Annotated in this window: 50 protein-coding genes (2 of these 50 running past the window's edge); 41 read left to right on the top strand and 9 right to left on the bottom strand. The window is 62.1% G+C overall.

Annotation, left to right across the window (positions count from 1 at the left end):
* From FG13_RS18215 to tatC, 33 genes are all read left to right on the top strand, one after another.
* Positions 1-373: the final stretch of a putative porin gene (locus FG13_RS18215; RefSeq protein WP_035823134.1), read on the top strand. It extends 1364 nt beyond the left edge of the window; only the last 373 of its 1737 coding nucleotides appear in the window; its start codon lies beyond the left edge, outside the window; it ends in the stop codon at positions 371-373.
* Between the two features lie 9 nt (positions 374-382).
* Positions 383-1066 (top strand): hypothetical protein, encoded by a 684-nt coding sequence (locus tag FG13_RS18210; RefSeq protein ID WP_051959211.1) that lies wholly within the window; start codon positions 383-385, stop codon positions 1064-1066.
* A gap of 26 nt (positions 1067-1092) precedes the next feature.
* Entirely contained in the window at positions 1093-1581 is a 489-nt protein-coding gene (locus tag FG13_RS18205; RefSeq protein ID WP_235211766.1) for a YbjN domain-containing protein, read from the top strand.
* Between the two features lie 208 nt (positions 1582-1789).
* On the top strand, positions 1790-4894 hold the full coding sequence (locus FG13_RS18200; RefSeq protein ID WP_035823130.1) for a DEAD/DEAH box helicase: 3105 nt from the start codon (positions 1790-1792) through the stop codon (positions 4892-4894).
* A gap of 49 nt (positions 4895-4943) precedes the next feature.
* The gene (locus tag FG13_RS18195) at positions 4944-6071 is read left to right on the top strand and encodes a PAS domain-containing sensor histidine kinase (protein WP_035823128.1); all 1128 of its coding nucleotides are present in this window, start codon (positions 4944-4946) and stop codon (positions 6069-6071) included.
* 139 nt (positions 6072-6210) lie between these two features.
* Positions 6211-6891, top strand: a complete 681-nt coding sequence (locus FG13_RS18190; protein WP_034753797.1) for a response regulator transcription factor — start codon at positions 6211-6213, stop codon at positions 6889-6891.
* 154 nt (positions 6892-7045) lie between these two features.
* Positions 7046-7753 carry a transposase gene (locus tag FG13_RS18185; protein WP_035823125.1) on the top strand — a complete coding sequence of 236 codons (708 nt, stop codon included), beginning with the start codon at positions 7046-7048 and terminating at the stop codon, positions 7751-7753.
* A gap of 194 nt (positions 7754-7947) precedes the next feature.
* Positions 7948-12648 carry a glutamate synthase-related protein gene (locus FG13_RS18180; protein WP_035823123.1) on the top strand — a complete coding sequence of 1567 codons (4701 nt, stop codon included), beginning with the start codon at positions 7948-7950 and terminating at the stop codon, positions 12646-12648.
* A gap of 69 nt (positions 12649-12717) precedes the next feature.
* Positions 12718-14181 (top strand): glutamate synthase subunit beta, encoded by a 1464-nt coding sequence (locus FG13_RS18175; protein ID WP_035823121.1) that lies wholly within the window; start codon positions 12718-12720, stop codon positions 14179-14181.
* A gap of 261 nt (positions 14182-14442) precedes the next feature.
* The gene (locus FG13_RS18170) at positions 14443-15252 is read left to right on the top strand and encodes an ABC transporter ATP-binding protein (RefSeq protein ID WP_034781028.1); all 810 of its coding nucleotides are present in this window, start codon (positions 14443-14445) and stop codon (positions 15250-15252) included.
* Positions 15249-16031, top strand: coding sequence for a lipid asymmetry maintenance ABC transporter permease subunit MlaE (mlaE, locus tag FG13_RS18165; protein ID WP_035823119.1), 783 nt, complete (start codon positions 15249-15251; stop codon positions 16029-16031). The genes FG13_RS18170 and mlaE overlap by 4 nt, the downstream gene beginning before the upstream one ends.
* A gap of 80 nt (positions 16032-16111) precedes the next feature.
* Positions 16112-16582: an outer membrane lipid asymmetry maintenance protein MlaD gene (mlaD, locus tag FG13_RS18160; RefSeq protein WP_034753810.1), complete on the top strand. Its 471-nt coding sequence runs from the start codon at positions 16112-16114 to the stop codon at positions 16580-16582.
* Complete coding sequence (locus tag FG13_RS18155; RefSeq protein ID WP_035823117.1) at positions 16579-17460, top strand: MlaA family lipoprotein; 882 nt, start codon at positions 16579-16581, stop codon at positions 17458-17460. The genes mlaD and FG13_RS18155 overlap by 4 nt, the downstream gene beginning before the upstream one ends.
* A 71-nt stretch (positions 17461-17531) precedes the next feature.
* Complete coding sequence (locus tag FG13_RS18150) at positions 17532-18167, top strand: MlaC/ttg2D family ABC transporter substrate-binding protein (RefSeq protein ID WP_035823115.1); 636 nt, start codon at positions 17532-17534, stop codon at positions 18165-18167.
* A gap of 52 nt (positions 18168-18219) precedes the next feature.
* On the top strand, positions 18220-18567 hold the full coding sequence (locus FG13_RS18145; protein WP_035823111.1) for an STAS domain-containing protein: 348 nt from the start codon (positions 18220-18222) through the stop codon (positions 18565-18567).
* Between the two features lie 211 nt (positions 18568-18778).
* Positions 18779-19696, top strand: a complete 918-nt coding sequence (locus FG13_RS18140) for an ABC transporter ATP-binding protein (RefSeq protein WP_035823109.1) — start codon at positions 18779-18781, stop codon at positions 19694-19696.
* Positions 19693-20454 (top strand): ABC transporter permease, encoded by a 762-nt coding sequence (locus FG13_RS18135; RefSeq protein WP_034753822.1) that lies wholly within the window; start codon positions 19693-19695, stop codon positions 20452-20454. Before FG13_RS18140 ends, FG13_RS18135 begins: the two co-directional genes overlap by 4 nt.
* 58 nt (positions 20455-20512) lie before the next feature.
* Positions 20513-20749 (top strand): BolA family protein, encoded by a 237-nt coding sequence (locus tag FG13_RS18130; RefSeq protein ID WP_034753824.1) that lies wholly within the window; start codon positions 20513-20515, stop codon positions 20747-20749.
* 4 nt (positions 20750-20753) lie between these two features.
* Entirely contained in the window at positions 20754-22004 is a 1251-nt protein-coding gene (gene murA / locus FG13_RS18125; protein ID WP_035823107.1) for a UDP-N-acetylglucosamine 1-carboxyvinyltransferase, read from the top strand.
* A gap of 12 nt (positions 22005-22016) precedes the next feature.
* Positions 22017-22697, top strand: a complete 681-nt coding sequence (hisG, locus tag FG13_RS18120) for an ATP phosphoribosyltransferase (RefSeq protein ID WP_035823105.1) — start codon at positions 22017-22019, stop codon at positions 22695-22697.
* 26 nt (positions 22698-22723) lie between these two features.
* Entirely contained in the window at positions 22724-24049 is a 1326-nt protein-coding gene (hisD, locus tag FG13_RS18115) for a histidinol dehydrogenase (protein WP_035823103.1), read from the top strand.
* Positions 24046-24987 (top strand): DNA-methyltransferase, encoded by a 942-nt coding sequence (locus FG13_RS18110; protein ID WP_035823102.1) that lies wholly within the window; start codon positions 24046-24048, stop codon positions 24985-24987. Before hisD ends, FG13_RS18110 begins: the two co-directional genes overlap by 4 nt.
* A 22-nt stretch (positions 24988-25009) precedes the next feature.
* Positions 25010-26104 (top strand): histidinol-phosphate transaminase, encoded by a 1095-nt coding sequence (hisC, locus tag FG13_RS18105; RefSeq protein WP_035823101.1) that lies wholly within the window; start codon positions 25010-25012, stop codon positions 26102-26104.
* A gap of 19 nt (positions 26105-26123) precedes the next feature.
* Positions 26124-26714: an imidazoleglycerol-phosphate dehydratase HisB gene (gene hisB, locus FG13_RS18100; RefSeq protein ID WP_010402123.1), complete on the top strand. Its 591-nt coding sequence runs from the start codon at positions 26124-26126 to the stop codon at positions 26712-26714.
* A gap of 38 nt (positions 26715-26752) precedes the next feature.
* Complete coding sequence (hisH, locus tag FG13_RS18095; RefSeq protein WP_080753288.1) at positions 26753-27391, top strand: imidazole glycerol phosphate synthase subunit HisH; 639 nt, start codon at positions 26753-26755, stop codon at positions 27389-27391.
* A 55-nt stretch (positions 27392-27446) separates the two neighbouring features.
* Positions 27447-28220: a 1-(5-phosphoribosyl)-5-[(5-phosphoribosylamino)methylideneamino]imidazole-4-carboxamide isomerase gene (hisA, locus tag FG13_RS18090; protein WP_035823099.1), complete on the top strand. Its 774-nt coding sequence runs from the start codon at positions 27447-27449 to the stop codon at positions 28218-28220.
* Between the two features lie 60 nt (positions 28221-28280).
* Complete coding sequence (hisF, locus tag FG13_RS18085) at positions 28281-29042, top strand: imidazole glycerol phosphate synthase subunit HisF (RefSeq protein ID WP_035823098.1); 762 nt, start codon at positions 28281-28283, stop codon at positions 29040-29042.
* A 34-nt stretch (positions 29043-29076) separates the two neighbouring features.
* Positions 29077-29514 (top strand): phosphoribosyl-AMP cyclohydrolase, encoded by a 438-nt coding sequence (hisI, locus tag FG13_RS18080; RefSeq protein ID WP_034753847.1) that lies wholly within the window; start codon positions 29077-29079, stop codon positions 29512-29514.
* Positions 29511-29882 (top strand): phosphoribosyl-ATP diphosphatase, encoded by a 372-nt coding sequence (locus FG13_RS18075; protein WP_034753849.1) that lies wholly within the window; start codon positions 29511-29513, stop codon positions 29880-29882. Before hisI ends, FG13_RS18075 begins: the two co-directional genes overlap by 4 nt.
* Positions 29883-29897: 15 nt before the next feature.
* On the top strand, positions 29898-30269 hold the full coding sequence (locus tag FG13_RS18070) for a histidine triad nucleotide-binding protein (RefSeq protein ID WP_035823096.1): 372 nt from the start codon (positions 29898-29900) through the stop codon (positions 30267-30269).
* 80 nt (positions 30270-30349) lie between these two features.
* On the top strand, positions 30350-30586 hold the full coding sequence (gene tatA, locus FG13_RS18065; RefSeq protein WP_034780931.1) for a Sec-independent protein translocase subunit TatA: 237 nt from the start codon (positions 30350-30352) through the stop codon (positions 30584-30586).
* Between the two features lie 48 nt (positions 30587-30634).
* Positions 30635-31168: a Sec-independent protein translocase protein TatB gene (gene tatB, locus FG13_RS18060; protein WP_035823094.1), complete on the top strand. Its 534-nt coding sequence runs from the start codon at positions 30635-30637 to the stop codon at positions 31166-31168.
* Positions 31165-31920 (top strand): twin-arginine translocase subunit TatC, encoded by a 756-nt coding sequence (gene tatC / locus FG13_RS18055; RefSeq protein ID WP_035823092.1) that lies wholly within the window; start codon positions 31165-31167, stop codon positions 31918-31920. The genes tatB and tatC overlap by 4 nt, the downstream gene beginning before the upstream one ends.
* 79 nt (positions 31921-31999) lie before the next feature.
* Here the strand turns inward: tatC and FG13_RS18050 are convergent, their stop codons facing one another.
* From FG13_RS18050 to FG13_RS18030, 5 genes are all read right to left on the bottom strand, one after another.
* Entirely contained in the window at positions 32000-32380 is a 381-nt protein-coding gene (locus tag FG13_RS18050; RefSeq protein ID WP_035823091.1) for a hypothetical protein, read from the bottom strand.
* A gap of 171 nt (positions 32381-32551) precedes the next feature.
* Positions 32552-34411: a DUF885 domain-containing protein gene (locus FG13_RS18045; protein ID WP_035828437.1), complete on the bottom strand. Its 1860-nt coding sequence runs from the start codon at positions 34409-34411 to the stop codon at positions 32552-32554.
* A gap of 169 nt (positions 34412-34580) precedes the next feature.
* Positions 34581-35069 carry a hypothetical protein gene (locus FG13_RS18040; RefSeq protein ID WP_035823090.1) on the bottom strand — a complete coding sequence of 163 codons (489 nt, stop codon included), beginning with the start codon at positions 35067-35069 and terminating at the stop codon, positions 34581-34583.
* A 55-nt stretch (positions 35070-35124) separates the two neighbouring features.
* The gene (locus tag FG13_RS18035) at positions 35125-39306 is read right to left on the bottom strand and encodes a DEAD/DEAH box helicase (RefSeq protein ID WP_035823088.1); all 4182 of its coding nucleotides are present in this window, start codon (positions 39304-39306) and stop codon (positions 35125-35127) included.
* On the bottom strand, positions 39303-41246 hold the full coding sequence (locus FG13_RS18030; RefSeq protein WP_035823086.1) for a dipeptidyl-peptidase 5: 1944 nt from the start codon (positions 41244-41246) through the stop codon (positions 39303-39305). The genes FG13_RS18035 and FG13_RS18030 overlap by 4 nt, the downstream gene beginning before the upstream one ends.
* 200 nt (positions 41247-41446) lie before the next feature.
* Here FG13_RS18030 and hemE point away from each other — a divergent pair, with 200 nt between their 5' ends.
* Together hemE and FG13_RS18020 are read left to right on the top strand one after the other, a co-directional pair.
* Entirely contained in the window at positions 41447-42532 is a 1086-nt protein-coding gene (gene hemE / locus FG13_RS18025) for a uroporphyrinogen decarboxylase (protein WP_035823084.1), read from the top strand.
* An 842-nt stretch (positions 42533-43374) separates the two neighbouring features.
* Positions 43375-45426, top strand: coding sequence for a primosomal protein N' (locus FG13_RS18020; protein WP_035823080.1), 2052 nt, complete (start codon positions 43375-43377; stop codon positions 45424-45426).
* On the opposite strand, the gene FG13_RS18015 is transcribed toward FG13_RS18020, so the two are convergent.
* Positions 45427-46317, bottom strand: coding sequence for an ArgP/LysG family DNA-binding transcriptional regulator (locus FG13_RS18015; protein WP_035823079.1), 891 nt, complete (start codon positions 46315-46317; stop codon positions 45427-45429).
* Between the two features lie 129 nt (positions 46318-46446).
* Between FG13_RS18015 and FG13_RS18010 the strand changes: the two genes are divergently transcribed.
* Entirely contained in the window at positions 46447-47895 is a 1449-nt protein-coding gene (locus FG13_RS18010) for a dihydrolipoyl dehydrogenase (protein WP_035823078.1), read from the top strand.
* A gap of 166 nt (positions 47896-48061) precedes the next feature.
* Positions 48062-49183: an HD-GYP domain-containing protein gene (locus tag FG13_RS18005; RefSeq protein WP_235211765.1), complete on the top strand. Its 1122-nt coding sequence runs from the start codon at positions 48062-48064 to the stop codon at positions 49181-49183.
* Position 49184: 1 nt separating this feature from the next.
* On the opposite strand, the gene FG13_RS18000 is transcribed toward FG13_RS18005, so the two are convergent.
* Positions 49185-49670, bottom strand: a complete 486-nt coding sequence (locus tag FG13_RS18000; RefSeq protein ID WP_035823075.1) for an SRPBCC family protein — start codon at positions 49668-49670, stop codon at positions 49185-49187.
* Between the two features lie 209 nt (positions 49671-49879).
* Here FG13_RS18000 and FG13_RS17995 point away from each other — a divergent pair, with 209 nt between their 5' ends.
* A complete protein-coding gene (locus FG13_RS17995; RefSeq protein WP_051959209.1) occupies positions 49880-51940 on the top strand; it encodes a UvrD-helicase domain-containing protein in 2061 nt (686 codons plus the stop codon).
* A gap of 7 nt (positions 51941-51947) precedes the next feature.
* Here the strand turns inward: FG13_RS17995 and FG13_RS17990 are convergent, their stop codons facing one another.
* Both FG13_RS17990 and FG13_RS17985 read right to left on the bottom strand, forming a co-directional pair.
* Positions 51948-52304, bottom strand: coding sequence for an addiction module antidote protein (locus FG13_RS17990; protein WP_051959207.1), 357 nt, complete (start codon positions 52302-52304; stop codon positions 51948-51950).
* Positions 52301-52687 carry a type II toxin-antitoxin system RelE/ParE family toxin gene (locus FG13_RS17985; RefSeq protein WP_235211764.1) on the bottom strand — a complete coding sequence of 129 codons (387 nt, stop codon included), beginning with the start codon at positions 52685-52687 and terminating at the stop codon, positions 52301-52303. Before FG13_RS17985 ends, FG13_RS17990 begins: the two co-directional genes overlap by 4 nt.
* Positions 52688-52848: 161 nt before the next feature.
* Between FG13_RS17985 and FG13_RS17980 the strand changes: the two genes are divergently transcribed.
* From FG13_RS17980 to FG13_RS17970, 3 genes are all read left to right on the top strand, one after another.
* Positions 52849-53067, top strand: coding sequence for a SlyX family protein (locus FG13_RS17980; RefSeq protein WP_034753936.1), 219 nt, complete (start codon positions 52849-52851; stop codon positions 53065-53067).
* A gap of 154 nt (positions 53068-53221) precedes the next feature.
* On the top strand, positions 53222-55357 hold the full coding sequence (locus FG13_RS17975) for a M3 family metallopeptidase (protein ID WP_235211763.1): 2136 nt from the start codon (positions 53222-53224) through the stop codon (positions 55355-55357).
* Positions 55358-55582: 225 nt separating this feature from the next.
* A protein-coding gene (locus tag FG13_RS17970; protein WP_035823072.1) for a M3 family metallopeptidase crosses the window boundary here: on the top strand, positions 55583-57671 show its 5' portion. It continues 65 nt past the right edge of the window; the window shows 2089 of its 2154 coding nt (coding positions 1-2089); it begins with the start codon at positions 55583-55585; its stop codon lies off the right edge, out of view.

The following is a 57671-nucleotide window of genomic DNA, read 5'->3' as shown; positions in this document are numbered from 1 at the left end:
CATGTGGGCGCGCGCCAAGGGCGGCATCATGAACAACTTCGGCGGCACGGGCGGCGTCTCACAAGCCGATTTCAAGAGCGGCGGCAATGCCTACATGCTGCAGGCAACCCTGGGCAAGGCCAGCCCGGCCGCGCGCGGCGACTGGAACGTTTTACTGGGCTACAAGCGCATCGAACCGGACGCCTTGCCTGACGCCTACAACGATTCCACCTTCCACCTGGGCGGCACGAATGCGCGCGGCTACTACCTGGGCGGCGCGTATGCGCTCGACAAGAACACGTGGCTGAACGGCCGCTGGACGTCGAGCCGCGAAGTGTTCGGTTCGGCGCTGTCGATCGACACCTTGCAAATCGAATTGAACGCGCGTTTTTAAGGAGCCACGATGTTGATATCCAAGAAAATGCGCCTGCCTTTGCTGCTGCTGAGCTTGCTGGCCGCCGGCACGGCCCAGGCGCAGAAGGGGCAAAGCATGGAAGAGCGCTTGCGGGCCGAGTTGCGCAACGTGACGGCGCAATTGCAGCAGACGCGCGGCGAGCTGGAATTGCTCAAAGCCAAGGGCGTACCTGTCGCCAAGGCGGCGCCCGCTGCCGCCGCGCCCGCCAGCGATGGCTTGAAAAAGGAGCTGGCGCGCAGCCAGTCGCAGCTGGCGCAGGAGCGTGCGCAGCGGGAAAAGCTGGGCGAGCAGCAACAGCGCAGCACGGCCGCCGCGCAAGAGGCAACGGCCAGCCTGGCGCAGTACCGCCAGGCCAGCGAACGGCTGGCCGCCACGGGCAAGCAGCTGGAAGTGGAGCGTGCGCGCCTCGACGGCGAAGTGACGGCCCAGCGGGGCGCCCTGGCGCGCTGCGAAAGCAAGAATGCCCAGCTGTATGCGGCCGGGCAGGACATTCTGCAAGCGTATGAAGGGCTCGACGTGCTGGACGTCATGAAGGCGCGCCAGCCGTTCGCCGCGCAAAGCCGGGTAAAACTCGAGCAAATCGCGCAGCAGTACGGCGATCAGCTGTACCAGGGCCGCTTTGATGCGCGTCAAACAGAAACACCGGTCGCGTCCACGCCGGCCCCCCAATAATTTTTTTTGAAATGAATGGAATGACGATGGAAAATACCAACAATTTGCTGAGCACCCTGAACGCGGAACAAACGGCCGACGCCATCAAGGCGGCCGGCTGCGCCGTGACCAGCATCGAACACGACGGCGTCGTGCGCCTGCACAGCGCCAGCCATGGTATCGGCTTCCAGGTGCTGTGGGGCAATGAAGCAGTGCCTGGCCAATACGCGGATCTGACCCTGAGCTGCCCGCTGCGCGTGCAGGGCGGCGACTTGCCGGCCGGCTTGCTGGCCGAATGGCACCGCAGCAAGCGTTTTGCCCGCGTGGCCCAGCATGGCGATTTCGTCGTGCTGGAAATGGATGTGCTGGTCGCCGGTGGCGTCACCAAGGAGTACCTGAATATCAATCTGCAACTGTGGACGCAGATGATGGGCCAGTTCTTCTTGTTTTTGCGCAACTTTACGCCAGCCGATACGAGCACCGCACCGGTAGTCGAAGCCGCCAGCGTGGCGGAAGAAGAAACTGTGCCGGCCTGATACATCGTCGAGCGGCGGCAAAAATGGCCCGTGACGGGCCATTTTTGCCGTCTGCGGGTCCCAAGTGTCGTATTAAATACTTATTTTTTAGGCATCGCGCATTAAAACTGCTCAAAGAGCGTGTGTGAATCAAGCCAGCAACGGCCGTATGGCGGATAATATTGCCTGTTGCCGATTTGGATACGACCTTTACACAAATATGCGCCCCATGGATTTTACCCGCGACGAAACCAGTGAAACCCCAGTTGCCCCGGCCAGCGCGCCGGGAGCGCCTTTGCCGTATGCCGTCGCCACCTGGCTGCAGCGGGTGGAGGCTGCCGCCCATCCGAAAGCCGTGCTGACGATTGCCGAGCCGGACCCCAAACTCAACGCGCATCGCCTGATCTACGTGCTGGCGCCCACCAGCGGTGGCCGCCACGTGGCCCTGTGCCTGTACAAGGCGCGGCTGCGGCCGAATGGCGACGTGGCGGCGGCATCCCCCATCAGCGAGATCTTTTCGCTGCTGTCGGCGCCGCCCACATTCCTGACACCGGCCGACGAAGACCTCGTGCGTTTCTTCGTGGCCATGCGCAGCGGGCAGAATTCGCAGACGGGCAGCGCCACGGAGCCGAAGGGCAAGGTGGGCGCGGCCCTGCTGAAAATGCTGGCCGAGCAAGATAAACTGTTGTGGGCCAATTCCTGGGCCGACGTCGGCAATGGTCTCGTGTACCCGTTGAAGGAAGGTCCCGTGCGTCCCGCCCGCCTGTTCTGGCGCGACGAAGGCAAGACCATGCGCCTGGGCTGGCAAGTGGACCCGCCGGAAGGCGCGAAGCACCATGGCGCCGACCAGATCGACTACATGCTGCCCACGGATCCGCCGTGGTACATCGACAATCTGTCGTGCGGCGTGCTGGAACTGAACCAGGGCGGCTCCGACATTTCCCTGGCCGATTTGCAGGCGCTGGTGGCGCAGGCGCCGCCGCTCAATGCGAACGACAAGGTGCGCGTGTCGCAACTGCTGCTGGCGCAGGGCTTGCAGCATTTGATGCCGCTGCCGCAGCCGTTGCCGCAGCGCTTGCGCAAGGATGTGCCGGCGCAGCCGGTCTTGCTGCTCGATAGCGCCATGCTGGCCGATGGCAGCATCCAGCGCTGGAGCGACTTCGCCGTGCTGTCCTACGACTACGATGGCGAGCGCGTCGCGTTCGATCCGTCGCAGCGCGTGGTGCGGCAAGTGGGCGAGGTGACGGAAATCATCCAGAGAAACACGCTCGACGAAGCGCGCGCGCTGGCCACCCTGGCCGAGCTGCAGTTCAAGAAGCCGGGCTCGGCCCCCTTGAGCGGCTTGAAGGGCGCCTTGCAACTGCCGTCCCAGGCGGAATGGCTGCGCTTTGCGGAGTCCGGCATCGATGCCTTGCTGGAGCAGGGCTGGATCGTGGAAAAAACGGCCAAGTACCGCTATGACGTCAGCGACGTGGGCGACTGGTACGCGGACATCGACGACCAGGACCCGGACAGCGGCAACGCCTGGTTCGAGCTGGAACTGGGCATCGTCGTCAATCACGAAAGAGTGCCGCTGCTGCCCGTGCTGGTGCAGCTGATCCGCAACGCGCCCAACGATTTCAACCCGAAAGTCATCGACGCGCATGCGGACGATGACCAGATGCTGGCAACCTTGCCGGATGGCACGCGCGTGGCCCTGCCGTGGGGCCGTGTGCGCCCCATCCTGAACACGCTGGGGGAACTGTATTTCAGTGACAAGATCAAACATGCGGTGCGCATGTCGACCCTGGATGCGGCCCGCCTGGAAGAGCTGGCGCGCGGCCTGGAGATGCAGTGGACGGGCGGCGAGCAGTTGCGCGCCATGGGCCGCAAGCTGAGCCAGTTCGGCTCCGTGCAAAAAGTGGCGGCCCCAGCCGGCTTGCAGGCGACCTTGCGCGATTACCAGGCCGATGGCCTGGCGTGGATGCAATTCCTGCGCGACCATGACCTGGCGGGCATCCTGGCCGATGACATGGGCTTAGGTAAAACCGTGCAGACCCTGGCGCATATCCTGGTGGAAAAGGAAGCGGGCCGTTTGACGCATCCGGCGCTGGTGATCGCACCGACGAGTTTGATGGGCAACTGGCAGGACGAGGCGGCCAAATTTGCGCCCAGCCTGAAAGTATTGCTGTTGCAAGGCAAGGACCGCGCCCAGCAATTCGACCAGATCGATCAATGCGACCTGGTGCTGACGACCTACGCTCTGTTGCCGCGCGACGAGGAAACTTTGCGCGAGCACGATTTCCACCTGGTTATCCTCGACGAATCGCATTACATCAAGAATACGCGCAGCAAGGCGGCGCAAAGCGCGGGCCTGCTGCGCGCGCGCCACCGCCTGTGTTTGTCCGGCACGCCGCTGGAAAACCATCTGGGCGAGCTGTGGTCGCAATTCCACTTCCTGCTGCCGGGCTTGCTGGGCGACGAGAAGACGTTTAATACCCAGTTCCGTCATCCGATCGAGCGCCAGGACGACCCGCTGCGCCGCATGCTGCTGAACCGCCGCATCAAGCCCTTCCTGCTGCGCCGCACGAAGGACAATGTGGCCAAAGAGCTCCCGCCGAAGACGGAAATGGTGCGCAAGGTGGAATTGACGGGGCCGCAGCGCGACCTGTATGAAACCGTGCGTCTGGCGATGGATCAAAAAGTACGCGAAGAAATCGACAAGAAGGGCGTGGCGCGCAGCCAGATCGTCATCCTCGAAGCGTTGCTGAAACTGCGGCAAGTGTGTTGCGACCCCCGCCTGGTGAAATCCTTGCCGGCGAAGAAGCAGTCGGCCGGTTCGGCCAAGCTGCTCGACCTGATGCAGATGGTGGAAGACTTGCTCGACGAAGGGCGCAAAATCCTCGTCTTCTCGCAATTTACCAGCATGCTGGAATTGATCGAGGAAGAACTCGAGTCGCGCGACATTCCCTACGCCTTGCTGACGGGCGAAACGAAAGACCGGGGCGCGCAAGTGGCGGCCTTCCAGCAGGGCGCCGTGCCGATTTTCCTGATCAGCCTGAAAGCGGGCGGCGTCGGCTTGAACCTGACGGCGGCCGACACGGTGATCCACTACGACCCGTGGTGGAATCCGGCGGCGGAAAACCAGGCCACGGACCGTGCCTGGCGCATCGGCCAGGACAAGCCCGTGTTCGTCTACAAATTGATCGCGAAGGGCACGCTGGAAGAAAAAATCCAGCTGCTGCAGCAAAAGAAATCGGAGCTGGCGCAATCGATCCTGGCCGAAGGCGAATCGCAGAAGATGGCCCTCACGCAGGAAGACTTGCAGCAGATTTTCGCCCCACTGGAAGATTAACGCCGCCGCACGCTTATACTTGGCGCTTCTTTCCTGCCAGGTATAACGCATGCTGCCCTTTCTCCTTCTGCTGCTTGCCGGCGTCATCCTCATGGCGCTGCGTTTCGTCCAGTTGCGCCGCGCCCTGCTGCGCGCGCGGGCGGGCGAGACGCAGTTCCGCCTGCTGGCCGAGCACGGCCGCGACGCGGCCTTCCTGCTCGACGCCACCAGCCTCGAAATGCTCTACATCAGCCCTGCCGCGCAGCGCCTGACGGGCCATGACCTGGCCGCCTTGCAGAGCCACGCGGCGCGCCTGGCGCAAGACGTGCCGGCCCGGCTGCAACGCTGGCGCGATGGCGATACCAGCCGTTTGACCTTGCTGCGCGAAGTGGAATTGCCGCACGCCGACGGTCGCTTGCTGGCGCTGGAAATCAGCTCGACCATCGTGCCCGCGGCGGCGGGGCGGGGCGTGACCTTGGCGGGCACGGTGCGCGACGTCAGCGCCATCGAGGCGCAGGAAGCCGAGCGGGAAAAGGAGCAGAAGCGCTTCGCTTCGATGCTGTCGCATGAATTTCGCACGCCGCTGGCCACCATCGACGGCGCCATCCAGCGCCTCGTCTCGACTTCCACGCAAGCGGACGAGGCCACGCGCAAGCGCTACGTGAAAATCCAGACGGCCGTCGACCGTTTGTTGTCCATGATCGACGACTACCTGTCACCTGAACGCATGGCGGCCATCGGCCGCGAGCGGACCGTCGACGGCATCGCGCCGCTGGCCTTGCTGCAGCAAGCGGCCGCCACCGTGCCGGCCAGCCACACGGTGCAGCTGGAACTCGACGAAGACTTGCCGGCCAGGCTGCGCTGCGACGTGCCCGGCATGGCCCTGTGCCTGAAAATTCTGCTCGACAACGCCGTCAAGTTCAGCCCGCCGGGCAGCGCCATCGCCTTGTCGGCCAGGCTGGTGCCCGAGGGCGGCGTGGCGCTGTGCGTGCGCGATGCGGGTCCCGGCTTGCGGGAAGAGGAACTGGCGCAGCTGTTCGACAAAAGTTTCCGTGGAATCGATGCCACGCATCCCGGTGCGGGCCTGGGCCTGTACATGGCGCGCGCCGTGGTGGAGGTGCATGGCGGGAGTTTGCAGGGGCATAATCTGCCCGAAGGAGGGGCGCTTTTCCGGATTTGGCTGCCGCTTCCTGTCTAGACAAGGAAAAGCCTTGCTTCCGCTGAAGGCAACCGTGATAATTCCTTGACGTAAACCTATTGTGCCGTCCATGATGGTGTAGAAGTGCATGGCATGATTTTGCCCTCGGTGTGCTCACTAACGGAAGAATGGCGTTGCAATGACGAAAATACTGATCGTCGAAGACAATCTCGACTACGCCGAAGACATGGCGGAGTTCCTCGTAGAGCTCGAACACGAAGTCCATATCACCAGCTCCGCTGGCGGCATGTGGACCGCGTTGAGTCATGGCAATGTTGGCGTGGTCGTACTGGACCTGGGCTTGCCTGATGAAGACGGCTTCAACGTCATCCCCCGCATGCGCCAGCTGTATCCGCAAATCGGCGTGCTGGTGCTGACGGGGCGTGTCGCTTTCGACAGCCGCATCCTGGGTTTGCGCCTCGGTGCCGACCACTATCTGACCAAGCCGATCAAATTCCCCGAACTGGCCGCCCACATCGAGGCGCTCGACCGCCGCGTCGGTCCGCAAGATCCCGTACCCGAGCCGGGCAAGTGGACCTTGAAAGTAAGCGCGCGCCAACTTGAGCTGATGGGCGCCGTGATCGCCTTGACGGAGAAGGAATTCAACTTCCTGCACCTGCTCACCATCAACACCCGCCCCGTACCGCGCGACGTCATCGTGGCCGGCATGGGCGGCGAAGATCCCGATGCGGGCCGCAGAGTCGACATGCTCGTGTACCGTCTGCGCAAGAAAGCCAAGACGGGCCTGGGTCAGGACTTGCCGCTGCGCAGCGCGTATGGCGAGGGCTACAGCCTGTCGGCCAGTTTCAACCTGTCCTGATAGTCCCTATTGCGGCGTCCGCAAGTGGCCGGCGCGATAAAAGGGACAGAGTCAACCGCTTTTTCCAGTATGCCAAATAAAACAGGGTCAGAGTCGCGCCTTGTGCAGTAAGTGTGTAAAATCAAGGCCTTAGCCTATTTTACTGACGCTTGCCATGGCCCGTTTGCCCCGCCTCATCATTCCAGCACTGCCCCATTACGTGATCCAGCGCGGCAGCAACCGCCAGCCCGTGTTCCAGGACGCGCTTGACTACGCGCAATTTCTTTCCTGGCTGAAAACCGGGGCAAAAATGTTCAAGGTGGCCATTCACGCCTACGTTTTATTGCCTGATCAGCTACATTTGCTGGTCACGCCCGGCGATGCGACGGGCCTGGGGCAGCTGATGCAGTGGTTGGGACGCTATTACGTGCCGTATTTCAACCAGAAATACGGCCGGGAAGGCGCACTGTGGCAGGGACGCTACAAAACATCCGTCATCGATCCCGACAATTTCTTCCTCACTTGCTGCCGCTACCTGGAATGCGTGCCCGTGCAAACGGGCCTGGCGCCTCAGGCGCTCGACCATGCTTGGTCCAGCTATGCCCACCATGCGGGCGTGCGACCTGATCCCGTCATCACCGACCACGCGCTGTACTGGGCGCTGGGCAACACGCCGTTCGACCGCGAGGCGGCGTACCTGCGCCTGTTCGAGCAAGGCCTGGGCAGCAGCCAGGTGAGGGTCGTGGAGCAGGCTGTGCTGAAGGGCTGGCCGCTCGGTTCCGACGCTTTCAAGCAGGCGCTGGAGCAGAAAATGCAGCGGCAAGTGCTGCCTGCCAAGCGCGGCCGTCCCCGCAAAATCGTGGCCGCTGCGCACGCCAATTGAAAAGCATTCGCATTTAAAACAAAAAATGGTTCCTTTCCGCGCTTTTATTGAAATTGCTTCGACTATGTCCCTATTAAAATTTTAGAGCGATGGAATAGAATTTAATTCGACTCCGACCCTAATTGTTGTGGTTGAGTTTTTTGTTGCGTTGCACTACTCTAGTTTTTCGATAGTCATATGCAGCGGAGAAGCCCATGAAAGCGCAAGGCCTGTACGACCCAGCCAATGAACACGATGCCTGCGGCGTCGGTTTCGTCGCCCATATCAAGGGCAACAAGACCCATTCGATCGTCGAACAGGGTTTGCTGATACTGAAAAACCTCGATCACCGGGGCGCCGTGGGCGCCGATGCGCTGATGGGCGATGGCGCCGGCATCCTGATCCAGATTCCTGACCAATACTATCGCGAAGAAATGGCCAAGCAGGGCGTGGAATTGCCGCCGCCTGGCGAATACGGCGTGGGCATGGTCTTCCTGCCGAAGGAACACGCATCGCGCATCGCTTGTGAACAGGAAATCGAACGCGCCGTGCGCATCGAAGGACAAGTCGTGCTGGGCTGGCGCAACGTGCCCATCGATACGGACATGCCGATGTCGCCCACCGTGCGCGCCAAAGAGCCCGTCATTCGCCAGATCTTCATCGGCCGCGGTCCGGACATCATGGTCACCGACGCGCTCGAGCGCAAACTGTATGTGATCCGCAAATCCTCGGGCCACGCCATCCAGGCCTTGAAACTGCTGCACGGCAAGGAATTCTTCGTGCCGTCGATGTCGGCCCGTACGATTGTGTACAAGGGCTTGCTGCTGGCCGACCAGGTGGGCGTGTACTACAAGGACTTGCAGGACGCGCGCTGCATCTCGGCCCTGGCCCTCGTGCACCAGCGTTTCTCGACGAATACTTTCCCGGAATGGCCGCTGGCCCACCCGTACCGCCTGATCGCGCACAATGGCGAGATCAACACCGTCAAAGGCAACTTCAACTGGATGCGTGCGCGCGAAGGCGTCATGAAGTCGGCCGTGCTGGGCGACGACCTGCAAAAGCTGTTCCCCCTGATCTATGAAGGCCAGTCCGACACGGCGTGCTTCGACAATGCGCTCGAGCTGCTGTTGATGGCAGGTTATCCGATCGCCCAGGCGATGATGATGATGATTCCGGAAGCGTGGGAAAACCACACGACGATGGATGACAACCGCCGCGCCTTCTATGAATATCACGCGGCCATGATGGAACCGTGGGACGGCCCCGCCGCCATGGCGTTTACGGATGGCCGCCACATCGGCGGCACCCTGGACCGCAATGGCTTGCGTCCCGCGCGCTACATCGTCACGGACGACGACCTGGTGGTGATGGCGTCGGAATCGGGCGTGCTGCCGATCCCCGAGTCGAAAATCATCCAGAAATGGCGCTTGCAGCCTGGCAAGATGTTCCTGATCGACCTGGAAGCGGGCCGCATCATCGACGACCAGGAACTGAAAAACACTTACGCCAACGCCAAGCCGTATAAAGCGTGGATCAACTCCGTGCGCATCAAGCTCGACGAGATCAAGCTGGCCGAAGGCCAGGCCAAGCTGGACCGCGCCCAGGGCGAAAAAGAGCAGCCATCGTTGCTCGACCGCCAGCAGGCGTTCGGCTACACGCAGGAAGACTTGAAATTCCTCATGGCGCCAATGGCCGTGGCCGGCGAAGAAGCGACGGGCTCGATGGGCAATGACTCGCCGCTGGCCGTCATGTCGAACAAATTGAAGCCGCTGTATAACTACTTCAAGCAGCTGTTTGCGCAAGTGACGAACCCGCCGATCGACCCGATCCGCGAAGCGATGGTGATGTCGCTCGTGTCCTTCATCGGCCCGAAACCGAACTTGCTCGATACCAACAACGTCAATCCGCCGATGCGCCTGGAAGTGGCGCAGCCCGTGCTGGGCTTTGACGACATGGCCCGTCTGCGCAACATCAGCGCCCACACGGGCGGCAAGTTCAAGTCCTACGAACTGGACATCTGCTACCCGCTGGCCTGGGGCAAGGAAGGCGTGGAAGCATGCCTGGCCTCGCTGTGCGCGGAAGCCGTCGATGCCGTGAAATCCGGCCACAACATCCTGATCGTCTCGGACCGCGCCATTTGCGCAGACCAGGTGGCGATCCCGGCGCTGCTGGCCACCTCCACCGTGCACCAGCACCTGGTGAGCAAGGGCTTGCGCGCGTCCACCGGCCTCGTCGTGGAAACGGGCTCGGCCCGTGAAACGCACCACTTCGCCTTGCTGGCCGGCTACGGCGCGGAAGCCGTTCACCCGTATCTGGCCATGGAAACCCTGGCCGAGATGGCGCACGGCTTGCCGGGCGACTTGTCGGGCGACAAAGCCATCTATAACTACACCAAGGCGGTGGGTAAAGGCTTGATGAAGGTCATGTCGAAGATGGGCATTTCGACCTACATGTCGTACTGCGGCGCGCAAATCTTCGAAGCCATCGGCCTGAACAAGTCGCTGGTCGACAAATACTTCAAGGGCACGGCCTCGAACGTGGAAGGCATCGGCGTGTTTGAAGTGGCGGAAGAAGCGCTGCGCCTGCACGCGCTGGCCTTTGGCAACGATCCCGTGCTGTCCGACAAGCTCGACGCGGGTGGCGAGTACGCCTTCCGCGTGCGCGGCGAAGACCACATGTGGACGCCGGACGCGATTGCCAAGCTGCAGCATTCCACGCGCAGCAACAATTTCTCCAGCTACAAGGAATACGCGCAAATCATCAACGACCAGAGCCGTCGCCACCTGACCCTGCGCGGCCTGTTCGAGTTCAAGCTCGACCCGACCAAGGCGATCCCGCTCGATGAAGTGGAACCGGCCAAGGAAATCGTCAAGCGTTTTGCTACCGGCGCGATGTCGCTCGGCTCGATCAGCACGGAAGCGCACGCGACCCTGGCCGTCGCCATGAACCGCATCGGCGGCAAGTCGAACACGGGCGAGGGCGGCGAAGATCCGAACCGCTACACGCAGGAATTGAAGGGCATCCCGATCCGCCAGGGCGACACCATGGCGTCCATCGTGGGCGCCGAGCAGATCGTCGTCGATATTCCGCTGCAGGAAGGCGATTCCATGCGTTCGCGCATCAAGCAGGTGGCGTCGGGACGTTTCGGCGTCACGGCCGCCTACCTGAACTCGGCTGACCAGATCCAGATCAAGATGGCGCAGGGCGCCAAACCGGGTGAAGGCGGTCAGTTGCCTGGTCATAAAGTGTCCGAATACATCGCCAGCCTGCGCTTTTCCGTGCCGGGCGTGGGCCTGATTTCGCCGCCGCCGCACCACGATATCTATTCGATCGAAGATCTGGCGCAGCTGATCCATGACTTGAAGAACGCCAATCCGCGCGCCTCGATTTCCGTCAAACTGGTGTCGGAAGTGGGTATCGGCACGGTGGCCGCCGGCGTGACCAAGGCGAAAGCCGACCACGTCGTCGTTGCCGGCCATGACGGCGGCACGGGCGCCTCCCCATTGTCGTCCGTGAAGCATGCGGGCACGCCGTGGGAGCTGGGTCTGGCAGAAACGCAACAAACCTTGGTCTTGAATGGCTTGCGCAGCCGCATTCGCGTGCAGGCCGACGGCCAGATGAAGACGGGCCGCGACGTGGTCATCGCCGCCTTGCTGGGCGCCGACGAGATCGGTTTCGCCACGGCGCCGCTGGTGGTCGAAGGCTGCATCATGATGCGCAAATGCCATTTGAACACGTGTCCAGTAGGCGTGGCCACGCAAGATCCGGTGCTGCGCGCCAAGTTCTCGGGCAAACCCGAGTATGTCGTCAATTACTTCTTCTTCGTGGCCGAAGAAGCCCGTCAGTTGATGGCGCAGCTGGGTATCCGCACGTATGACGAACTGATCGGCCGCGTCGACTTGCTCGACAAATCGAAGGCGATTTCGCACTGGAAGGCGCAAGGCCTGGACTTCTCGGCCATCTTCTACAAGCCGGAAACCCCGGATGGCCAGGCCTGCCGCCACGTGGAATTCCAGGACCATGCGCTGGAAAAGGCGCTCGATCACAAGCTGATCGCGCAAGCGCGCGCGGCGCTGGAAAAGGGCGAGCGCGTCTCCTTCATCTCGCCCGTGCGCAACCTGAACCGCACGGTGGGCACCATGCTGTCCGGCGAGGTGGCGAAGAAATACGGTCACGCCGGCTTGCCGGATGACACCATCCACATCCAGCTGCAAGGCACGGCGGGCCAGTCGGCCTGCGCCTTCCTGGCGCACGGCATCACGATCGACCTGGTGGGCGAGGGCAACGATTACGTGGGTAAAGGCTTATCCGGCGGACGCATCATCGTGCGGCCCAATACCGAGTTCCGCGGCTGGGCCGTGGACAACATCATCATCGGCAACACGGTGCTGTACGGCGCCATCGCCGGCGAAGCCTTCTTCAATGGCGTGGCCGGTGAACGCTTTGCCGTGCGCAACTCGGGCGCCACCACGGTGGTCGAGGGCCTGGGCGACCATGGCTGCGAATACATGACGGGCGGCACCGTGGTGGTGCTGGGCAATACGGGCCGCAACTTCGCGGCCGGCATGTCGGGCGGCATCGCCTATGTGTATGACCCTGCCGGCGACTTTGCCAGCAAGTGCAACACGGCCATGGTCAGCCTGGACAAGGTCGTGTCCGCAGCGGAACAGCATCTCGACCGCGACGCCTGGCATACGCAGCACCGCGAAGGCGTGCCGGAAGCGGACGAGGTCATCCTCAAGCGCCTGATCGAGCGTCACTTCAAGCACACGGGCAGCACGCGCGCCCGTGTCCTGCTGGATGACTGGGCCGCGGCGCGCGGCAAGTTCGTGAAAGTCTTCCCGAACGAATACAAGCGCGCGCTGATCGAGATGGCAGCTGACGCCGCCATGGAAGTGCAAGCCGTCGCCGCCTGAGCCAGCCGAGATGAATGTGAAGGGAGCGGCCGCGCCGCTCCCGCCAGCTAAAAATACAAAGGAACTATCGTGGGTAAAATTACCGGCTTCATGGAATTCAAGCGCCAGGACGAACACTATCTGGAGCCTGCCGCGCGCCTGAAGAACTACAAGGAATTCGTGCTGCACCTGTCGGACGCGCAAGCGACGGTGCAGGGCGCGCGCTGCATGGATTGCGGCATTCCCTTCTGCACCACGGGCTGCCCCGTGAATAACATCATTCCCGACTGGAATGACCTGGTGTACCGCGGTAACTACCGCGAAGCGCTCGACGTCTTGCATTCGACGAATAACTTCCCGGAATTTACGGGCCGCATCTGCCCGGCGCCATGCGAATCGGCCTGCACCCTGGGCATCCACGAAGATCCGGTCGGCATCAAGTCGATCGAACATAAAATCATCGACATGGGCTGGGAACACGGCTGGGTCACGCCGCAGCCGGCCCCTTTCAGTACCGGCAAGAAAGTGGCCATCGTCGGTTCCGGTCCTGCCGGCCTGGCGGCGGCGCAGCAGCTGGCGCGCGCCGGCCACGCCGTCACCGTGTTTGAAAAGAGCGACCGCGTGGGCGGCCTGTTGCGCTACGGCATCCCCGACTTCAAGATGGAAAAGTCGCACATCGACCTGCGCGTGAAACAGATGGAAGCCGAAGGCGTCGTGTTCCGCACCAGCGTGCTGGTGGGCAAGGATTTCCCTGCCCACGTGAATAACTGGGCCAAGGAAACCATTTTCCCGGAAGACCTGGAAAAAGAATTTGACGCCGTCATCATGGCCGGCGGCGCCGAGCAGCCACGCGACTTGCCCGTGCCGGGCCGCGAACTGAAAGGCGTGCATTTCGCCATGGATTTCCTGCCGCTGCAAAACAAGGTCAACGCGGGCGACAAGCTCAAGGACCAGATCAAGGCCACGGGCAAGCACGTGGTGGTGATCGGCGGCGGTGACACGGGTTCCGACTGCGTCGGCACCTCGAACCGCCATGGCGCCGCCTCGGTGGCCCAGTTCGAACTGATGCCGCAGCCGCCGGAACAGGAAAACAAGCCGCTCGTCTGGCCGTACTGGCCGACCAAGCTGCGCACCTCGTCCTCGCACGAGGAAGGCTGCGAGCGCGACTGGGCCGTGGCCACCAAACGTTTCGAAGGCAAGGGCGGCAAGGTGGAAAAGCTGATCGCCTGCAGAGTCGAGTGGAAAGACGGCAAGATGAGCGAAGTGCCAAACTCGGAATTCGAGATGAAGGCGGATCTGGTCTTTCTGGCCATGGGCTTTGTTTCACCAGTACAACAAGTGCTGGAAGCGTTCGGCGTCGATACGGATGCGCGCGGCAATGTCAAGGCGACAACGGATGGCGCCGGCTGCTACCAGACCTCGGTGGCCAAAGTGTTTGCGGCCGGCGACATGCGCCGTGGCCAGTCGCTGGTGGTCTGGGCCATCCGCGAAGGGCGCCAGTGTGCGCGCGCCGTCGATGAGTTCCTGATGGGCGCATCCTTGCTGCCGCGTTAAAAAAAACGAGCAATTGTCCGTTTTTTGCCAGGGCCACGGCGCGGATCGCGACGTGGCCTTTGTTATTTTTACTTGTCAAGTCAACAGCTGTGAATGTCATCGGACGGGGACGCGATGTGGCGGCCGAATTTCCACTACAATATCTGACTTTCGATTCATTAGTGTTGTATTCTTCCCCTTTACGGGCCTGTCCCAAGGGGTGTCTCAGCAGAGGTTGGCGTTTCTGCACTACAATACGCCATTAAAATAGTGAGCTTCGTCGTGCCAAATCTTGTTGAGATCCGTGATTTACACTTTGCCTATGGAGAACGTTCGATTTTATCGGGCCTTCAAATGGATTTCCCACGTGGAAAAGTTGTGGCCGTCATGGGTGGCTCCGGCAGTGGCAAGACGACCGTATTGCGCCTGATCGGCGGGCAGCTGCGCCCCAGTTCCGGTTCCGTGAATGTGGACGGCCAGATCGTGCATACCTTGGGAACCGACGAGCTATACCAGCTGCGCCGCAAGATGGGCATGCTGTTCCAGCACGGCGCCCTGTTTACGGACTTGACGGCGTTCGAGAACGTGGCGTTTCCCCTGCGCGAACACACGGACTTGAATGAAGAGCTGATCCGCACCCTGGTGCTGATGAAGCTGCACGCCGTGGGACTGCGCAATGCAGCGCAATTGAAGCCGGCCGAGATCTCGGGCGGCATGGGCCGCCGCGTCGCGCTGGCGCGCGCCATCGCACTCGACCCCGAACTGATCATGTACGACGAGCCGTTCGCCGGCCTGGACCCGATTTCCATGGGCGTGACGGCCAATTTGATCCGCAATTTGAACGATGCGCTGGGCTCCACGTCTATCCTGGTATCGCACGATGTGAAGGAGTGTTTCGCCATCGCTGATTACGTCTATTTTCTGTCATCGGGCAAGATCGTGGCGCACGGCACGCCGGCCGAGATGGCCGTGTCGACGCATCCCTACGTCAAGCAGTTCGTCAATGCCGAGGCCGATGGCCCCGTTCCGTTCCATTATCCGGGCAAGTCGCTGGCCGACGACCTGGGTCTGCAGACGGGGGGCGGCCGATGATCGCGCGTTTCCTGGCGGCGATCGGAGCGTGGTTGCGTCGTTCGGTACAAGACCTCGGCTTTGCCGTGCGCTCGTTTTTTATCATCATCGCCTCGTCGGGCGGCCTGTGGCGCCGTCCGCGCCTGGTGATTGAGCAACTGTTTTTTATCGGTAACCGCTCGCTGGTGATTACCGCCGTCTCCGGTCTGTTCGTCGGCATGGTGCTGGGTTTGCAAGGCTATTACACCTTGACCACGTACGGCGCCGAGCAGTCGCTGGGCTTGCTGGTGGCGCTGTCCCTGACGCGCGAACTGGGCCCCGTCGTGACGGCGCTGCTGTTCGCCGGCCGTGCTGGCACCTCGCTGACGGCGGAAATCGGCCTGATGAAGGCGGGCGAGCAGTTGTCGGCCATGGAAATGATGGCCGTCAATCCGATCCAGCGCGTGCTGGCGCCCCGTTTCTGGGCCGGCGTGATCGCCATGCCGATCCTGGGCGCCATCTTCACGGCCGTCGGCATCGTCGGCAGTTACCTGGTCGGCGTGGTGCTGATCGGCGTCGATGAAGGCTCGTTCTGGTCGCAGATGCAAGGCGGCGTGGATGTATGGAAAGAAGTGGGCAATGGCACCATCAAGAGCCTGGTGTTCGGCATCGCGGTGACGTTCATCGCGCTGTTCCAGGGGTATCAGGCACAGCCGACGCCGGAAGACGTGTCCGGCGCCACCACACGCACGGTGGTCATTTCGTCGTTGATGGTGTGGTGGCTCGATTTCATGATGACGGCTTTGATGTTTAGCAAGTAATTGCCGATAGGCGACAAAATTATCGGCCTGGGCAGTGTTCTGCGCAGGTGGCGGCAAGTAAAAATTATTTAGGATTGTTTATGCAACGTAAATCTTTGGATGTCTGGGTCGGCTTGTTCGTCTTGCTCGGTGTGGCGGCATTGATGTTTCTGGCGCTCAAGGCCGGCAATATGAGCTCGCTGTCTTTCAGCAAGACGTATACCATTAGTGCCAAGTTCGACAATATTGGCGGCCTCAAGCCGCAGGCGCCCGTCAAGGGTGCTGGCGTGGTGGTGGGCCGGGTCTCGGAAATCGTCTTTGACGACAAGACTTACCAGGCGCTGGTGAAACTCGACATCGAAGATGGCTACAAATTTCCGAAAGACAGCTCGGCCAAGATTTTGACGGCCGGTTTGCTGGGTGAGCAATATATCGGCCTGGAAGCAGGCGGCGATCTGGCAAACCTGGCAGAGGGCGACAAGATCGCCCGTACTCAATCGGCCACAGTGCTGGAAGACCTGATCAATCAGTTCATCTACAGCAAGGCAGCGGAAGGAAAGGACAGCAAATGAGCGAGTCGACCAAACAATCCCAAGGCAGCCTGGCGCGTATCGGCCTGGCCCTGGCCATCGCCGCCAGCGTGAGCGCTTGCGCCACCGGCACCAATCCGCGCGACCCGCTGGAAGGGTACAACCGCGCCATGTTCAAGTTCAACGACACCGTCGACCAGGTGGCCCTGAAACCGGTCGCCACAGCCTACAAGAAGGTGACGCCTTCGTTCGTGCAAACGGGTGTGGGCAACTTCTTCGGCAATTTGTCCGATGTGTGGAGCGCCATGAACAACTTGCTGCAAGGCAAGGGCGAAGCGGGCTTGCAAGACGTCGTGCGCGTCAGCATGAACTCGACTTTCGGCATCTTCGGCCTGATCGACATCGCCTCGCAGGCGGGCATTCCGAAGCATAACGAAGACTTTGGCCAGACCCTGGGCTGGTATGGCGTGCAGTCTGGTCCGTACGTGATGCTGCCGCTGCTGGGCCCATCGACCGTGCGCGACACGGCGGCCCTGCCGCTCGATATCGCGGGCGACCCATGGCGCTACAAGGATCCGGCCTATGTGCGCAATATCGGTACGGTGACGCGCGTGGTCGACAAGCGCGCCGCGCTGCTCGACGCGACCAATCTGATGGAAGCGGCCGCGCTGGACCGTTATGAATTCATCCGCGACGGCTTCCTGCAGGCGCGCGAAAGCAAGGTGTTCGATGGCGATACGGACCGCCGCGACCGCAAAGTGCCAAAAAACGACAGCAGCGACTACGAGCCCGAGTACGAGCCAAAACCGCAGCCTGCCAATGACGCGCCTGCGGCCACGGCCGCCGCGGCGGTGGCGCCAGCGGACCTCGTAACATCTGGTAGCAATACCGTTGCCTCCGAAGCCAGGCCGCAGGAGTAAACTGGATTCAAGAACACCACGGCTGCGATCAACGCCAGCCGGTGCATAGCAACACCATGAAAGGTAGAACCATGAAATTGATGAAACAACTGCTGGCGATGGCCACCATCGCCTTTGCCACCGCCGCCCAGGCCGCCCCCGCCGTGGAAGCGCCGGACGTGTTGGTCAAGCGCATCAGCCAGGACGTGATCGACACGGCCAAGTCCGACAAGGCCATCCAGGCTGGCGATATCAAGCGCGTCACCGAATTGGTGGAAAGCAAGATCTTGCCGTACGTGGATTTCCAGCGCATGACGGCCCTGGCCGCCGGCCGCCACTGGCGCGATGCCACGCCCGACCAGCAAAAGCAGCTGGCCGCGGAATTTCGCACCCTGCTGATCTACACGTACTCGGGCGCCCTGTCGCAGATCAAGAACGAAACCGTGGAATTCAAGCCGCTGCGCGCCGATCCTAGCGATACGGAAGTGGAAGTGCGCTCGCAGGTGAACGTGGCGCGCGGCGAACCCGTGCCCTTGAACTACCGCGTGGCGAAAACCCCGTCCGGCTGGAAGATCTATGACATCAACGTGCTGGGCGCGTGGCTGGTGGAAACGTACAAAAGCAGCTTTGCCAGCGAGATCAGCAAGGGCGGCATCGATGGCCTGATCAAGACTTTGTCGGCAAAAAACAAGGCCCTGGCCAGCCGTCCCGCTGCCAAAGCCAAATAATCGGCTATCATATAGCTCCTGACCCAGTTCCAGACCAGCGCAGCCCGACGCCATGCCCGACTCTCTCGACACCTTGCAGTCCCTGACTTCCCTGACCGTGCACAATGCCACTTCGGCATTGGAGCAGGGTCTGGACGCCATCCGCTCGGGCCAGACGAAGTTTGACTTGCGCAACGTCAAGGCCGTCGATTCGGCAGCCGTCTCCGTCATGCTGACGTGGCAACGCGCCGCGCAGGATGCCGGCGCCGTGCTGGAGCTGAAAAACCTGCCGAACAACCTGAAAAACCTCACCAAGCTGTATGGCGTGTGCTCGCTCGTGTCGAGCACCCTGAGCGCCGACGACTGCGCCAGCGCCGGCGGCCACGCCGAACGCAGCCCGTCCGACCTGCATCATCATTGATCCTGTCCCACTCCCCGCATCAGCAGTAGCTTTCAAGCCGGCAGGCCAGCAGCGCCGCCGGATTGATCTCCAAGTGTTCCACGAATTTTCCAACTATAATTGACTGTTGCGCCGTCCTCGCCTGAAGGCGGCGTCCTGCACCGGCCTGCCGGCCTGGATGTCTCCGGCAACTGGCGCATCACACCAGACGCATTACACTTGAAACAAGCACATGACCGCAATTCAAATCACGAATGTAGAAAAGAGCTATAAATCGCTCAAGGCGCTGGGCGGCGTGTCGCTGGCCATCGAGGAAGGCGAATTCTTTGGCCTGCTTGGCCCGAATGGCGCCGGCAAGACCACCCTCATTTCCATCATCGCCGGCCTGATACGCCCCGACGCGGGTACCGTCAAGATCCATGGCCACGATGTCGTCACGGACTTCCGCAATGCGCGCCGCAACCTGGGCGTGGTGCCGCAGGAACTGGTGTTCGACCCGTTTTTCACCGTGCGCGAAACCCTGCGCCTGCAATCCGGCTACTTTGGCTTGCCGAACAACGACAAGTGGATCGACGAGGTCATGGAAAACCTCGACCTGACCGGCAAGGCCGACACGAATATGCGTGCGCTGTCCGGCGGCATGAAGCGCCGCGTGCTCGTGGCGCAGGCGCTGGTGCACAAGCCGCCCGTCATCGTGCTCGATGAGCCGACCGCTGGCGTCGACGTGGAACTGCGCCAGACCCTGTGGAAGTTCATCTCGCGCCTGAACCGCGAAGGCGGCCACACGGTCGTCTTGACCACCCACTACCTGGAAGAGGCGCAAGCCATGTGCCAGCGCGTGGCCATGCTGAAAACGGGCAAGGTGGTGGCGCTCGACACCATGTCGGCCCTGATCCGCCGCATCGCCGGCTCGCAGCTGCAGGTGCATCTCAAAAACGGCAGCCTGCCGGCCGACCTGCGGCACCTGGTGCTGCACCCGGAAGAACAGCAGGCGCCGAACAAGTTCAGCCTGCGCGTCAACGAATACAGCGAAGTCGAAAAAATCCTCGCCCGCCTGCGTGAAGCGGGCGCCGAAATCGATGAAATGCAATTGCAACAAGCCGACCTGGAAGATATCTTCTTGCAGATCATGGATAAAGGTACCGTATGATTTCGACAGGATTTCGCACCCTCGTCTACAAAGAGACGCTGCGCTTCTGGAAAGTGGCGACGCAAACCGTGGCCGCGCCCGTGCTCACGTCGATGCTGTACCTGCTGGTGTTCGGCCATGTGCTCGACGGCCGCGTGGAGCCGAGCCCCGGCGTCAGCTACACGGCCTTTCTGATTCCCGGTCTGGTGATGATGAGCGTGCTGCAAAACGCGTTTGCCAATTCCTCGTCCTCGCTGATCCAGTCCAAGATCACGGGCAACCTGGTGTTCGTGCTGCTGACGCCCCTGTCGCACTGGGAAATCTTCTCGGCGTATGTACTCGCTTCCGTCGCGCGCGGCCTGGCCGTGGGCTTTGGCGTGTTTGCCATCACCTGCTGGTTCGCCGACCTGTCGTTTGTCGCGCCGCTGTGGATCGTCGTCTTCGCCTTCCTCGGCGCCGCCATGCTGGGCACCATGGGCCTGATCGCCGGCATCTGGGCCGAGAAATTCGACCAGCTGGCCGCCTTCCAGAACTTCCTGATCATGCCGGCCACCTTTTTGTCGGGCGTGTTCTATTCGATCCATTCGCTGCCCGCCTTCTGGCAGACGGTATCGCATCTGAACCCCTTCTTTTACATGATCGACGGCTTCCGCTACGGCTTCTTCGGCGTGTCCGACGTCAGCCCGTGGCTCAGTCTTTCCATCGTCGCCGGCTTCCTCGTGATCCTGGCGCTGGCGTCGATCCGCCTGCTGAAGAGCGGCTATCGTTTGCGTCATTAATTGCGCCGTTGATTGCGGCACATCACATCACTACATTATTCAATATCAAGGACTTATCGTGACCACCACTCCAGAACTGATCCACGGCTATCTGTCGGCCGGCCTCGAATGCACGCACCTCGAAGTGGAGGGCGATGGCCAGCACTTCCAGGCCGTGATCGTCTCGCCCGCGTTTGCCGGCAAGCGTTTGATCCAGCGTCACCAGATCGTCTACGCGGCGCTGGGCGACCGCATGCGCGAGGAAATCCACGCGCTGTCGATGAAAACCCTGACACCTGAAGAATTCCAAGGATAAGCACATGGACAAGCTCCTCATCAACGGCGGCAACCGCCTGAACGGCGACATCGCCATCTCCGGCGCGAAGAACGCCGCCCTGCCCATCCTGTGCGCGGGCCTGCTGACCGCGGGCGACCTGGACCTGACGAACGTGCCGCATTTGCACGACGTGGCCACCATGCTGAAACTGCTGGGCCAGACGGGCCTGAAAGTGCAGCAGGACGGCGACCGCGTGCTCCTCAACGGCAGCGCCATCGATACCCTGGAAGCGCCGTACGAACTGGTGAAAACCATGCGCGCCTCGATCCTCGTGCTCGGCCCTCTGCTGGCGCGCTTCGGCGAAGCCAAGGTCTCGCTGCCGGGCGGCTGCGCCATCGGTTCGCGTCCCGTCGACCAGCATATCAAGGGCCTGGAGGCGCTGGGCGCCGAGATCCGCATCGAAGCGGGCTACATCTACGCCAAGTGCGCCAAGCTGAAAGGCGCGCGCATCGTCACCGACATGATCACCGTCACCGGCACCGAGAATCTGCTGATGGCCGCGACCCTGGCCGAAGGCGAGACCATCCTGGAAAATGCCGCCTGCGAACCGGAAGTAACCGACCTGGCGCACCTGCTGGTGGCCATGGGCGCGAAGATCGACGGCATCGGCACCAGCCGCCTGGTGATCCAGGGCGTCGACGCGCTGCACGGCGCCTCGCACGCGGTGATCGCCGACCGTATCGAAACGGGCACCTTCCTGTGCGCCGTGGCGGCCACCGGCGGCGACATCACCCTGCGCAATGTACGCACCGATATCCTCGATGCGGCGCTCGACAAGCTGCGCGCCATGGGCCTGACGATGACCTTCGGCGCCGACTGGATCCGCGCCGAGATGTCGGCCCGTCCGAACCCCGTCAGCTTCCGCACCACCGAATACCCGGGCTTCCCGACCGACATGCAGGCGCAGTTCATGGCCGTCAATACGATCGCGAATGGCGCCAGCCGCGTCACCGAGACGATTTTCGAGAACCGCTTCATGCACGTGCAGGAAATGAACCGCCTGGGCGCCGACATCACCATCGAAGGCAACACGGCCATCATCGCCGGCGTCAAGCAGCTGCGCGGCGCGCCCGTGATGGCGACCGACCTGCGCGCTTCGGCGTCGCTGGTGATCGCGGCCCTGGCCGCCGATGGCGAAACCCTGATCGACCGCATCTATCACCTCGACCGCGGCTACGACCGCATGGAAGTGAAATTGTCGGCCGTGGGCGCCAACATCGTACGCATCAAATAACAAGGAACGAGCATGAACGGATCGAATAACGGTGACAGCTCCCAGCTGATTCTGGCGCTGTCGAAAGGCCGCATTTTTGAGGACACCATGCCGCTGCTGGAAGCGGCCGGCATCAAGGTGCTGGAAAACCCGGAGACCTCGCGCAAGCTGATTTTGGCCACCAACGATCCGAACGTGCGCGTCATCATCGTGCGCGCCAGCGACGTGCCGACCTACGTGCAGTACGGCGCGGCCGATTTCGGCGTGGCGGGCAAGGATGTCTTGCTCGAACACGGCGGCGAAGGCCTGTACCAGCCGATTGACCTGAATATCGCTTCCTGCCGCATGTCGGTGGCGGTGCAGGCCGGTTTTGACTACGAAAAGGCCGTGCATCAGGGCGCGCGCTTGCGCGTGGCGACCAAGTTCGTGCACACGGCGCGCGAGCATTTCGCCGCCAAAGGCGTGCACGTCGACCTGATCAAGTTGTATGGCTCGATGGAGCTGGCGCCTTTGGTCGGCTTGTCCGACGCCATCGTCGACCTGGTCAGCACGGGCAGTACCCTGCGTGCGAACAACCTCGTCGAGGTCGAGCACATCATGGAAATTTCGTCGCGCCTGGTGGTCAACCAGGCGGCGTTAAAACTCAAGCGCGAGCGCTTGCAGCCGATCATCGAGGCGTTTGAACGCGCCTCGCAAACCGCTTCGCAAGCCTAGACTTATTCAGTAGCAGAAAGCCGATTATGCCGATACAGATACGCAAGCTCGATTCAAGCCAGGATGGTTTCCAACAATCGCTCGACACCTTGCTGGCGTTCGAGGCGGGCACCGATGCGGCGATTGAAACGTCGGTCGCAAAAATCCTCGCCGATGTGAAAACGCGCGGCGACGCCGCCGTGCTGGAATACACCAACCGTTTCGACCGCATCCCGCATGGCGGCGCGGCGGAAATGGCGGCCTTCGATATTTCGCAAGCCGAATTGCAGGCGGCCCTGAACGGCTTGCCATCGGCGCAGCGCGAGGCGCTGCAGATCGCCGCCCAGCGCATCCGCGCCTTCCACGAACGCCAGCGCGAGGAGTTGCGCGGCTTTAGCTACACCGAGCCCGATGGCACGGTGCTGGGGCAAAAAATCACGCCGCTGGACCGAGTCGGCATCTACGTCCCGGGCGGCAAGGCAGCGTATCCATCGTCCGTGCTGATGAACGCCATTCCCGCGCACGTGGCGGGCGTGGGCGAGATCATCATGGTGGTGCCGACGCCGGACGGCGTGAAAAACCAGATGGTGCTGGCCGCCGCCGCAATCGCCGGCGTGACGCGCGTGATCACCATCGGCGGCGCGCAAGCTGTCGGCGCCCTGGCGTATGGCACGCAGAGCATCACCGCCGTGGACAAGATCGTCGGTCCCGGCAATGCCTATGTGGCCGCCGCCAAGCGCCGCGTGTTCGGCATCGTCGGCATCGACATGATCGCCGGGCCATCCGAAATTCTGGTGCTGTGCGACGGCACCACGGACCCTGACTGGGTGGCGATGGACCTGTTTTCGCAGGCCGAGCACGACGAACTGGCGCAGGCGATTCTGCTGTGCCCTGACGCCGATTACATCGCGCAAGTCGAAGAGAGCATCGCCAAGCTGCTGCCGACGATGCCGCGCCAGGCCACCATCAGCACCTCGCTGGCCGACCGCGGCGCCCTGATCAAGGTGCGCAGCATGGAAGAAGCGTGCGAGATCGCCAACAGCATCGCCGCGGAACACCTGGAAATCTCGGCGGACAACCCGCAGCAGTGGGCCGAGCGGATCCGCCACGCGGGCGCCATGTTCCTCGGCCGCTTCTCGTCCGAATCGCTGGGCGACTATTGCTGCGGTCCCAATCACGTGCTGCCGACCTCGCGCACGGCGCGTTTCTCGTCGCCGCTGGGCGTGTACGATTTCCAGAAGCGCTCGTCCATCATTCACGTCAGTGAAGCGGGCGCGCAAACCCTGGGCCGTGTCGCCGCCACGCTGGCGTATGGCGAAGGCTTGCAGGCGCACGCGCGCAGCGCCGAACTGCGCCTGAAGCCGCAGCCATGACGAAGTTGGCGGAGCAGCCGGACTGGGTCAACCGGGTCTATTGCGAAGATGCGCTGGCGGGGCTGGCGCGCATTCCCGATGGCTCGGTGGACCTGATCCTGACGGATCCGCCGTACAACCTGGGCAAGGATTACGGCAATGCCTCGGACCAGCAGTCCGTGGCCGACTACCTGCGCTGGACGGAAGAATGGATCGATGCGGCGCTGCCCAAGCTGAAGGCCAACGGCAGCCTGTATATTTTTCTGACCTGGCGCTATTCGCCGGAGATCTTCGTCATGCTGAAGCAGCGCATGGCGATGATGAATGAAATCATCTGGGACCGCCGCGTGCCGTCCATGGGCGGCAGCGTGCGCAGCTTTTCTTCGGTGCACGACACCATCGGCTTCTTCGTCAAGCGCAAGGATTACTACTTCGACCTTGACGCGGTGCGCATCGCCTACGACGCGGCCACCAAGAAAGCCCGTTCGCGCTCGATCTTCATCGGCGCCAAATGGCTGGAAGTGGGCTACAACCCGAAAGACTTGTGGAGCGTGTCGCGCCTGCACAAGGAACACCCGGAACGGGCCGACCACCCGACGCAAAAGCCGCTCGAAATCATCGAGCGCATGGTCAAGGCTTCGTGCCCGCCCGGCGGCGTGGTGCTCGACCTGTTCATGGGCAGCGGCACCACGGCGCTGGCGGCCAAGCGCTGCGGGCGCGATTTCGTCGGCTTTGAACTGAATCCCGACTACTGCGCCATCATCGAGCAGCGCCTGGCGGCATTGACGCAGGAGCTGGCCGAACCGGCCACATTGGCCGCGCCCAAGCCCGCCAGGGCGGCAGCGAAAAAGCCGGCGGCTGCCAAAAAGCCGGCCGCCGTGAAAAAGCCGCCCGCCGTGAAAAAAACGCCGGCCCGCAAGGCGCGCAGCGCTAGCGTGCCGGAAGACGTCGTCATTTAATTTCATCAGGAGTGTTTGCAGCATGTCTTTCCTCGATCAGTTAATCAGCAACACCGTGCGCTCCGATGTGCGGGCCGTCAAAAGCTACCAGGTCGCCGATGCCAGCGGTTACATCAAACTCGATGCGATGGAAAACCCGTATCCGCTGCCGCCGCATCTGCGCGAGGAATTGGGCGCGCGCCTGGCCGGCGTGGCGCTGAACCGCTATCCGCCGTCGTACGCCAGCCTGCAGGCAGCCATCTGCGCCAAGCTGGGCGTGCCCGCCGGCTATGACGTCATGCTGGGCAATGGCTCCGATGAACTCATTTCCATCCTGGCCATGGCGTGCGCCCACCAGGAGCCGGGCAAGCGCGCCGTGCTGCTGGCGCCCGTGCCCGCCTTCGTCATGTATGCGCGCTCGGCGCAGTTTGCCGGCATGGATTTCGTCGGCGTGCCCCTGCAGGCCGACTTCAGCCTGGACATGCCGGCCATGCTGGCGGCGATTGAACAGCATCGCCCGGCGCTGGTGTTTCTCGCGTACCCGAACAACCCGACGGGCAACCTGTTTGCCAGCGCCGACATCGAGCGCATTCTCGCGGCGCTCGGTGACACGGGCATCGCCGTCGTCGACGAAGCGTATGAACCGTTCGCGCAGCACAGTTTCATGGGCCGCTTGCCCGAGTTCGAGAATCTGGTGGTGATGCGCACCGTGTCGAAACTGGGCCTGGCCGGCATTCGCCTCGGCTACATGTCGGCCGCGCCGGCCCTGCTGGCGCAATTCGAGAAAGTGCGCCCGCCATACAATGTGAATGTATTGACGCAGGCGGCGGCCGAATTCGCGCTCGATCACATCGACGTGTTGAATGCCCAGGCGGACTTGCTCAACAGCGCGCGCGACGATCTGGCGCTGCGCCTGGCGCAGCTGCCCGGCGTGACGGTATTCCCGTCGAAGGCAAATTTTCTTCTGATTCGTGTGGCGGATTCCGACGATGTTTGCGCAAAACTGCTTGCCCGCAGGGTTTTAATTAAAAATATGAGTAAAATGCATGCTGCGCTGGCCAATTGCCTGCGCATCAGCGTCAGCACCCCGGAAGAAAATTCCCTTTTTTACGATGCCTTCAAGGCATCCCTCGTTTAGCCTACCGCCAGAGCCTCCCATGAACCGCACCGCAGAAATCACGCGCAACACCAATGAGACGCAAGTTCGCGTCGCCCTCAACCTGGACGGCACGGGCCAGCAAAAGCTCAATACCGGCGTGCCCTTCCTCGACCATATGCTGGACCAGATCGCCCGCCACGGCTTGATCGACCTCGATATCGAAGCGACGGGCGACGTGCATATCGACAACCACCATACGGTGGAAGACGTGGGCATCACGCTGGGCATGGCCGTGGCCAAGGCCATCGGCGACAAGAAGGGCATCCGCCGCTACGGCCACGCGTATGTGCCGCTGGACGAGGCGCTGTCGCGCGTGGTGCTCGATTTCTCGGGTCGCCCGGGCATCGAATACCACATCCCGTTTACGCGCGCCATGATCGCCGGCTTCGACGTCGACCTGACCCTGGAATTTTTCCGCGGCTTCGTCAACCATGCGGGCGTGACCTTGCATATCGACAACCTGCGCGGCACGAATGCCCACCATCAATGCGAAACCGTGTTCAAGGCCTTTGGCCGCGCGCTGCGCATGGCTGCCGAGCTCGACGAGCGCGCGGCCGGCATCATTCCATCGACCAAGGGCAGCCTGTAAGCGCCGCTCTCGCTATATTGTAGATTCCGGGATCAAACATGAATAAAATTGTGGTGGTGGATTACGGCATGGGCAATTTGCGCTCGGTGGCGCAGGCCTTGCGCGCCGTGGCGCCGGAAGCCGACGTGCGCATTTCCGGCACTGTGGAAGACATCGACAGCGCCGACCGCATCGTCTTGCCGGGCCAGGGCGCCATGCCCGACTGCATGCGCAGCCTGCGCGAATCGGGCGTGCTTGAAGCGCTGCTGCGCGCCGCCGACAGCAAGCCCGTGCTGGGCGTGTGCATCGGCGAGCAAATGCTGTTCGACGGCAGCGAAGAGGGCAATGCGGCCGGTCTGGGCTTGCTGCCAGGCAAAGTCGTGCGTTTCCAGCTCGACGGCCAGGTGCAGGAAGACGGCTCGCGCTTCAAGGTGCCGCAAATGGGCTGGAACCAAGTGCGGCAAACGGCGTCCCATGTCATGTGGGATGGCATCGCCGACAACGCGTATTTTTACTTTGTGCACAGTTATTTTGCTCAACCTCAAGAGGCGGCGCACACGGTGGGCGAGACTGTCTATGGCGCGCCGTTCGCCTGCGCCGTCGCCCGTGATAATATTTTCGCGACACAGTTTCACCCTGAAAAAAGCGCTGCCGCTGGCTTGCAGCTGTACAAGAACTTCGTTCACTGGCAACCTTAACGTTAGCTCTCCGGCTTTTTGTCCGCCTTTCACTCACTTTTAAATCACACTGACCATGCTGCTCATTCCCGCCATCGACCTCAAAGACGGTCACTGCGTACGCCTGAAACAAGGCGATATGGAACTTGCCACCGTATTTTCCGAAGACCCGGCCGACATGGCCCGCCATTGGCTGATGCAAGGCGCGCGCCGGCTGCACCTGGTCGACCTGAACGGCGCCTTTGCCGGCAAGCCGAAGAATGAAGGCGCCGTCAAGGCCATCCTGAAAGCCGTGCAGGATTTCGCCGTGGAAAACGACATCGAGGAAATCCCCGTGCAGCTGGGCGGCGGCATCCGCGACCTCGACACCATCGAGCGCTACCTCGACGCCGGCATTACCTACATCATCATCGGCACGGCGGCCGTGAAAAGCCCCGGCTTCCTGCACGATGCCTGCAGCGCCTTCCCCGGCCACATCATCGTCGGCCTCGATGCCAAGGATGGTAAAGTGGCAACGGATGGCTGGAGCAAGATGTCGGGCCACGAAGTGATCGACCTGGCGAAAAAATTCGAAGCCTACGGCGTCGAATCGATCATTTACACGGACATCGGCCGCGACGGCATGATGGGCGGCATCAATATCGACGCCACCGTCAAGCTGGCGCAAGCCGTCAAGATCCCCGTCATCGCCTCGGGCGGCCTGCACAATATCGGCGACGTGGAAGCGCTGTGCGCGGTCCAGGCCGAAGGCATCGAAGGCGTGATCTGCGGCCGTTCCATCTATGAAGGCACGATCGACCTGGCGCAGGCGCAAGAACGCGCCGACGCACTGACCGACGCCGCCGTTTAAGCCAGCCCGGCCGGGAGCGTGCCTGCGCACGCCCGGCCTGGCGACAATCTGGATACCATCATGCTTGCAAAACGTATCATCCCCTGCCTCGACGTGACCAATGGCCGCGTCGTCAAAGGCGTCAATTTCACGGAATTGCGCGATGCCGGCGACCCGGTGGAAATCGCCCGCCGCTATGACGAGCAGGGCGCCGACGAAATCACTTTCCTCGACATTACCGCTTCCAGCGACAACCGCGGCCTGATCTTCGACATCATCGAAGCCGTCGCGTCGCAAGTGTTCATTCCGCTGACCGTGGGCGGCGGCGTGCGCGTGGTGGAAGACGTGCGCCGGCTGCTCAACGCGGGCGCCGACAAGGTCAGCATCAATACCTCGGCCGTGACGAACCCGCAACTCGTGTACGAGGCGTCGCAAAAGCACGGTTCGCAATGCATCGTCGTCGCCATCGACGCCAAGCAAGTGTCACCCGGCAAGTGGGAAGTGTTTACCCATGGCGGGCGCACGGCCACGGGCCTGGATGCGTTCGCATGGGCCAAAAAGATGGAAAGCCTGGGCGCCGGCGAGATCTTGCTCACCAGTATGGACCGCGATGGCACCAAGGTCGGCTTCGACCTGGGCTTGACGCGCGGCGTGTCCGACGCCGTCAGCATTCCCGTCATCGCCTCGGGCGGCGTGGGCGGCTTGCAGGACCTGGTCGACGGCATCAAGGTGGGCCGCGCGGACGCCGTGCTGGCCGCCAGCATTTTCCACTATGGCCAGCACACGGTGCAGGAAGCCAAGCGTTTCATGGCGCAGCAGGGCATCCCCATGCGCCTGGCGTAAATAGCAGCAGTCAATATCAGCAGGATAGAAGAACATGCAAAACGGAACCATCGTAGCAAGCAATGCCAAGTGGCTGAAAAAGGTCAAGTGGGACGAGCACGGCCTCGTGCCCGTGATCGCGCAGGAAGCGGGCAGCAATGACGTGCTGATGTTTGCCTGGATGAACCGCGACGCGCTGGCGCGCACGGTGGAGCTGGGCGAAGCCGTATACTGGAGCCGTTCGCGCAAGAAACTGTGGCACAAGGGCGAAGAGTCCGGCCACACGCAAAAGGTGCTGGAAATCCGCCTCGATTGCGACGAAGATGTGGTCTTGCTGAAAATCGAACAGGCGGGCGGCATCGCCTGCCATACGGGCCGCCATTCGTGCTTCTTCCAGAAATTCGAAGGCGACGAAAAAACGGGCGAATGGCAGGTCACCGACCCCGTCCTGAAAGATCCTGAGACGATTTACGCGGAAAGCAAGAGCAAATGAGTGAAACCCTGAAGCGCCTGGCCGCCGTGATCGAATCGCGCAAGCTGGCCAATGGCGGCGACCCCGCCACCTCGTATGTCGCGCGCCTGTTTGCCAAGGGCGACGATGCGATTTTGAAAAAAATCGGCGAAGAAGCGACGGAAACCGTGATGGCCGCCAAGGATGCGCGCCGTGACAACGACCCGTCGAAGGTCCTGTACGAATGCGCCGACCTGTGGTTTCACAGCTTGGTGATGCTGGCGCAGTTCGACCTGACGCCGCAGCAGGTGCTCGACGAGCTGGCGCGCCGCGAAGGCCTGTCCGGCCTGGAAGAAAAGGCGGCACGCAAGGATGAATTGCGCGACGCCGGCGAAACAGACAAACACTGACCTACTGGAGCGTGCGTGGATAACTGTATTTTTTGCAAGATTGCTGCAAAACAAATTCCTGCGTCCATCGTGTATGAGGACGAGGACTTGCTGGCCTTCAAGGACATCAACCCGGCCGCCCCCGTGCACCTGCTGCTGATCCCGAAGCGCCACGTGGCCAGCCTGTCCGACTGTGACGACAGCCATACGGACATGCTGGGCAAGCTGCTGCGCCTGGCGCCGAAACTCGCTGCCGAGTTTGGCTGCGCCGTCACGTATGACGCCGATGGCACGCCTGCCGGCGGCTTCAAGACCATGCTCAACAGCGGCCCGAACGGCGGGCAAGAGGTGTATCACTTGCACATGCATGTGTACGGCGGTCCCCGTCCCTGGCGCGGTCAACACTGATTTCGCTGCGCGCCGGGTTCACGTGTATACTACCGGCATTGGTTGACGCTATTCGGGCACCGTCCCGCAAGGAGAATGTGATGGGTTCATTGAGTATTTGGCACTGGGTAATCGTTCTGGTCATCGTCATGCTGGTCTTCGGCACCAAGAAACTGGGCAATATCGGCGGTGATATCGGCAAGGCCGTCAAAGGCTTCAAGGATGGCGTCAAGGGTGAAGATGACGCCCCGGCAGCCAATACCCCTCCTGCTGCGCCATCGCAAGTGGCCGACAAAAGCACCATCGACGTCGAGACGAAAGAGAAAAGCAAGTTCTGATAGCGTGGCGGGGCGCTTGCCTCGTCCGGTAACAGCCCTTGTCCGCTTATGATCGATCTCGGTCTCTCTAAAATCGCCATCATCGGCGTGGTTGCGTTGATAGTCATCGGCCCTGAAAAGTTGCCGAAAGTGGCGCGCATGGCCGGTACTCTATATGGCCGCGCGCAACGCTACCTGAACCAGGTGAAATCCGAAGTCTCGCGCGAAATTGAAATGGAAGAGCTGAAAAACCTGCAGAAGGAAGTGCAGGATGCGGCCCATTCCGTCAAGCAAAGCGTGGAGAAATCCATGCATGGCGTGGAAAACTCGATCTCCGGCAACCTGGCCGAGGTGGAAAACGCCTGGCGCGGCGATTCGAGCGCGTATGATGCGCATCACGATGCCCATGAAGCCATGCTGCGCGCCACCAATGACGACCTGGCCCGCAAGGCGCGCGAATTCCGCCGCAAGAAGCTGGTGCGCAATTCCGCCATCCCTGGCTGGTACAAGCAGCGCCACGGCGGCAAGCTGCACGTGCAGTCGGCGGCCGCCCGCGTGGCGCGCTTCCGTCCGCGCGCCAGTTCCTCCTCCTTTTACTCATGAGTAGCAAATCCCCGGTGGAAGAAACTTTTATCTCGCATCTGGTCGAGCTGCGCAACCGCCTGGTCAAGGCCTCGATCGGTATCGCCGTCGTCTGCGCCGTGCTGTTTTACTGGCCCGGCCCTTCGCATATCTATGATTTTATTGCCGCGCCGATGATCGCCTCGCTGCCGGCCGGCTCGAAAATGATCGCCACCGGCGTTATCTCGCCCTTCCTGGTGCCGATGAAAGTGACCCTGGTGATCGCCTTCATCGTCGCCTTGCCCTGGGTGCTGTACCAGATGTGGGCGTTTATCGCCCCCGGCCTGTACACGCATGAAAAGCGCCTGATCGCGCCGCTGGTCATCTCGTCTTCCCTGCTGTTCATGGCCGGCGTGGCCTTCTGCTATTTCTTTGTGTTTGGCCGCGTCTTCCACTTCATCAGCGACTTTTCGCCCTCGTCGATTGCCGTCACGCCCGATATCGAAAACTACCTCGATTTCGTCATGTCGATGTGCCTGGCCTTTGGCGCCACCTTCGAAGTGCCCGTGGTGGTGGTGATCCTCGTGCGCATGGGGCTGGTTAGCATCGCGAAACTCAAGGAAGTGCGTCCCTACATCATCGTGGGCGCCTTCGTGATTGCCGCCATCGTCACGCCGCCGGACGTCGTCAGCCAGTTCTCGCTGGCCATCCCGATGTGCCTGTTGTTCGAGCTGGGCTTGCTGGTGGCACCCATCTTCGTCAAGGCCACGCAGGCGCCGGAAGAAGCGTCCTAGTCGCAAATAGACAGACAGGCAAAAGCCGCTGACTTCCTCGGGAGCAGCGGCTTTTTTTGTCAGGAAAGTTGCTAGGTGCTCACTGCAGCATCAGTTTGCTGAGTATGCCCAGGTTGAGCAGGATCAGGGTGCTCATCATCCAATAGACGTGTTTCATGTCCGCGCCATGGCGCAAGTCCATGCGTTCCAGGCGGGCGTCGAATTTTTGCTCCAGTGCATCTATTCTGGTATCGAATTTCAGTTCCAGCGCATCCACTCTGGTATCGACCTTTTGCGCCGCCAGCTTGATTTCCCCCAGCAGATTGCGCTCCAGCGCCGCCAGTTCGCCATGCACGACCACGGCCGAGCCCAGTACTTCGCCCAAGGCCGTGGCATGGGCTTCCGCCTGCTGCGTGGGCACGCCGGCCGAGGCGAGGCGTTTGGCGTAATCGAGGGTGTCGAACTGGATGGGCATATGCATGGACGCTCCTGAATCCAGCGTAGCAGGAAAATCGGCAATTGCCAGTGAGGAGTGCGGTGGCGCCTGCCTTCCCGTCAGCTTAATGGACCGGCATGCCGGTAGTTTGCGATGGCGCAAACGCATGCAAAAAGGGTGCCGCAGCGCCCTTTGCAAGGTATGAAGGCGTACCGCTTAATTCATCAGTTCCTTGATGACTTTCACGGGCGCGCTGCCGTAGCTGAGGAATTGTTCGTGGAAATCCTTCAGCACGAACTTGTTGCCCAGCGCCTGCTTGCGCTGTTCGCGCAAGTCCATGATTTCGCTGTAGCCGCTGAAATAGCTGGTCAGTTGCACCGAGCTCAGCTGCACACGGCGCCATTTTTCCTTGGCTTCACGCTGGGTCTGGAAGGCCTGGCGCGTCAGCAGGTCGAGCGCTTGCGCTTCCGTCATGCCCAGCACGTGCACGCTGTAGTCGAGGATGGTGTTGGTGACGCTGCGCAAGTTCCACTTCGAGTACATCAGCCACATTTCCGGCGCGTTGTTGCCATAGCCCGATTCGAGCATCATGCGCTCGCCATACACGGCCCAGCCTTCGATCATGGCGCCATTGCCGAAGATGGACTTGACCAAGGACGGCGACTTGTTGGCGTACACGAGCTGCGTGTAGTGGCCGGGAATGGCTTCGTGAATGTTCAGGATCTGCAAGATCCAGTGGTTGTATTCGCGCAAGCTGCTTTCCGCCTGTTCCGGCGTTTCGCCATCGAGCGGCGTCACGTTGTAATAAGTGCGGTCCTGCGGGCGATACGGGCCGGGCGCCTCGATGCTGGCGCCGGCCACGCCGCGCTGGTAGGCCGGAGTTTCACGCACGACCAGGGGCTTTTTCGGGTCCATCGTCAGCAGGTTGTGGCTGGTGACCCATGCCTGCAGTTCGGGAATCTGGCGGCGGATTTCCGGCACGAAATCGGCGGCTGCCACGTGGTTGCTGGACAGCTTGTCGATCACCATGCCGATCTTCGCCGTGCGGTCCGCCGGCTTGGCCGTGGCGCCCATGGTTTTCACCCACAGCTCGTCGGACAGGCTATCCATGTGCTCGAGCAGCTTTTCGCGCGCGGCCAGGGCTTTCTGGTACATCTGCTCGGCGCTCACGCTGGCCTGGATATCGTAGGTAAATTTCTGTTCGTACAGCTCCTTGCCGATGCGGAAGGAGCGCGCGTTGCCGTTCTGCGCCAGTGCCGCATCTTGTTCCGTCAGCCAGGCCGCGTAGCCTTGCACGGCCGTGCGGGCCGCGGCGATGCGCGCGTTGTACAGCTGTTTTTCCGTTGGCGTCAGGATGGAGCCCTGCGCCGTCTTGTTCAGGTCGTCAAGCACGCTGAGCACGCCGGCGCTTTGGGCGATGGCCAGCTGTGTGTGTTCGCGCGTGGGGTTGACGATGCTGGCGCGCGCGGCCGCATAGTATTGCGGCACGGTGGCGATGCGCTTGAGCAAGGTGCGCAGGCGCTGCGGCTGGGCCGCGTATTCCGTGTTCAGGATGAAGTCGATGGAACCGGCCACGTTGTACTGGGCGGGATTCCATTCGAATTCGCGGAAGGTGGTCAGATACCAGCGGTCCGATTGCAGTTTATTCGTCAGCAAGGCCAGGTCGGTACGTTGCTTGTCCGACATTTTGCCGGCATTCAGCTTGCCGAACTTGCCCAGCCATTCTTCGATGAAGGCCAGTTGCTTCTGGCGGCTGGCCGCGTCGGGAATGCTCAGGTTGGCGGCGCCATCGTACTTGCCGACCGAAATCGCGCTTTCCGGATCCAGGCGCCACAGGGCCGTGAGGAACTGGCCGCTGAGGTTATTCATGGAGCGGTCGCTGCTGTTTTCGCTGGCGACGGCCGCGACCGTGGCTGCCGTGGCAGCCGTCACGACGGCCGCTTTCTTGCCGACGGTTTTCTTCTTGCTGCTGCTGGTGCTGGCCTTGCCGTTTTTCTGCGGCTTCTTGGCGGCGCTGGCCGGTGTCAGGGTAAACGCCATCATCAATGCGGCGAGCGCAACTTTATTTTTTATCAGCATAGTTTATCTCTTGAATATTTTGTCGTTTGTCCTCATCAGAAAATAATTAACTGATAATATAAGTAACAAACAACTATTGAAAGGTTGGCCTTGCTTGCCTGGGCGGCCCAAAGATTAGCATTAATTGCCGCCGCTGCGCAGTTTTTTGCGCCGGGAGCGCGCGGCGCTAGACGACGATGGCGTTGCCGTGCAGCAGTTCCTGCTGACGCGCATTGATGGCCGCCACGGCATCCTTGCCGCGCGCCATGCCGGTGGCGTGGATTTCCGTTTCCTGCGTGTAGCGCTGGCTGACGCGCACCGTGTAGGACTGGAACAGCCAGCTCCAGAAGTTCGTTTCATAGACGGCTTCATCCATGTCGCGCCATTTCACGCCCGTGAGTTTCTTTTTCCACGGCAAGATACCGGAGGCCAGCCACACGCCCGCCTCATCGAGGTACAGCTGGTAGCTGCGGATCGTCAGCAGGCGGTAGCCGACGATCAGGGCCGAGCCGATCAGCACGACGAAGGCGGCGCGCGCGTTGTACTTGAAGGCCAGCGGCAGGGCGGCAAAAAACAGCAGCACGGCAATGAGGAAAGTGCTGACGTAGGCGGTCCAGGATTTGCCGCACAAAAAAGTGGCGCGCTGGCCGGCGCTGGTGGCGATATAGTCGGTCATGGGGCAGGAAAGAAAAACGGAAAAACGATCATCGCATGGAACGCGGCTTCGCCGTTCATTTTTTCAAGCCCTCTTGCAGCATGCCTAGCATGTCATGGGCCGACATGCGCGCGGCCGTGTCGCTGCCTTCCAATAAGCTGTCGGCCAGGTCGCGCTTGTGCTGATGCAATTCGACGATGCCTTCCTCGATCGTGTGCTTGGCCACCAGCCGGTAAATGGTGACGGGACGCAATTGCCCCATGCGGTGGGCGCGGTCCGAAGCCTGGTCTTCCACGGCCGGGTTCCACCACGGGTCCATGTGGATCACGTAATCGGCGGCCGTCAGATTGATGCCCATGCCGCCCGCCTTCAGGCTGATCAGGAAGACATCGCCTTCGCCCGCCTGGAAGGCATCGACGCGGCGCTTGCGCTCCTGCATGGGCGTACTGCCGTCGAGATACTGGTAACTGACGCCATGCTGCTCCAGGTGCTGGCGAATGAGGGTCAGATGGTCGACGAACTGGCTGAAGACAAGCACCTTGTGGCGGTTTTCCAGCAAACCCGACAGCAACTGGGCGAACGCGGCCAGCTTGCTGCTGGCCAGGCCCAGCTCGGGCGCCACCAGTTGCGGATTGCAGCAGGCGCGGCGCAGCTTCATGATCTCGGCCAGAATCTGGATCGCCTTCTTGGAGGCCGGCCCTTCCACCATGGCCAGTTTTTCCAGCGCTTCGCGGCGCAAGGATTCGTACAGCGCCGTTTCCTGCGGCGACAATTCCACTTCGAGCACGATTTCTGTGCGCGATGGCAGCTCCGACAGCACTTGCGTCTTGGTCCGGCGCAAGATGAATGGCGCGATCAGGCGGCGCAAGCGCAAGCGCGCGCCGGCCGCCGCCCGCTTGTCCTGATCCTTCTCGATGGGACCGGCAAAGCGCAAATTAAACTGGTCGAGGGTGCCCAGCAAACCTGGGTTAATAAAACGGAACAGATTCCACAATTCGCCCAAATGATTTTCCAGCGGCGTGCCGCTGGCCACCATGCGGAAATCGCCTTGCAAGGCCATCACGGCTTGCGAGCGCTTGGTGGCGCCGTTCTTGATCGCTTGCGCTTCGTCAAGCACGATCGTATGCCAGCGCACGCCGGCAAACAGCGCCGCTTCCTGCTGCAGCAAGCCGTAGCTGGCCACCACCACGTCGAACGGTTGCAAGGTATCGAGCATGTCGGCGCGGTCGCCGCTGCCGAACAGCTTGATGTTCAAGGTGGGCGCGAAGCGCTGCGCTTCGCTGATCCAGTTCATGCAGACGGACGTGGGCGCGACAACGAGGGTGGGGCCGTTCGGCGCGCGCGCCAGGATCAGCGCCAGCGCCTGCAAAGTCTTGCCGAGTCCCATGTCGTCGGCCAGGCAGGCGCCCACGCCCCAGTGCGCCAGGCGCGCCAGCCATTCGTAGCCGGCCAGCTGGTAGTCGCGCAAGTCCGCTTGCAAGGTGCTGGGCAGTTGCGGTTGATAGTCGTCGAGGGCGCGCAGGCGCAACAAGTGTTCGCGCCACAATTTGCCGGCCTTCACGCCGCCCGCATCGTTGGCCAGCTCTTCCAGCGCGAAGGCGGCCAGCGGGTGGATGTGCACGCCATCGGCATGTGCCTCGCCATACGCGGCCAGCTCGGACAGCCGGCGGTGCAGTTCGTCGCTGAGTGCGAGGAACTGGTTGTCGCCCAGGGCCACGAAGCGGCTTTTATTGTTCTGCATCAAGTCGAGCAGGGCGCGCAAATCCATCACCTTGTCTTCATCGATCTGCACTTCGCCGCTGGCGGCAAACCAGTCCTTCTCGCTCTTGATGTTCAAGCGCATCTGGCCGCTGTCGATGCGTTTCGACACGCGCATGGTTTCGCCTTCGGGCCACGCCAATACCATGCCGGCGGGATCAAGCGCCTGCAATTCCAGCAGCAGTTGCAAGCCCAGCGCAGGCTGGCCCAGCAGCCACTCGCCATGCTCCTCTTGCGCCTCTTCCAGCACCAGGCAGCGCCCGATGAGCTGGCGCTGCGCTTCGCGTTCCGCGTTCAGGTCGCGCCGCGCTTGCACGGCCCGGCCTGCCACATCGGCAAACACGCTTTCGGCGCCGCTGCCCGGCGCGTAATAGGCGCCGTTGTCGAGCAGTGGCCGGACTAAAATCTGCATTTTCAGGCCTTGCTGGTAGGGCAGCAAATGCACGTGCAGGCGGTGGTCGGCCGTGATCGCTTCCGCGTCGCCGGCGCCGCCGCCGATATCCGATTGCACGGTGACCATGGACGAGATGGCGCCGATGGCCTGCATCACCTGTTTTTCCGCATGCAGGGGCACGGACAGGCCCAGGCCCACGATGGCGCCGATGCGCCGGTGCTCGTCGAGGATGTGCACCACGCGCAAGCGCGTTGGCGTCTCGCGCTGCACCACGACATTGCTGCCGCTGTCGGGCAATGGCGGCTGCATGCCCAGCCACAGCTGTCCCTCGTGCGATTTGATCAGGAGCTCGGGCGCGCCGGCGATCAGTTCCACGCGCGTGTCGGGGTGATCGAGCCAGAAGACGAGCGGGTGGCCCACCAGCAAGATGGCGGCCTTGTCCAGCTCGATTTCATAGCGCGGCGCCGACGAATAATATTGTTTGAACGGTGCGATGCTGCCCGCCGCGCGGGCGTCTTGCGGCGTGAGGAAATCGATGTCGCCCGCCTCTTCGGCCAGGCGTTTGAGACCCATGGCGCGGCCCTTGCTCCAGCCGCCCCGTGCATCGCGTTTCTGCTCGCGCACTTCCACGGCCGTCAGGCCAAAGCGCGGGTCGAACGCCACCAGCCAGACGAGGCGCGAGACGCCGCCCAGCGCTTCGGCGGGCGCGTTCTGCTGCAGGTTGATGAGCGCGCTCAGCTGGCGCTGCCACGCTTCCTGGCGCTCGAACCACGGCGCCATGTCCGTCAAGCCATGTTGCGCCCGCTTGGCTGTGGCATAGCGCTCCTGCTGCGGCTCGCCCATCAAGCCCAGCAAGCCGGCCGCCTGCGCCGCGATCAGGTCGTAGCCGGCCGCGTCCGCCTGCTGAACCAGCGCTCGCAGCTGGTCCTTGCGTTCGGCTAGTTGCGGCAGAGCCAGCCAGTAGTACAGCAAGCCCTGGAACAGCTGCGCCTGCAGCCCGGTTTCCCAGCTGCGCGTGGGAATGCTTTCCGCCAGCTGCACGCCGGCACGCACCAGGCGCAAGGTATTGAGTTGCTGGTAGACGATGCTGTCGTGGTTCGGCTGCGCGTGCAGGGCGATATCGAGATAGGTTTCCGCGGTTTTCAGCAGTTTGGCGTCGTTGCCGCGCAGCAGGGCCAGCACGTACAAATGGCCGCCGATGCCCGTGAAGCACAGCTTGCGCTTGCCCGCCTCCTTGCGCAGCCCTTTCAGGGCCGTTTCGAAGCCTGCCACGGCTTGCGCATGTTCGCCGCGCAACAGGGCGATGCTGCTGTCGACAAACAGCGCCTGCGGCCCCTGCTGGCCCGCCAGGTAGCGGGCTGCCGCGTCGAGTTCGCCGCACAGCAGGGCGTCTTCGGCCAGGGCCAATGGCAGGGCCGCGCCGATATGGTCGCCGGCGGCCGCCTGGCGCGCATGGTGGGCGCGCGCGTAGGTGCGGATGGCGTGCGCCGTACCTGGTTCACGGGGGGCGTTGCCCAGCAGTACGGCCAGGATGTCATCTTGCAGTTGCGGCATGACGAAAGACAACATTTCCGGCTCGAACGGGCGGCCGAAAATCTCGATCAGCGGATGCAGCTGCTGCGCTTCATAGCACGCCATGCAGGCGGCCAGAATGGCGGCCACGTGGCGCACCTCGTCATTGCGCAACAGGGCGATGCGCAGGCGCGCCACGCCTTGCCGGTAGCTGCGCAATTCCACATAGCCATCCCAGTTGCGGCGCACGGGGTTGATCAGTTCGATAGCCTGGCACAGGTCGCGAAACACCAGATGCTCGATGGCGGCGCGCATGGCGGGCCAGCGCAGCCTCGCTTCGCAGGCAAAACCGCGTCCCACCACCTCGCTGGCCAGCGCCAGGCGCGCCAGTCGCTGCAGCATGCCCGTGACGACAGCCAGGGTAAATGGCGTGCCGTCCGGTTCGACGACATTGGCGCGCTGCAAGTGTTCATACACGGCATGCTTGCCCACCGGTTCGCCCGTGATGGCCAGCAGGGCCAGGATCATCTGCTCATGCTGTTCCAGGGCGGCGAATTCGTCCAGCAGATGTTGTTCTACATGTTGCTCGTTCATGCGGGCAAATTGGCGATATGCACGGGCGGCTCGCCGGCCGCCACGGGCAGGCCGAACACGCGCTGGTAAAAATACAGTTCCGCGTCCAGCGTGCGCACGATGTTTTCCGCCTTGCGGAAGCCGTGGCCCTCGCCTTCGAGCGGGACATACGCGACGGGCACGCCGCGCACCTGCAGGGCGTCGACCATCAGCTGCGATTGCTGCGGCGGCACGACCTTGTCATCGAGGCCCTGGAAGAAGATCATCGGGCGCGACAGTTTATCCGTGTGGTGGATGGGCGAGCGCTCAAGGTACAGGGCCTCGGCTTGCGGCTGCGAAGCGATCAGGTAATCGGTGTAGCGTGATTCGAACTTGTGCGAATCGTTGTCCAGGCCCTTCAGGTCGGAGACGCCATAGTAACTGGCGCCCGCTTTGAAGACGTCGTGGAACGTCAATGCGCACAGGGTCGTCAGGCCGCCCGCGCTGCCGCCGCGGATGATCAGGCGTTCCGGGTCGGCCAGGCCGTTGGCGGCCAGGTAGCGCGCGCCGGCGATGCAGTCTTCCACGTCGACGATGCCCCATTGCCCGCGCAGCGCGTCGCGGTATTCGCGGCCGAAGCCGCTGCTGCCGCCATAGTTGACGTCAAGCACGCCGATGCCGCGGCTGGTCCAGTACTGCGTCGCCAGTTTCAAGGTATTGCTGGCCATGCTGGTGGGTCCGCCGTGGCTGATGACGATGACGGGCGGCAAGGTGCCTGCCGGCGCCTGCACGTCGGTGTTGTGCGGCGCATAGAAGAAGGCGTGCGCCGTGCGGCCATTGCTGCTGGCAAAACTCAGGCTGCGCGGTACGGACAGATAAGCGAGCGCAGGCAGCGCCGTGATCGACTGCGCCAGCACTTCCAGCTCATGGTTAGACAAATCGATGCGCGCCAGTTCCAGCGCGATGGTCGGGCTGCCGCCCAAGAGCACGACGAAGCCGGGGCCCACGCGCAGTTCGCGGATTTCCTGGTAGGGATGCGGAATCGGTTCGAGCTTGGCCGCCGCCACGTTCAATTGCGCCAGGTAGCTGACGCCGGCCTGGATATACGTGCAGACGATCTCGTCGTCGGAAAGGAAGCCGTACATGCTGCCGCCAAAGGTCCAGTGCGGCGTGGCAAATTCCGCTTCCATCGGGCACAGGGCTTCGATGTCGGCGCCATGCAGGCGGTACAGATTCCACCAGCCGCTGCTGTCGGAGACGAAATGCAGCAAGCCGTTCGGCGACCATTCCGGCTGGCAAATCGACTCGCGCGCGCCGCCGGCGATCAGGCGTGGCGAACCGAGGCTGCCATCCGCGTGCACGTCGGCCAGCCACAGCTCCGTGCCTTGCCACGGCAGGCGCGGGTGGTCCCAGCTGATCCAGGCCAGCTGGCTGCCGTCCGGCGACAAGCGCGGCGCCGCATAGAAATCGTGGCCGCGCGCCAGCACCGTTTCGCGTCCGTCGAAGCCGACGGCGGCCAGGCAGTTTTCCGGCTGTGCATGGCCTGCTTCCGGATGCTGCTCGCGCACGGCGATCAGGCGGGAACGGGCCGCGTCAACAACGAAATCCGCGTGGCGCGTATTGCCGCCCGTGGTGAACGCTTCGGGCACGGCGTCGCCAGCCACGCGGTACAGGCAGTTGTCGGCGAAATGCGAGAAATACACGCTATCGCCGGCCACGGCATATGCGCCGCCGCCGTATTCATGCACGCGGGTGCGCACATTGAAGGGTGCCGGCGTCAGTTCATCGACACGCGCGCCGCGCTGGCGCAGCAAGGTGTTGCGGCCCGCTTCGCTGGCGCGTCCGGCCAGCCAGAATACATCGGCCCCATCCGCACCGCCCAGGGCCAGCTGCGTCAGCGGCGAGGCGCCGGCGGCGACGATGGCCGCGCTGATCGGCGATGGCCAGATGCCATAAGGGGTGCTGGATGCGGTCGAGGTCATGCGGGCTCCGTGTAGTGAGGGGATCAAGGGCCGCCAGGCAGGGTCAGGGCGCGCGGCGGCGTGCATCATCATAATGGAAGGGCTGGCACAACGAAAGTCATCGGTGTGCGTGGCAAATGCTGCAAAGCGGCACCGGAATCAATGATTTGGCGGCGATTGGATGCGATAATACCGCTTCTTCAAGCTATTGATTGCCTTCCATGCCACAATTTGCTCCGCTCCAGAATGATACTTTCCTGCGCGCCCTGCTGCGCCAGCCGACCGAGCACACGCCTGTCTGGCTGATGCGCCAGGCGGGCCGCTACCTGCCCGAATACCGCGCCACGCGCGAGCGGGCCGGCTCCTTCCTGGGCCTGGCAAAGAATCCCGATTACGCGACCGAAGTGACCTTGCAGCCTCTGGAGCGTTTCCCGCTCGACGCGGCCATCCTGTTTTCCGACATCCTGACGGTGCCCGACGCCATGGGCCTGGGCCTGTATTTTGCCGATGGCGAAGGGCCGAAGTTCGAGCGTCCGCTGCGCACGGAGCAGGACGTGAAGGCATTGCAGGTGCCGGACCTGGAGTCGCTCGACTATGTTTTCAAGGCCGTCACGCAAATCCGCACGGAACTCAATGGCCGCGTGCCGCTGATCGGTTTTTCCGGCAGCCCGTGGACCCTGGCGTGCTACATGGTGGAAGGCGGCGGCTCGAAAGAGTTCCATACCATCAAGAAGATGCTGTACAACCGCCCGGACCTGATGCACCACATTCTGGCGATTAACGCCACCTCCGTGGCGCAGTACCTGAATGCGCAAATCGATGCCGGCGCGCAAGCCGTGATGATTTTCGACTCGTGGGGTGGTGCGCTGGCCGATGGCGCCTACCAGGAATTCTCGCTGGCCTACATGCAGCAAGTGGTGGCGCAATTGAAACGCGACAAAGATGGCGTGAAGATTCCCGCCATCGTGTTTACCAAGGGCGGCGGCCAGTGGATCGAGCAGATCGCCGACATCGGCGCCGATGCCGTGGGCCTGGACTGGACCGTCAACCTGACGCGCGCGCGCCAGCTGGTCGGCCATAAAGTGGGCTTGCAGGGCAACCTCGACCCGGCCATCCTGTTCGCCAGCCCGGATCAGATCCGCGCCGAAGTGGCGAAAGTGCTCAACGCCTTTGGCGCGCCATCGGCTGGCACGGGCCATGTATTCAACCTGGGCCATGGCATTTCCCAGTTCACGCCGCCCGAATCCGTGGAAGCCATGGTGGAAGCCGTGCACAGCATGAGCCGCGCCATGCGCAGCGGCCAGTAAGTATCCGTTTTCCCCTGGCGCAGGGGCGGAAAAGGCAGGCTTTCCAGCGGAAGCCTGCCTTTTTCTTTGCTGCGCCCTAGCAAGAAATACCGACTTATGCACAATTTTTTTTGCTGCGGAAATAAGAGGCAGCGTCAAAGCCATGCCCGGGGGCGCTTTGCAAGTGCTTGATTATTAAGACATAAAAAATGCATTGTCCGGCGGACTTTGTTGCTATTGATAAGGTTATTCTTTCGTTCGCCTGCCTTATTCCTTCATTGTCCACAAAGTTATCAACAGATTCTGTGGATAAAATTGAAAAGTATTTTGTTAACCGATACTTAGCGTCGATGTTCAGGTTTCACCTGAAGTGCATGTTGCAGTGCATGATAATTGAACAATGTTTCGCCGCCCGGCAGCAAAAAACGAACGCTTGCCCGGCAATTGTCAACTTTGCCGCATGCCGCCGCTGTTTTTCCCGCTCGGGCGTCGAAAAACACCGCTGATTTCTGTATAAATACATTACAAATGGTTCAGTTATGCACAGCGGCGGAAATGCCCCCCGGATTTCCAGCCTCCCGGGCATCAATTTTTAAGCCTTTGATTTTAAATGCTTAATTTTTCTTGCGTGCCGCTCTTGACGGCGATCGAAATTTTCTATCCACATTTTTCTGAAAGTTAATTTTGCTTTGTCCACAAAGTTATCCACAGAATTTTCTTCAGGCACGATGACACGCTGTCGCGCCTGCCGTTAGGCGTTTGATGGGTGAAACAAGTATCATGGCCCGCTGGCTTGATGCCGGACATCCCGCGCGCCATCGATCCTGCGGCGCGCATTTTTTATTCAGATAGGCCCACCTTCCATGTCGCAGTGCATTTTGACGTCGTGCATCCTGAAAATCGCGCTCGACACGCCCTTGAACGCCCTGTTCGATTACCGCTGGAACGCGGCGGTGGATGCGGACGTCGCCGCGCCGTTGCCGCAAGTGGGCCAGCTGGCGCTGGTGCCGTTCGGCCGGCGCGAAGTGATGGGGCTGATCGTCGGCATCTCAAGCAGCACCGACGTGCCCGCCGCGAAATTGAAGGATGTGCTGGCCGTGCGCAGCCAACTGGCGCCCCTGTCGGAACAGTGGCTGGCGCTGGCCGCCTTTGCCGCCGATTACTACCAGCGCCCGCTGGGCGAGGTGGCGCTGCCGGGTTTGCCGAAGAATTTGCGCGTGTTGACCACCGTGGCGCTCGACCGCGCCATCAAGAAACTGGGCAAGCTGGCCGACGCGCATGACGGCACGCCGTTGAACATGCCGGCCCTGAATGCCGCCCAGCAAGAAGCGGCGGACGCCATCGGCGGCGCCCAGGGTTTCAAGCCGACCCTGCTGTACGGCGTGACGGGCAGCGGCAAGACGGAAGTGTATCTGCAAGCTTGCGCCCAGGTGCTGGCACGCGAGGATGATGCGCAAATCCTGATTCTGGTGCCGGAAATCAACCTCACGCCCCAGCTGGAAGGCAATATCCGCGCGCGCTTTCCCGGCGTCATGCTGGCCACCTTGCACAGCAGCCTGTCCGAAGGCGAGCGCATGCTGCACTGGCTGGCCGCCCACCAGGGCCAGGCGCGCATCGTGCTCGGCACGCGATTGGCCATCCTGGCGTCGTTGCCGAAACTTAAACTGATCGTCATCGACGAAGAGCACGACCCATCCTACAAGCAGCAGGAAGGCTTGCGTTATTCCGCGCGCGACCTGGCCGTGTGGCGCGCCTGGCAATTGCAAATTCCCATCGTGCTCGGTTCGGCCACGCCCTCGCTGGAAAGTTGGCACCACGCGCAGACGGGGCGCTACCGCAAGCTGGAATTGCGCGAGCGGGCGGTGAAAAATGCCGTCTTGCCACGCGTCAAGATCCTCGACATGGAGCGCGACAAGCCGAAAGACGGCCTGACATCGCACCTGGTGGCGGCATTAAAACTGCGCATGGAGCGCGGCGAGCAGTCGCTGCTGTTTCTGAACCGGCGCGGTTATTCCCCCGTCATCTGTTGCGAATCGTGCGGCTGGATCAGCAATTGCACGCGTTGCACCTCGTTCATGGTGCTGCACAAGCCCGAACACCGCTTGCGCTGCCACCATTGCAGCCTGGAATTGCGCATTCCCCGCCATTGTCCCACCTGCGGCAACGTCGACCTGCAGCCGCTGGGACGCGGCACGCAGAGGGTGGAAGAGGGCTTGCAGCAATTGTTTCCCGAGGCGCGCATCTTGCGCATCGATGCCGATTCCACGCGCAAGAAGGGCAGCGCGCAGGAAGCGTTCGACACCGTGCACCGGGGCGAAGTGGATATTCTGATCGGCACGCAGATGGTGGCCAAGGGCCACGATTTCAAAAAGCTGACCCTGGTCGGCATTTTGAATCCGGATACGGCCCTGTTTTCCCAAGACTACCGGGCCAGCGAACGCCTGTTCGCGCAGCTGATGCAGGTGGCGGGCCGCGCCGGGCGGGCCGCGCAGACGGAAGGGGGCAGCGTCAGCGAAGTGCTGATCCAGACGCGCTATGCGCGCCATCCGCTGTACGACGCCGTCGTCAACCACGATTACGACCACTTCGCCACCACCTTGCTGGAAGAGCGGGCCCAGGCGGCGCTGCCGCCCTACCTGTTCCAGGCCCTGCTGCGCGCCGAGGCGCCCGAGCTGGCGACGGCCATCGAATTCCTGCAGGCGGCGAAAGAGTGCATGGAACACCCGCAGGTGACCATCAACGACCCGATTCCCATGAGCATGACGCGCGTCTACAACGTGGACCGCGCCCAGCTGCTGCTGGAATCGCCCTCGCGGCCCGCCCTGCAGGCGTTTTTAAAAGAATGGCTGGCGGAATTGCGCGCCATGAAGTCGCGCGTGAAATGGTCGCTGGAAGTGGACCCGCTGGATATTTGACTAGTTCAGGTAGTCGCGCGCCGACTTGACAATCTGCTCGGACAGCAGCTTGGTAAACGGCGTGTCCAGGGTCCACGCATGCCAGCTCAGCGGCACGTCCAGGGTGTTGCCCGGCATCAGATCCACGAGACGGTCTGTTGCCAGCGCCTGCGCGGCCAGGCGCTGCGGCATCAGGCCGTAGGCGAGGCCATCCTGTACGCAGCCGCGGCGCGCCGCTTCCACCGGTAAAGTATGGTGCGGAAACGGTTCGCGCAGGTTCAATTGTTCAGCGAGGAAACGCGCCAGCAAGCCGTGCTGGCCCACGACGGCCGGCGCCAGTTGCACCGCTTCGGCAATAAAACCATCGCCGAACCAGTGGCCCGCAAACACGGGTGTTGCCACGCACACATAGCGCAAGGTGCCCAGAGGCGTGACGCTGGTGGCGGCCGCCGCGTCGATCGCTGTGCCGGACTCGGCTGCCACGCAGCCAAACACGGAGCCGTCGCGCACCATCTGCAAGGCGCCGTCGCTGTCGGCCAGGCGCACGTCGAGCTGGCAGCGCGGCGGCGCCAGCAGGGCGGACAAGGTGTCGGGGAACCATGTGGCCAGGCTGTCGGCATCGATGGCGATGGCGATTTCCGGCATGCTGACGCTGTTGCCCAGGTCGATGTCGAGCGACGCTTCCATCAGCTTGACGTTGCGATGGTGCACGATCAGGCGCTGGCCCAGGCCCGTCGGCACGGCCGGCTGGCCACGGATGATCAGCAATCGCCCGCTGGCGTCTTCCAGCGCCTTGATGCGCTGCGAGACGGCCGACTGGGTGATGCCCAGCGCCAGGGCGGCCTTGTCGAAACTGCCATGGCTGGCCACGGCGTCCAGCACGGCCAGCGCGCGATAATCGAGTGATCCCATTAGCTCAGCTTATAAATTTTGAAAATGATTAGTTATACTAATGCATATATTGCTGCAAAGTAAAACCTTATTTTCGGCAAACGGGTAGTATCGAACGCTGTGAGCAACCTCGGTGGGATGGATAGCACGATGAAAACACTACAAGTGGATGTGGCCGTGATCGGCAGCGGCACGGCCGGCATGACGGCGCACAAGGCGGCGCGCATGCAGGGCAAGCGCGTGCTGATGATCGAAAGCGGACCGTACGGCACGACCTGCGCCAGGGTGGGCTGCATGCCCAGCAAACTCTTGATCGCGGCGGCCGAGGCGGCCCATGCCGTGGCTGCCGCACCCGGTTTCGGCGTGCACCCGGGCCCCGTGCGCATCGATGGCCGGCAAGTGATGGCCAGGGTGCGCAGCGAGCGCGACCGCTTTGTCGGCTTCGTGCTCGACGGCGTCAACGCCATCCCCGACGACGAAAAACTGCGCGGCCATGCGCGTTTTATTGCCCCCGGCACATTGCAGGTGGATGAACACACGCTGGTGGAAGCGGCCAGCGTGGTGATCGCCACCGGTTCCACGCCCAGCGTGCCGCCCGAGTGGCAAGCGGCCAGTGAGCGTGTCATCACCAGCGACGCCGTGTTCGAATGGACGGATTTGCCCAGCTCGGTGGCCGTGGTCGGCAGCGGCGTCATCGGCCTGGAACTGGGCCAGGCGCTGGCGCGGCTGGGCGTGCGCGTGACCCTGTTTGCGCGCGGTAATAAAGTCGCGCAGCTGACGGACCCGCTGGTGCTGCGCGAGGCGGATGCCGTGCTGGCGCGCGAACTCGATATCCGTTTCATGACCAAGGTCGCGCACATGGAAAAAACGCCTGACGGCAACGGTATCCTGCTGACCAGCAGCGATGGCGCCGGCGTGGAAAAAACCGAGCAGTTCGAGTATGTGCTGGCCGCCATCGGCCGCGCGCCAAACGTGGACAAGATCGGCCTGGAAACGGCGCAAATCGAGCTCGACCGCCACGGCATTCCCCTGCATGACCCGCATACCATGCAGTGCGGCAAAAGCGCCATCTTCATCGCCGGCGATGCCGACAACGAACTGCCGCTGCTGCCCGAGGCGGCCGATGAGGGCCGCATCGCCGGGGAGAACGCGGCGCGCTTTCCTGACGTCAAACCTGGCTTGCGCCGCACGCCGTTGGCGATTGCCTTCACGGAACCGCAGATCGCCACCGTGGGCGCCACGTACCAGCAATTGTGCGTGAGCCACGCGGGCCGTTTCGCCGTCGGTGCCGTGTCGTTCGGTAACCAGGGCCGCAGCCGCGTGATGCTGCAAAACCAGGGCTTGCTGCGCGTGTATGCGGAATTCGGCAGCAAGCGTTTTCTCGGCGCCGAGCTGATCGGCCCGCGGGCGGAGCACCTGGGCCATTTGCTGGCCTGGGCATGCCAGGCGCAGCTGACGGTGCCGGCCATGCTTGACATGCCGTTTTACCACCCCGTCATCGAGGAAGGCGTGCGCACGGCCTTGCGCGAGCTGGCGCTGCACCTTGAAAAAGACCCGGAACACGCGCCCGGCTGCGCCGACTGCACACCGGGACCTTGAAGGCAACTTTATGATTTACATAATTTTGTAGACAAGCTCACATGATTGCGCGATCATCGCTGCCACATTGAAATATTGATTAAAAGCAAAAAACATTTCAATTGGTATATGCCGCCCATGCCGTAATGGTAAAAAGGGTAGCGGCTGGCGATGACACGGAGACGATGTGAAAATTCGGCGCATTTATGCGGGAGAACTCGCCCTGGGCGTGGCCCTGCCCTGGGACGTGCATGGCGAAACGGGCAGCTTGCTGGCCAGGCTGGGCCATGTCATCAGCAGCGAAAACCAGATCGCATTGCTGCTGGCGCACGGCGTCATCGCCGATACCAGCGCCGACGTGCCGCGCACGGCCACGGAAGCGCCGTCGGCCCTGCGCATGCTGAACCTTGTCACGGCCGGCCTGGCCCTCGTCTTGCCGGCCATTGCCGCCGGGCAGGCGGGCAGCCATGCATCCCTCGCGCCGCTGGCGCAACTGGTGGAAGAGGCCGTTGCACTGGACGCCGACGTGGCGCTGGCCTGCATCCTGCACAACCAGGGCGCGGGCGACTTTGCCGTACGCCACAGCGTCGACACGGCCGTCATCACGGCCCTGCTGGCGCGTGCTCTGAAACTCGATGATGATGTTGTGCGCAGCGTGGTGCTGGCCGCGCTGAGCATGAATGTGGGCATGCTGGAACGCCATGCGGATTTTCAGCACAAGGCGGGGCCGCTGGACGCGCAGGAGCGCGCCTATTTGCGCGCCCATCCGCAAGCCGGTGTCGACCTGCTGCGCGCGGCGGGCGTGACGGACGCCGTCTGGCTGCAGGCCGTGCTGCAGCACCATGAAAACATCGATGGCAGCGGCTATCCGCTGGGTACGCAAGGCGAGGCGATCGGCATCGGCGCGCGGCTGATCATGCTGGCCGACCGCTATTGTGCGCGCGTCTCGAAGCGCAGCTACCGCCAGCCCTTGCTGCCGAACGTGGCCCTGCGCGAAATGCTGATGGCCGACAAGGCTACCCTCGATGCGCCGCTGGCGTCGCTGCTGGTGCGCGAGCTGGGCATCTATCCGGTCGGCACCTTCGTCAAACTGCTGAATGGGGAAATCGGCGTCGTCACACGCAAGGGCTTGAACGCCACCACGCCGCACGTGCAGTCGCTGGTCGGCCCCCGCGGCGCGCGCCTGGACGTGCCGCTGCGGCGCGATACGCGCGTGGACTTGCACGCGATTCGCGAAGTGCTCAGCGCGGAGCAGGCGGGACTGCAGTTTAGGCCCGATCAGCTGTGGGGCCGCAGCGCCAGAGTTTGATTTAGTTCAGCAGACCCGCATCCAGCCGTCCTTCGAGCGCCAGTTCGCGCATGACGCGCACGGTATCGATATCGGACTCCTTGTAGGCGGAACGGCGGAAGTCGTCATACAGGGCGTTGGCCTCGTCGGTGGCCGCGTCGTGACCGTCGTCGTACTGGAAGCGCACCCACAGGCTCGCTTCATCGGGCATTTCGATGGTCATCACGAGCGAGGACGCGCTGATGTCCTGTTGCGCCGGCACTTCGTAGCGCACCTGCAGTTGCGGCACCAGCACTACCCTGTCGTTGATGACCAGTTCGCCATAGCGCAGGCTGCGCGCGAAACCGGCATCGCTGCGCTCGCTGATCCGGCATTCATCGAGGTGCGGCACGAACAGCTTGGGCGACTCGGCACGCAAGACGAGGCCGCGCCAGACTTGCTCCAGGGTCAAGGTGTCGATCAGCGGGTTCAAGGGATCGTTGATTTCAATCAGGTGTTCAAATTTCATGGGACTGCCATTCGGTAAGTGGGCGCGCACGGGCGATATAGGCGGAATGGTACTCCAGGCGTGGCCGTGCCGCACGCATTGCATGGGCCAAGATGGCGGCATATGGCGATATATCAATGCCATTGCCTGTTTTTTAGGCATGGTCCGCCATGCAAATAGCCCACGCGACGCTGTTACAATGGGCTGCTGTTCCCTGCGGAAATACCCTGATGTCCAAAGCACCACAGTTCGGTCTGAATGCGCCCCAAAGCGAAGCGGTTACCTACCTCGACGGCCCTTGCCTGGTGCTGGCGGGCGCCGGCTCGGGCAAGACGCGCGTGATCACGCAAAAGATCGCCCATCTGATCGAAGACCGGGGCTATGACCCGCGCACCATCGCCGCGCTGACCTTCACCAACAAGGCGGCGCTGGAAATGCAGGAACGCATCGCCAAGCTGTTGAAACAGCCGCGCCAGGCCAAGCAGCTGACGGTGTCGACCTTCCACTCGCTGGGCGTGAAAATCCTGCGCCAGGAAGCCAATGGCGTGGGCTTGAAGGACCGCTTTTCCATCATGGACAGCGATGACTGTTTTTCCCTCGTGCAAGATCTCGCCATTACCACCGATAAACAGGTCATTCGTGGCATCCAGAACGCCATGTCCCTGTGGAAAAATGGCCTGATCGACCCGGACATGGCCCTGGCGCAAGCCAAGGATGAAGATGAGGCGAACGCGGCGCGCATCTACCGCAGCTATGTGGCAACCCTGTCCGCCTACCAGGCCGTCGATTTCGACGATTTAATACGCCTGCCGGTGGAACTGTTCCGCAACAACGGCCCCGTGCGCGACAAGTGGCAGCGCCGCCTGCGCTATCTGCTCGTCGACGAGTATCAGGATACGAACACCTGCCAGTACGAACTGGTGAAATTGATGGTGACGGGCATCGGCAAGAAGCCGATGTTTACGGCCGTGGGTGACGACGACCAGGCGATCTATGCGTGGCGCGGCGCCACCGTGGAAAACCTGAAAACGCTGGAAACGGATTTCCCCGATCTGCGCGTGATCAAGCTGGAGCAAAATTACCGCTCCACCATGCGCGTGCTCAATGCGGCCAATGCCGTCATCGGCAACAACCCGAAACTGTTTGAAAAGTCGCTGTGGTCCGAGCACGGCCTGGGCGAGCCGATCAAGGTGCTGGGCATGCAGACGGACGAGCAGGAGGCGGAGCAGGTCGCCATCATGATTTCGGCCGACCATTTCGAGCGCAAGAACAAATTTTCCGATTACGCGATTCTGTACCGCGGCAACCACCAGGCGCGCATCATCGAGCAATGCTTGCGCAAGGAACGCATCCCGTACACGATCTCGGGCGGCCAGAGTTTCTTCGACAAGGCTGAAATCAAGGACATCATCAGCTATCTGCGCCTGCTGGCCAACGAAGACGACGACCCGGCGTTCATCCGTGCCGTGACGACGCCGCGCCGTGGCGTGGGCCAGTCGACCCTGGAAGTGCTGGGCGCGTTCTCGGGGCAGTGGCAGTGCTCGCTGTTCCAGGCTGTGTTCAAAGGCGGCATCGAAGCCAAGCTGACGGACCGCCAGCTGGGGCCGCTGCGCGACTTCTGCAACTTCATCAACGACCTCGAATCGCGCGCCAGCCGTCCCGGCGCGGCCGGCAGCGGCGACAACGCGGCCGAAGTGCTGGACGACATGATGAAGGAAATCCACTACGAATCGTATCTGTACGATGCTTTCGAGGAACGCCAAGCGCAAAGCAAGTGGCAGAACGTGCTGGAATTCGTCAACTGGCTCAAGGAACGGGGCCGGGGCGGCAAGGACCGCGACGGCGAAGAAAAGAACGTGCTGGAATTGACGCAGATGGTGGCCCTGATGACCATGCTCGAGGGCAAGGACGAAGAGCAGGACGCCGTGCGCATGTCGACCCTGCACGCGTCGAAAGGCCTGGAGTTTCCGCACGTATTTCTGGTCGGCGTGGAAGAGGGGATTTTGCCGCACAAGGGCGACCCCGACGCGCCGGCCGAAACCATCGCCGCACGCATCCAGGAAGAGCGGCGGCTGATGTACGTGGGTATTACGCGGGCCCAGCGCACCTTGCACATCACCTGGTGCAAGAAGCGCAAGCGGGCCGGCGAGCAAGTCCATTGCGACCCGTCGCGCTTCATCAAGGAAATGGAACTCGACGTGGGCGACGCCGTGCCGACGGAGGCGGAAGTGATTTCGCCGAAAGAACGTCTGGCGCGCATGAAAGCCTTGCTGGCCGCGCCGAAGGCTTAAGCGGCGTTCACGCTTCCACGGCGCCGTCGGGCGTGGTTTTCGGCACGATGGCCAGCTGCATGCCCAGCGCATCGAGCATCTTTAAAATGGTTTCGAAGCGCGGTTTGCTGCCTTCGCGCAAGGCTTTATAGGCGCCTTCACGCGTGATGTCGGCCCGGGCCGCCACCTTGCCCATGCCGTAGGCGCGCACCACGTCGTTCATGGCGGACTGGAACAGTTCGGCATTGCCGGTGGCGACGATTTCGCTCATGTAGGCGGCTACGGCGGCCTTGCTGGTCAGGTGTTGCGTCGGATCAAATTTGCTCAGGCCTAATGCTTCCAGGTCATCGAGATCGAAGGTGGCGTGATGAATGTCTTGGTTCATGTCTTTCGTGCTCCTGTCGATGGGCTGGCTGCTGCTTTTTGCTTCCGGATGGCCGCTTGTTGGGCCTTCAATGTTTTCAGTATCGCTTGCGCGTGCTTGATGTCGCGCTGCTGGCTCGACTTGTCGCCACCGAGCAGCAGCAAGATCAGGGTGCCCAGGTTGGTCTCGTGAAAATACACGCGCCAGCCCGGTCCTGTCTGTAAAAAACGCAGCTCGCACACGCCTTCACCCACCGGTCGCCAGTCGCCCTTTTTACCGTGCTGCAAATGCTTGATGCGCGCATCGATGGCGGCGGCCGCCACGTCGTGCAGCGAGTCTTCCCAGCGGCGGTATTCAGCCGTCTTGCGCGTGTCGATCAGGTCAGGCAAAGTGGATACGTCCATTGTAATCGTTTGTTCTCATTCGTCAAGCGGTTTGATTCAGCCATAAGGGAAGAATAGGCAGAAATCGCCGCCTGGCCGATGGGGAATGGACGAGGTTTGTGCTGGCTCACGCCGTGACGGCGGTAGAATGCCGCTTTCAGTCAGGAGTCACCGTGAGCACCATGGACAATGCAGAACAGATGGAAGTACGTTTCGTCGATATCGAAATCAAGCTGGCGCAGCAGGAAGACCTGGTCGAGTCGCTGAACCAGATGGTGTACCAGCAGGGCAAGCGCATCGACCAGCTCGAAGCGATGCTGCACAAGCTGGGCGAACACGTGCGCGACGGGGCGCAGCAGGCGAATGGCGGGCTGGTCAACGAGCGTCCGCCGCATTATTGAATCGGCATCGTGACGCGGGGCGCATGAAAACCGTTCATCACTGGCTGGCGCGCTACCATCGGTAGTTGCGGGTGACGCAAGTATGTCAGGCTGTTATTATTTCAGGCTGGCCCGCGACACAATCGCGGCTCTCTTGCGTTCCTTGAAAGTAGACATGACCCGTCCAACAATGCTCGTCATCGCCGCCAGCCTGATGCTGGCGCCAGCCGCCGCCGCTTTTGCCGCCACCGCGGCCGCAGCGCTGCCTGCTTCGAACCCGTTTGCGCAGGCCAGCAGCCTGCCATTCAACTATCCACCGTTCGACAAGGTGCAGGACGCGGACTACGCGCCCGCCTTTACGGCAGGCATGGCCGCCAACCTGGCGGAAATCAATGCGATTGCGAATAACCCGAAAGCGGCCACGTTCGACAACACCATCGTGGCCATGGAACGCTCGGGCCAGTTGCTGAGCCGCGTGCGCACCGTGTTTTCCGTGATGTCCGGCTCGAATACGAATGATACGATCCAGGGCCTGGAACGCGAACTGGCGCCGAAAATGGCGGCCCACAGCGACGCGATCATGCTCAACGACAAACTCTTCAAGCGCATCGACAGCCTGTATGCCAAGCGCGACAAGCTGGGCCTGGATGCCGAATCGAAACGCTTGCTGGAACGCTATCACACGGATTTTGTACGCGCGGGCGCCAAGCTGTCGGCGGCGGACAAGGAAAAGCTGCGCGCCTACAACGGCCAGCTGGCCGCCCTGTCGACCAAGTTCGCACAGAACGTGCTGAAGGAATTGAACGCCTCGGCCGTCGTTGTCGATACGCGCGAAGAACTGGACGGCCTGTCGCCGGCCGCCATCGAAGTGGCCGCCGGCCTGGCCAAGAAGCGCGGCCTGGACGGCAAATACGTGATCGCCCTCGTCAACACGACGGGCCAGGCGCCGCTGTCGCTGCTGACCAACCGCGCCGTGCGCGAACGCATCATGGCCGCTTCGCAAGCGCGCGGCAGCCGTGGCGGCGAGTTCGACAATACTCAGGAAGTGCTGGAGCTGGCGAAACTGCGCGCCGAACGCGCCGCGCTGATGGGCTACCCGAACTACGCGGCGTATTCGCTGGAAGACCAGACGGCGCACGACACCACCGCCGTGAACGCCCTGCTGGGCGAACTGGCGAAGCCAGCCGTCGTCAACGCCCGGCGTGAAGCGGACGATATCCAGAAGGTCATCGATGCGGGCAAAGGCGGCTTCAAGGTGGGCGCCGCCGACTGGGCCTTCTATAGCGACAAAGTGCGCGCCGAACGCTACAACTTTGATGAGACGCAACTCAAACCGTACTTTGAAATGCACAGCGTATTGACCAAGGGCGTGTTCTTTGCTGCCGGCAAGTTGTACGGTCTCACGTTCAAGCAGCGCACCGACTTGCCCGTCTACACGTCCGACATGCTGGTGTACGACGTTTTCAATGAAGACGGCACGCAACTGGCCATCTTTACGCTTGACCCTTACGCGCGCAGCAACAAGCGCGGCGGCGCCTGGGCGAATGCCTACGTGGGCCAGTCGACCTTGCTGAACCGTAAGCCCGTCATTGCGAATAACCTCAACATTCCAAAGCCGGAAGCGGGCCAGCCGACCCTGATGACGTTTGACGAAGTCAACACCATGTTCCACGAATTCGGCCATGCGCTGCACGGCATGTTTTCGAACGTGATATACCCGCGCTTCGCCGGCACCAGCGTGCCGCGCGACTTCGTCGAATACCCGTCGCAAGTCAATGAAATGTGGGCGCTGTGGCCGGAAGTGCTGCAAAACTACGCCAAGCACTACCAGACAGGCGCGGCTATCCCGGCCGAACTGCTGGCGAAAGTGACGGCGGCCGACAATTTCAACCAGGGCTACAAGACCACGGAATACCTGGCATCGGCCTTGCTGGACCAGCGCTGGCACCAGCTGACCCCGGCGCAGATCCCGACCGACGTGCTGGCGTTTGAAAAAGCCGCCTTGACGGATGCCGGCGTCGATTTCGCCCCGGCGCCGCCGCGCTACCGCACCACGTATTTTTCGCACGCGTTCGCGGGTGGTTACTCGGCCGGCTACTACGCCTATCTGTGGTCGGAAAAGCTCGATGCCGATACGGTCGAGTGGTTCAAGGAAAACGGCGGCCTGACGCGCAAGAACGGCGACTGGTTCCGGACTAAACTGCTGTCGCGCGGCGGCAGCGCCGATGCGCTCGACATCTACCGCAACTTCCGTGGCCGCGATGCGAAGATCGAGCCGTTGCTGCAACGCCGTGGCCTGAACGGCAAGTAAATCGTCTGATTCCGGCGTCAAAGCCGGGTGCATGAAAAAGGCTGCCAAGCGATTGGCAGCCTTTTTTATTTGGCGATGTTGATTGTAGACCGTGGTAAACCGCGCAGTTGGCGTGATGCACCACAGGATCGCCCATGTTGGATGACGCCTGTGTGACAGACTGCTATGATCTGCCACTGGCCCGCGACGCGATCGCGGTTCTTCCCGCGCTTCCTGAAAGATGTCATGATCCGTCCACAACTGCTCGTCATCGCCGCCAGCGTCATGCTGGCCCACGCCGCCCCATCCGCCATGGCTGCCGCCACTGCAAAATCGGCGCCCGCCGCTGCCGTCAGCGCCCAGAACCCCCTGCTCAAAGTGAGTCCGCTGCCATTCCAGATGCCGCAGTTCGGCCTGATCAAGGATGAACACTATGCGCCCGCGTTTGCCGAAGGCATGAAACGCCAGTTGGCCGAAGTCAACGCGATTGCCAGCAACCGCCAGGCGCCCACGTTCGAGAACACCATCGTGGCCCTCGAGCGCACGGGACAGCTGCTGCACCGAGTGCAAAGCATCTTCAGCAACATGACGTCGACCAACACGAACAGTGTGCTCGAAGCGGTGGAAGTGGACGTGTCGCCGAAACTGGCCGCGCATGGCGACGCGATCACCCTGAATCCGAAATTGTTTACCCGCATCGACACCCTGTACGCCAAGCGCGACAAGCTGGGCCTCGATGCCGAATCCTTGCGCTTGCTGGAACGCTATCACACGGATTTCGTGCGCGCCGGCGCCAAGCTGTCCGATGCGGACAAGGAAAAACTGAAAGCCTACAACGCCGAGCAGGCGGGCCTGGAAACGGCCTTCGCGCAAAACGTGCTGAAGGAAACGAATGCCAAAAGCATCGTCGTCGACACGCGTCTTGAGCTGGCCGGCATGACGGACAGCGATATCGATACGGCCGCCGCAGCCGCCAAGGAACGCGGCTTAAGCGGCAAGTTCCTCATCGCCCTGGTGAACACCAGCGGCCAGCCGCCATTGGCCGTATTGACGGATCGCAAGACGCGTCAGCGCCTGATGGATGCGTCGCTGAACCGCGGCAGCCAGGGCGGCGAGTTCGACAACCGCGCCATCGTATTGAAACTGGCCAAACTGCGCGCCGAACGGGCCACCCTGCTCGGTTACGCCAACTACGCCGCGTACTCGCTGGAAGACCAGACGGCCAAGACCACGACGGCCGTCAACACCTTACTGTCGGAATTGGCGAAACCGGCCGTTGCCAACGCGCGCCGCGAAGCGGCCGACCTGCAGCAAGTGGTCGATGCGGAAAAGGGCGGTTTCCAGGTAGCGGCGGCCGACTGGGCCATCTACACGGACAAGCTGCGCAAGCAACGTTTCAATTTCGATGAAAACGAACTGAAACCGTACCTAGAATTGAACAGCGTGCTGAACAACGGCGTCTTCTTTGCCGCGAATAAACTGTACGGCATCAGTTTCAAGGAACGTAAAGATCTACCGGTGTACAACCCGGACGTGCGCGTGTATGACGTGCTGGACGCCAACGGCAAGCCGCTGGCCTTGTTCATCGCCGACTTCTATGCGCGCGGCAACAAGCATGGCGGCGCGTGGATGAATGAATACGTGTCGCAATCGTCTTTGATGGGCACGCATCCGGTGGTGGCCAACCAGTTGAATATTCCAAAGCCGCCCGCCGGCCAGCCGACGCTATTGACGTTCGATGAAGTGACGACCATGTTCCACGAATTCGGCCATGCGCTGCACGGCATGTTCTCGAACGTGAAATATCCGCGCTTTGCCGGCACCAGCGTGCCGAGCGACTTCGTCGAGTATCCATCGCAAGTCAATGAAATGTGGGCCGTCTGGCCGGAAGTGCTGCAAAACTACGCCAAGCACTACCAGAGCGGCGCGGCCATGCCGCAGGAATTGCTCGACAAGGTGACGGCGGCGAAGAAATTCAACCAGGGGTTCATGACGACGGAATACCTGTCGGCGGCCCTGCTGGACCAGCGCTGGCACCAGTTGGCGCCAAGCCAGATCCCGACCGACGTGCTGGCCTTTGAAGCGGCATCGTTGAAAGACGCGGGCGTCGATTACGCGCCCGTGCCGCCGCGCTACCGCACCAGTTACTTCTCGCACAGCTTCTCGGGCGGCTATTCGGCGGCCTACTACGCTTACCTGTGGTCGGAAAAGCTGGACGCGGAATCGGTCAACTGGTTCAAGGAAAACGGCGGCCTGACGCGCAAGAATGGCGACTGGTTCCGTAATAAACTGCTGTCGCGTGGCGGCAGCGTCGATGCGCTGCAACTGTTCCGCG

The organism is Janthinobacterium sp. RA13, assembly GCF_000745325.1.
GTDB classification, from domain to species: Bacteria; Pseudomonadota; Gammaproteobacteria; order Burkholderiales; family Burkholderiaceae_D; genus Janthinobacterium; species Janthinobacterium rivuli.
Note: the sequence above shows the minus strand (reverse complement) of the source record. Positions and strands in the feature narration are given on the sequence as shown.

What these genes read in the sequence shown, in the direction of transcription:
- FG13_RS18210 (WP_051959211.1), top strand. Translation starts at nt 383, where the DNA reads ATGTTGATATCCAAGAAAATGCGCCTGCCTTTGCTGCTGCTGAGCTTG.
- FG13_RS18205 (WP_235211766.1), top strand. Translation starts at nt 1,093, where the DNA reads ATGGAAAATACCAACAATTTGCTGAGCACCCTGAACGCGGAACAAACG.
- FG13_RS18200 (WP_035823130.1), top strand. Translation starts at nt 1,790, where the DNA reads ATGGATTTTACCCGCGACGAAACCAGTGAAACCCCAGTTGCCCCGGCC.
- FG13_RS18195 (WP_035823128.1), top strand. Translation starts at nt 4,944, where the DNA reads ATGCTGCCCTTTCTCCTTCTGCTGCTTGCCGGCGTCATCCTCATGGCG.
- FG13_RS18190 (WP_034753797.1), top strand. Translation starts at nt 6,211, where the DNA reads ATGACGAAAATACTGATCGTCGAAGACAATCTCGACTACGCCGAAGAC.
- FG13_RS18185 (WP_035823125.1), top strand. Translation starts at nt 7,046, where the DNA reads ATGGCCCGTTTGCCCCGCCTCATCATTCCAGCACTGCCCCATTACGTG.
- FG13_RS18180 (WP_035823123.1), top strand. Translation starts at nt 7,948, where the DNA reads ATGAAAGCGCAAGGCCTGTACGACCCAGCCAATGAACACGATGCCTGC.
- mlaE (WP_035823119.1), top strand. Translation starts at nt 15,249, where the DNA reads ATGATCGCGCGTTTCCTGGCGGCGATCGGAGCGTGGTTGCGTCGTTCG.
- mlaD (WP_034753810.1), top strand. Translation starts at nt 16,112, where the DNA reads ATGCAACGTAAATCTTTGGATGTCTGGGTCGGCTTGTTCGTCTTGCTC.
- FG13_RS18155 (WP_035823117.1), top strand. Translation starts at nt 16,579, where the DNA reads ATGAGCGAGTCGACCAAACAATCCCAAGGCAGCCTGGCGCGTATCGGC.
- FG13_RS18150 (WP_035823115.1), top strand. Translation starts at nt 17,532, where the DNA reads ATGAAATTGATGAAACAACTGCTGGCGATGGCCACCATCGCCTTTGCC.
- FG13_RS18145 (WP_035823111.1), top strand. Translation starts at nt 18,220, where the DNA reads ATGCCCGACTCTCTCGACACCTTGCAGTCCCTGACTTCCCTGACCGTG.
- FG13_RS18140 (WP_035823109.1), top strand. Translation starts at nt 18,779, where the DNA reads ATGACCGCAATTCAAATCACGAATGTAGAAAAGAGCTATAAATCGCTC.
- FG13_RS18135 (WP_034753822.1), top strand. Translation starts at nt 19,693, where the DNA reads ATGATTTCGACAGGATTTCGCACCCTCGTCTACAAAGAGACGCTGCGC.
- murA (WP_035823107.1), top strand. Translation starts at nt 20,754, where the DNA reads ATGGACAAGCTCCTCATCAACGGCGGCAACCGCCTGAACGGCGACATC.
- hisG (WP_035823105.1), top strand. Translation starts at nt 22,017, where the DNA reads ATGAACGGATCGAATAACGGTGACAGCTCCCAGCTGATTCTGGCGCTG.
- hisD (WP_035823103.1), top strand. Translation starts at nt 22,724, where the DNA reads ATGCCGATACAGATACGCAAGCTCGATTCAAGCCAGGATGGTTTCCAA.
- FG13_RS18110 (WP_035823102.1), top strand. Translation starts at nt 24,046, where the DNA reads ATGACGAAGTTGGCGGAGCAGCCGGACTGGGTCAACCGGGTCTATTGC.
- hisC (WP_035823101.1), top strand. Translation starts at nt 25,010, where the DNA reads ATGTCTTTCCTCGATCAGTTAATCAGCAACACCGTGCGCTCCGATGTG.
- hisB (WP_010402123.1), top strand. Translation starts at nt 26,124, where the DNA reads ATGAACCGCACCGCAGAAATCACGCGCAACACCAATGAGACGCAAGTT.
- hisH (WP_080753288.1), top strand. Translation starts at nt 26,753, where the DNA reads ATGAATAAAATTGTGGTGGTGGATTACGGCATGGGCAATTTGCGCTCG.
- hisA (WP_035823099.1), top strand. Translation starts at nt 27,447, where the DNA reads ATGCTGCTCATTCCCGCCATCGACCTCAAAGACGGTCACTGCGTACGC.
- hisF (WP_035823098.1), top strand. Translation starts at nt 28,281, where the DNA reads ATGCTTGCAAAACGTATCATCCCCTGCCTCGACGTGACCAATGGCCGC.
- hisI (WP_034753847.1), top strand. Translation starts at nt 29,077, where the DNA reads ATGCAAAACGGAACCATCGTAGCAAGCAATGCCAAGTGGCTGAAAAAG.
- FG13_RS18075 (WP_034753849.1), top strand. Translation starts at nt 29,511, where the DNA reads ATGAGTGAAACCCTGAAGCGCCTGGCCGCCGTGATCGAATCGCGCAAG.
- tatA (WP_034780931.1), top strand. Translation starts at nt 30,350, where the DNA reads ATGGGTTCATTGAGTATTTGGCACTGGGTAATCGTTCTGGTCATCGTC.
- tatB (WP_035823094.1), top strand. Translation starts at nt 30,635, where the DNA reads ATGATCGATCTCGGTCTCTCTAAAATCGCCATCATCGGCGTGGTTGCG.
- tatC (WP_035823092.1), top strand. Translation starts at nt 31,165, where the DNA reads ATGAGTAGCAAATCCCCGGTGGAAGAAACTTTTATCTCGCATCTGGTC.
- FG13_RS18050 (WP_035823091.1), bottom strand. Translation starts at nt 32,380, where the DNA reads ATGCATATGCCCATCCAGTTCGACACCCTCGATTACGCCAAACGCCTC.
- FG13_RS18040 (WP_035823090.1), bottom strand. Translation starts at nt 35,069, where the DNA reads ATGACCGACTATATCGCCACCAGCGCCGGCCAGCGCGCCACTTTTTTG.
- FG13_RS18035 (WP_035823088.1), bottom strand. Translation starts at nt 39,306, where the DNA reads ATGAACGAGCAACATGTAGAACAACATCTGCTGGACGAATTCGCCGCC.
- FG13_RS18030 (WP_035823086.1), bottom strand. Translation starts at nt 41,246, where the DNA reads ATGACCTCGACCGCATCCAGCACCCCTTATGGCATCTGGCCATCGCCG.
- hemE (WP_035823084.1), top strand. Translation starts at nt 41,447, where the DNA reads ATGCCACAATTTGCTCCGCTCCAGAATGATACTTTCCTGCGCGCCCTG.
- FG13_RS18020 (WP_035823080.1), top strand. Translation starts at nt 43,375, where the DNA reads ATGTCGCAGTGCATTTTGACGTCGTGCATCCTGAAAATCGCGCTCGAC.
- FG13_RS18015 (WP_035823079.1), bottom strand. Translation starts at nt 46,317, where the DNA reads ATGGGATCACTCGATTATCGCGCGCTGGCCGTGCTGGACGCCGTGGCC.
- FG13_RS18010 (WP_035823078.1), top strand. Translation starts at nt 46,447, where the DNA reads ATGAAAACACTACAAGTGGATGTGGCCGTGATCGGCAGCGGCACGGCC.
- FG13_RS18000 (WP_035823075.1), bottom strand. Translation starts at nt 49,670, where the DNA reads ATGAAATTTGAACACCTGATTGAAATCAACGATCCCTTGAACCCGCTG.
- FG13_RS17995 (WP_051959209.1), top strand. Translation starts at nt 49,880, where the DNA reads ATGTCCAAAGCACCACAGTTCGGTCTGAATGCGCCCCAAAGCGAAGCG.
- FG13_RS17990 (WP_051959207.1), bottom strand. Translation starts at nt 52,304, where the DNA reads ATGAACCAAGACATTCATCACGCCACCTTCGATCTCGATGACCTGGAA.
- FG13_RS17985 (WP_235211764.1), bottom strand. Translation starts at nt 52,687, where the DNA reads ATGGACGTATCCACTTTGCCTGACCTGATCGACACGCGCAAGACGGCT.
- FG13_RS17980 (WP_034753936.1), top strand. Translation starts at nt 52,849, where the DNA reads ATGGACAATGCAGAACAGATGGAAGTACGTTTCGTCGATATCGAAATC.
- FG13_RS17975 (WP_235211763.1), top strand. Translation starts at nt 53,222, where the DNA reads ATGACCCGTCCAACAATGCTCGTCATCGCCGCCAGCCTGATGCTGGCG.